Raw genomic sequence first — 57,671 nt, 5'->3', positions numbered from 1 at the left:
AAGGCGCTGGACCAGCGCGTCGCCGGGTTGCCGTCGACGGCTCCCGGCGCGCCGAACGGGTCCTCGGTGCTCGACGCGACGACGGGCCGGCCCTGTGACAGCAGGGTCTCGGCGGCGTGGGCCCGGGGCGCGGGCAGGCCGACGGGGGTGAGCAGGACGGCGGGTAAGCCGATGCGGCCAAGCAGGGGATGCACGGGCGACTCCTCAGTGGGGGAAGGGTGAGGGAGCGCTCCCTGATGGGTGAGAGTGGGCCGGTACCGTTGGACTGTCAAGGCTTTGAGCAACAGGCCCGTAACACCCCTTGCGCGCACGGGCCGTGTCAGGGAACGGTTTCTGAGATCCACTTCGGCGGTGCGCACGGCACCCGTCGACAGGCGGCCGGAAGGCATCAGTTGACGGTGAGTTGTCCCACCGGTGTTCGCAGGAGGGGCCGTTGACAGGCGGATCGGGCCGAGGTCATCCTGAGGGAAAATCGCTCCCTGGACTCGAGGACCGGGCACCGGTGATCGGAAGGCGATGAAACGACCCACGCTCGCGGTGGTCGCCGCCCGGGCCGGCGTGTCCAAGTCGAGCGTCTCCCGGGTCATCAACGGGGAGACCACCGTCGCGCCGGAGATCCGGGACGTCGTCATGCAGGCGGTGCGGGAACTCGGGTACGTGCCGAACGCCGCCGCCCGCAACCTGGTCACCCGCCGCACGGACGCCGTGGCCGTGGTCGTCTCCGACCCGCCCAAGGGCGTGGTGACCGACGACCCGCTGTTCTCCACGGTGGTGCGCACCGTCAGCCGGGAGCTGGAGGCCGTCGGCAGACGCGTGGTGCTGATGCTCGCCGAGTCCGACGAGAGCCGGGCCCGGGTGGAGCGTTACGTGGCGGGGGGCCACGTGGACGGCGTGATGCTCGTGGCTCTGCACGGCGCCGATCCCCTGCCGGCCGCGCTCGCCCGCATGGGTCTGCCCGTCGCGTCCTTCAACCGCACCGCCGCGACGGACGTCCCGTACGTGGCGCTGGACAACGCGGGCGGCGCGGAGCTGGCCGTACGGCACCTGCTCGACCGGGGCAGACGCCGCATCGCCACCATCACCGGGCCGCTGGACCTGTACGAGTCCCGTGAACGGCTGGAGGGGTACCGGACGGCCCTGCGGGACACCGGGCGCCGCTCGATCGTCGCGCTGGGCGACTTCACCCGAGTGTCGGGCGCGGAGGCCATGCGGCAGCTACTCGAGGACGACCCGGACCTCGACGCGGTGTTCGCGGCCAACGACCTCATGGCCATCGGGGCGTTACGCACCCTGCACCAGGCGGGCCGCCGGGTCCCCGACGACGTCGCCGTCGTCGGGTTCGACGACATCGAGGCCGCCGCCTACACCACACCCGCGCTCACCTCGGTGCGCAGTTCCATGGCCGACCAGGCCACCGCGACGGTACGTCTGCTGCTGGCGCTCATCAAGGGCGGCCCCAGGAAACCGGTGATCATGCCGAACGACCTCGTGGTCCGCGAGTCGAGCTGAACCGACAGCGGACCGTCCGGGCCCCCGCCGCTTTCCCGTGCGTGCTCCGGCGCCGAGCTGCGTCCAGCACGACGCCGGGCCGGAACGTGCACCCGCCGCGGCTCAGCGCGGCGGTCGGTTTCACGCCGCTGCCCCTGCCGAGTCCGCACTGCCGCACTTCTCCGGCCCGCGCGACGCCGCCACCATCGCGGCCTTCCTGCGCACACGGGTCCAGAGGAGCCGTGGCTGCCCGGGTCCCAGTGGCACCCCCCGCTGTTCAGCCCTCTGCCTCCACGGCACCGGTCCGGAGAGATGCCCGCCGGCCGACGGACACGCCTGGAGGGGCCGTTGCCGCGCCCGGCGGTCCCCGTTCGCTGACGGAGCGGCGTCGTCCGCCGGCTCCTCCAGGAGGCGGGGCAGGAAAAGGACGGGATGGGGATGTCCTCATACGGGGTAGGCGAGCGGGACGACGCGGGGTGGCCCGGCGCACTCCTTGAAGGAGGGTCAATGCAGTTCGACGACGATGCCGCTCTGGACACGTCCGAGGTCACGGACGGGCGGGGAGGTGCGCTGGGCAGGATCCCGGGCGGCGGGAAGACCGTCGGCGGAGGACTGGTCGGGCTCGTGGTGCTGGTCGCGTCCGTGCTCCTGGGTGTCGACCCCGGCATGTTCGGCTCGGGCAGCAGCGACACGTCCTCGTCCGCCAAGCCGGCCGCGGACCTCGCGGCGGACTGCCGGACCGGTGCCGACGCCAACCGCAAGGAGGAGTGCCGGATCGTGGCCGTTGTCGACAGCGTGCAGGCATTCTGGAAGCAGACGGAGACAGCCGCCGGCAAGCCCTACCGGCAGGCCCCGACGTTCCTGTTCACCGGCAGTGTGAACACCGGCTGCGGGAACGCGACTTCCGACGTCGGCCCCTTCTATTGCTCAGCCGATGCCAAGGTCTATCTGGATCTCGGCTTCTTCGACGACCTGAGCGGCAAGTTCGGCGCCAAGGGTGGCCCGTTCGCCGAGGCCTACGTCATCGCGCACGAATACGGCCACCACTTCCAGGACCTCAGCGGAACGATCTCCCGCGGCAGCGGAAAGGGCCAGAACAGCGGCTCGGTGAAACTCGAGCTGCAGGCGGACTGCTACGCCGGGGTGTGGGCCCACCACGCCACCACCACCCCCGGCCCCAAGGGCGGTAAGCCACTGATCACCGAGTTGACGAAGGACGATATCAACCGCGGGCTGGACGCGGCCGCCGCTGTCGGAGACGACCGTATCCAGCAGCGCTACCAGGGCAAGGTCACACCCGACACCTGGACCCACGGCTCCGCGAGCCAGCGCCGGCAATGGTTCTCCACCGGCTACCGCTCCGGCCGCGTCGCCAGCTGCAACACGTTCAGCTGACCACCGCTCGTCGCTCGTCGTACGTACGTTGGTTGTCCCTGTTGGCGCCCCCAAGCCTACGTATCGCGTACACACTGCGGGCAGCTCGGCTCCCGCTGCCGCGCCCGCCGTTCGGCATCACGCCGGCGTTGGGCAGCAGCGGCGGCTCGCTCCTCGGCGTCCTTGCGCCGCCGCTCGGCGGCAGCAGCCCGTTCGACGGCTTCGGCCTCGGCTTCCATCCGGGCGCGCACAAGGGCCAGGGCCTCGTAGCCGGCACCGTCCACCACACCGTTCCACTCGACCACACCGTTCCACTCGACCGCGTCACCGAGCGGGCAGGTGATGTGCACCCACTTCGCCTTCGCCTTCAGCGTGCGCGGCTCCCAGGCGAAGCCCGCCAGCACATGGCACACCGACCAGGTCTCACCCCGCTGGCGCGGGAACACTGAATAGTGGCCGACGATCCGGGCGCCGTCGAACGTGGCGATGTGCAGCTCGTCATCGGCGAGCTGCACATCGCCATGAACGCCATCGGCCAGTCGCTCTTCGTCCACCAGCACCCCCACCAGGGGCAGTCGACCGAGGAGACCAGCCACGACGTCCCCGGCCCGCGGCTGCTGCCCACACTGCCCATGAAGCTGCCGCTGAAGTGGTCCGCCCGCAGCCGGCAACCCCTGGACCGCCCGGAGGATCACTGCGTCGCGCTCACCGACCACAGCGTCGACCCGTACCACCGCGTACCGTCCGCTCCGGCGACGTACGGTACGGCTGGAGGAGCGTGACGGCGGCTGGCCCTCGCCGACGACAAGAGCGAGGCCCGGCGCTTCGTCCGGGCCCGGCAGCGGCGCGACCCCCACGAAACTGCCCCGCTTCTTCGTCGTCTCCCCCACCGAACCCCGCCCCTTCTTCGTCGTCGACTTCGACAGCCCCGTCTACGACGACCTCCTCGCCAAGGCCGTTCGCCGGCTCACCCGCAAGGACCCCGACGTCTGCCTCACCGTCACCGAGCTGCTCCCCGCCCCCGCACAGGCCTGGCTCACCGACGACCAAGGCCACCGCTGCACCTGCGATCTCCGCCTCGTCGCCGTGACGGACCGGACCCGCGGCACGGCCACGCCCCGACTCGTACGAGACGGCGGCGCCGGACCGCCCCTGACCCCTGCACAAGGCCGCACCGGGCCGGTCCCCTCTCCCGGGGCCCGGCCCGGCCACGCGCGGTGCCGTCCGGTCGGGCGCCCGGCGTCGCCCGTCCGGACGGCACCGGGATGCAGTAGCCGCCCAGTTCCGTACGGTCATGTGCAGGGCCGGAACACCCTCCGGCCCGGCCATGAGGAGGCGCGCCATGCGTCGCATCAGCTCGACACTCACCGTTCTCGCGGCCGCCGGACTGCTCGCGCTCACCGTTCCCGGCCCGGCGTCCGCCACGAACGGATTCCTCCGCATCGGCGGAGTCGTCCACAACCACCCGCTGGGCTGCTACGAGGTCGTACAACTGTCCACCGTGCTCAACTTCACAGACGTTCCCGTCCGCGTCCACAACGTCCCGGGGTGCCGGGGCAGCGTCGTCCAGATCCTTCCCCCCGGGCTGGCGGCGCAGGTACCCGGGACGCACAGCATCCTCGCCGAAGACACGCTCGGCCCCGTGGGGTGACGTGCACGGCTGACGGCGTCCTCCACCCCGGCGTCGTCGAGGACGCCGGTGACGGTCTCGGCGAGCCGGCCGAGGTACGGCGGCAGCGCGGCCCGGTCGATCTCGCCATTGGCGGTGAGCGGGAGGGTGGCCAGCTCCACCCAGACACCACGCACCAGTTGGTCGGGCACCCGCCGCCGGAGCTGCGCGCGCAGTGCGGTGATCTCGAGCGGGCTGTTTCCGGGTTCCAGGACGTGTGGCCCGGAACGGGCCTGCGCCGCGGTGATGCTCGACTCGATGGTCACCGGGCGGCGAGGAACACCGCCAGGTCGGCCGTCTCGCCGCCTCCGGAATCCAGGTGCTGATCGCGGTCGGCGGCGACGACGCGCAGACCATGGCCGACGCCGCCCAGCAGGGCAACCCGCGACTGAAGGTCGTGGCCGCCCGCGACCTCGACCACGCCCTCAGCCTGGCCCGCGAGACGATCCAGCCCGAGGACATCGTCCTGGTCAAGGGCTCCCACAGTGTCGGGCCGGAGCACACGGCGGAGCGCCTGGCCCAGCGCGACACCATGAACGACGACCGCTGATCGAGGCCGGCGGGGCGGGCCGCGGGCGCCGGCAGCAGGATCGGCTCACGACCCTCCCCGGAGGCCGGCCAGGGAGACCCGGCGATGCGACCGCTGGTAGGGCCTCGTAGCCTGCCACTATGACCGAGAAGATCCAGACGCCGACGCCCCGCGATGCCTTCGAGCTGCTCATGACCGGCAACCAGCGCTTCGTCGCCGGCACGCCCGAGCACCCGAACCAGGACGCCACCCGCCGCACCGAGACCGCACCGTCCCAGCAGCCGTTCGCCGTGCTGTTCGGCTGCTCCGACTCCCGGCTCGCCGCCGAGATCATCTTCGACCGCGGCCTGGGCGACCTGTTCGTGGTGCGCACGGCCGGCCATGTCGTCGGTACGGAGGTGCTCGGCTCGATCGAGTTCGGCGCGGCAGTTCTCAACGCGCCGCTGGTCGTGGTGCTCGGTCACGACTCGTGCGGCGCCGTCGCCGCGGCCTGCTCGGCCCTGGAGACCGGACAGACGCCGGGCGGCTTCGTCCGGGACGTCGTCGAACGGGTGACCCCGAGCGTGCTGGCAGCCCGCGCCGCCGGACGCGAGAGCGCTGAGCAGATCCTGGCCGAGCACATCGAGCACACCGTGGACCTGCTGCTGGAACGCTCCCGCGTCCTGGCCGAGCGGGTGGCCGACGGCCGCCTCGGCGTGGTGGGCCTCTCCTACCGCCTGGCCGACGGCAGCGCCCAGCTCGTCGCCGCCCGCGGCCTCGACGTCCCGGTTCCCCCCGCGTCCTGACCGCTCCCACACACCCCGATCGACCGCGAGCCCGGCCCGCAGCCCCCGCCGACCCGGCGGGGGCTGCGGCCCGTCACGTGGGTCAGGGCCTGACATGACCTCGGACGCCGACGACGACCTGGCAACTACTTGAGGCAGGGCCACGGCACGAAGGCCGAGGACGACCTCAACGCGCCTTGTCGCGGCGACCGTGTTGTCCAGCGGCTTGTCGACCGCGGGTACCGGCCGGGCGGCCGGCACCCGCACCAGGTGGCCATCGACCCGGGTGCGCGGGAGGCGTGCGGTGGGGTGGAGGGCTGTCCGGCCGGCGGACGGCCCCGCAGCGCGGAGCTGAGAAGGCACCGGGCCACCCACACACGTTCCGCCGGCAGCTGACGGGCAGGCCTCCTCACGAAGATGAGCAGTCCACCGGGACAGCGGTACCGGCGGCGGCCCGGGTCTGCCCGGGCCGCCGCCGCGGTGCCTGCCTTGGGCCGTCAGGGCCGCCCGAGGACCCGGTAGATCCGCCCGGGGCCGCGTCAGTCGTCGGCGGTGAGGGCGCCGCGGGCGTCGATCACTTTCGGGTTCGCGACGCGGGAGACGAGGCGGACGGGGCCGATGTGCCGGTACGCGGGCCGCTCGGTCAGGTGCGGCAGCAGGTCGGCGTCCTGTGCGGCGGCGGTCGGATCGTCGGCGTGATGGCCCGTACCACGTCGGCCCGGGGCCGGGACCCGGCCAGTGCGCGGGCCGGCTCGCGCGGGGCCTCCGCCGTCCTGGCGTCGGCCGTCACGGCGACGGCCCGCGCGCAGTTGCCCCGGTGGGGCTTGACCGCGGTCGGCCGCGCGCCCGGGCGCAGTGGCGAGAAACTGTACGCGGCCGACCGGGTACGGTCGCGCGGGCGGCGCGTCCCGGACGCGGCCGACACGGCGCCGAGCGAGGCCGAGGCGAACGCTTCTCCTGAACCCGCAACACCAAACCGGGACGGAGAGAGCGTGTCTGGAAGACCGACCCGTCCACGCCGGATGCACGTGCGCCGAGTTCCTCGTGCTCCCCGGGAACGCCGACGCCGCCGGGGCACATCCCCCGGTCAGCGGAGCGGCGCTGCGGGGCGCGGTGAGTGGCGGGTGGCCGTATCCAGGGGTGAAGCTGGAGGTGTCCGCCGGGCATCGGGAGAAGCCCCTGAGCGGCGTTCCTTTCGGTGCCTGGGGCCCGACGCTCTTCTCGCGGTCGGGTCCGCGCCCAGGGACGTCGGTGCGGTCGGGTGACTGGAGACCCGGGATCGGGGAACCGGAAGTGGTGGCCCGACCCATGAGGGGCGAGGACGGGTGCCCGGCTTTCTCACCGGAAGAAGGACCATGATGGTGCACGAAGAGGACGACGGGCGCGCCGACGGCGACGGCGTCACACGCCGCCGTCCGCTGCGTGAGTGGCACGTCGAGGAGACGGTCGAGGTCGCGGTGCCGGTCCGCACGGCCTACAACCAGTGGACGCAGTTCAAGACGTTCCCGCGCTTCTCGGCCGTGGTGCGCGACGTCGAGCAGGTCAGGCCCACCGTCACCGCATGGACCATCGGCTACGGCCTGCTGCGCCATCGTTTCCCGGTCGAGATCGTGGAGCAGGACCCGGACGCCTACCTGGCCTGGCGTGGTCTGGAACAACACCCCACCCACGAGGGCGAGGTCGAGTTCAGGCCCACGGAGTCCGGCGGCACCGCGATCACGGTCCGGATGCTCCTGCGGCCGCACGGGGCCGCGAAGGTCCTCACCCGCTCCGCCGGGGTCACAGGGCTGGCAGCCCGGCTGGTACGCGCCGAACTGGTCGACTTCAAGCACTTCATCGAGGGGCTCGGCCAGGAGGGCGGCGCCTGGCGCGGCACCATCCGCAACGGCCGCGTCCAGCACGACACCCCGGAACCGCCCAGGAGCCGTGTCGCCCAGTGGCCCGTCGGCTGACCCCGCCCACCCGCACACGGCAAGAGAAAGGCCAAGCGATGCAGAGCCCGCCCGGTCAGGAGCCGGAGACCTCCCTCTCCGTGACGCCACCGAAGAAGTGGGCGGCCGGGGTTCCCGCCGTCGTGCACGCGTTGGAGTACTCCCTGGAGCAGACCTCCCCGCGCAAGACCGGGGTCGACCTGCTCACCATGAACCAGGTGGGCGGGATCGACTGCCCCGGCTGCGCGTGGGCCGACCCCGCCCCGGGCCGGCGCCACCGCAACGAGTACTGCGAGAACGGCGCCAAGCACATCAACGACGAGGCCACGACGCGCCGGATCACCGCCGACTTCTTCCGCGAGCACAGCGTGTCCGATCTGGCCGCCCGTTCCGACATGTGGCTCAACCAGCAGGGCCGGCTCACCGAGCCGATGATCAAACGACCCGGATCAGACCACTATGAGCCCATCGGCTGGAACGACGCCCTGGGCGTCCTCGCGCGGGAACTCAAAGGGCTGGACTCGCCCGACGAGGCGGTCTTCTACACCTCCGGCCGGGCATCGAACGAAGCCGCTTTCGTCTTCCAGCTCTTCGCCCGGGCCCTGGGCACCAACAACCTGCCCGACTGCAGCAACATGTGCCACGAGTCCAGCGGCTTCGCCCTGAACGAGACGCTCGGCGTCGGCAAGGGCACCGTGAGCCTCGACGACCTCCACCACGCGGACCTGATCTTCCTGGTGGGGCAGAACCCGGGCAGCAATCACCCGCGGCAGCTCTCGGCCCTGGAGCAGGCCAAGCGCAACGGCGGCCGCATCGTGGCGGTCAACCCGTTGCCGGAGGCGGGGCTGCGGCGCTTCAAGAACCCGCAGAAGCCGCGCGGGGTCGTGGGGCGGGGCACCCAGATCGCCGACCGCTTCCTGCACATCAAACCGGGCGGGGACCTCGCCCTGTTCCAGGCACTGAACCGGCTGCTGCTGGAGGCGGAGGACGCGCGTCCCGGCACCGTCCTGGACCACGACTTCATCAACGCCCACACCTCCGGTTTCGAGGACTTCGCCCGGCACGCCCGCACCGTCGACTGGGACGACGTGCACGCGGCGACGGGACTGACCCGTCAGGAGATCGAGAAGGTCCGCGACGAGGTCCTGCGCAGCGAACGCGTCATCGTGTGCTGGGCGATGGGCATCACCCAGCACAAGCACGGCGTGCCCACCATCCGGGAGATCGTCAACTTCCTGATGCTGCGCGGCAATCTGGGGCGCGCGGGCACGGGCGCCTGCCCGGTGCGCGGCCACAGCAACGTCCAGGGCGACCGCACCATGGGTATCTGGGAGCAGATGCCGGACACCTTCCTGGACGCCCTGCAAAAGGAGTTCGGTTTCAACCCTCCGCGCCCGCACGGCCTGGACTCGGTGAACTCGATCAAGGCGATGCTGGAGGGCCGCGTCAAGGTGTTCCTCGCCCTGGCCGGGAACTTCGTGCGCGCGGCGCCCGACAGCGAGGTCACCGAGAAGGCGATGCGTTCGTGCCGGCTGACCGCCCACATCTCCACCAAGCTCAACCGCTCGCACACCGTCTGCGGCGACACCGCCCTGATCCTGCCGACGCTGGGGCGCACCGAGCGTGACGTCCAGGCCGACGGCGAGCAGTTCGTCACCGTCGAGAACTCGATGAGCGAGGTGCACACCTCCCAGGGGCGGCTCGAACCGGCGTCGCGCAGGCTGCTGAGCGAGGTCGCCATCCTGTGCCGGCTCGCCCGGCTGACCGTCGACGGCGTGGGGGACGTCCCCTGGGCCAGGTTCGAGGGCGACTACAACACCATCCGCGACAGCATCTCCCGGATCGTGCCGGGCTTCCACGACTTCAACGCCCGGGTGACCCGTCCGGGAGGCTTCCAGCTGCCCAACCCGGTCAACGAGGGCGTGTTCAGGACCGAGACCGGCAAGGCCCGGTTCACCTGCAACGAGCGGGTGGTCCCCCGGGCCCCCCAGGGGCACCTGCTGCTGCAGACCCTGCGCTCGCACGACCAGTGGAACACCGTCCCGTACACCGACAACGACCGCTACCGCGGCATCCACGGCAGCCGCCACGTCGTCCTGGTCAACCCGGCCGACCTGTCCGAACTCGGCCTCGCCCAGGGCGACCGGGTGGACCTGGTGAGCATCTGGGAGGACGGCACCGAGCGCCGGGCGGAGAACTTCGCGGTCGTGTCCTACCCGGCGGCCAGGGGTTCGGCCGCCGCCTACTACCCGGAGACGAACGTCCTGGTCCCGCTCGACAGCGTCGCCGACATGAGCAACCAGCCCACGTCGAAGGGCATCGTCGTCCGCCTGGAACCCACGGGCGACCGGTCCCGGCCGGCACCCGCCTGACCGGGACCGGGACGGTCGTACCCCGGGCGGGGCCCGCGGACGCAAGACGGTGACGTGCCGGCGGGCGGACAGCTCGGCCAGTACTGCGACGACGCTTACCAGCGGCGACGGCCGCGCCTTCCGGCACGATGAATGACATCGACCACTCCGCCTCTGGCTGGCTGATCACCAGGCGACGTGCTGCCAAGTCCTTCAACCGTCATGGTCCGGGATGTGCGCGGCGGGGATTTCGTGCAGCGGGACCGTCGTCCGGCCGCCGGGCGACGTGACGATGGCGGGGGTGCGGCGTCCGGCTGCCGGTGATGACCGAGGCTGCCGGCTGCTGCCCGGCAAGGGAACGGGCACACGCCTGCTTCGGGAATTGCCTCGGCGCCTCCTCGCTGAGGTCCTGCGGGTACCTGCGGACTGTTGGCCTCGACGATCCGGCGCTGCCGGAGGCGCCGGCCAAACGCCTGGCTGTCCACGTGGGGCGACACCTCCACCCCGGTGCACCTGGCCCGCCCCCGCCACGCCTGCGTCCCCGCCCTGGGGCGGTACCGAGATCGTCACATGGACGGGCATGTCCGCCCGTCACAGCGCCATCCACCGGATGGGCGCAGGGCGGCTCGACGCGTCGTGAGCCGCACTGACACAGATCGTCAACTGATTGAACCTCACGGGTCTGGTCGCCGTCCCGGTCCTGCGTAGGGTTCCAAGAAGACGACAGTGCGGCATGTGCGCACTCGATCTGTCGCCGCGTCGAATGTTCAGGCACATCCACGAGAGAAGGAAACACACCCCGATGCACGCCCTTGTGGTCGATCACAGTGAGGCCGGACCCGTCCGGTTCGCCGATGTCGATGAGCCCGTACCGTCCACCGGTGAGGCGTTGGTGGAGATACGGCACATCGGTCTCAACTTCGGAGAGCTGAATTACGTGCACCAGTGGCCGGCCGGCGCTGTGCACGGTCACGACGCGGCCGGCGTCGTGGTGCGCGCCGCATCCGACGGCTCGGGGCCGCCCGAAGGTACGCGCGTGGCAGTGGGAATGGCTTCCCACGCGTGGGCGGAGCGGGCGGCAGTCAGCCCCGCCTCGCTCGGCACCGTCCCCGAGGGCGTGGATCTGGCCGACGCCGCCGCGCTGGGAATCGCCGGCGTCACCGCATTACGGGTGCTGCGCAAGCGTTCCCTGCTGGGGCGCGACGTGCTGATCACCGGCGCCAGCGGGGGCGTGGGGCACTTCGCCGTCCAGCTGGCGGCGCTGGCGGGCGCCCGGGTGACGGCACTCGTCGGCTCGCCGGAGCGGGCCGCCGGGCTCCGTGAACTCGGCGCCGACAGGATCCTGACCGACTTGGCTGAGACCGGGGACCGGTTCGACCTCGTCCTGGACACGGTCGGCGGGCCGCTGTTGGCCCATGCGTGGAGTTCCCTCGCCGAGGGCGGCACCATCCACCTGGTCGGTTACTCCTCGGGGCGGGAAACCACGTTCCCGTCAGGGGCCTTGTTCGGCTTCGGTGAGCCCCGCACCATCGCCACCTACGGCGACATGACGCCGACCGGCGGGGAGCTGACGGACCTGCTGGGCCTCATGGCCGCCGGGAGGCTCGCGGCACCGGTCGGACTTCGAGGCGACTGGCAGGACGTGGGCGACGCCGTCCAGGCGCTGTTCGCCCGGAAGGTGCACGGAAAAATCGTTCTCGACGTGGCCTGAAGTCGTGGACGAGGACACATGTGTAGTCGGCCGTCGGCGGCGGTCCGCGGTGGTGGACGAGAATGGGCCCATGGATGTGCTGGCGGAGGTCTTGCGTGTTTCGGGTGCGCGTGGGGCGCTCGGGGTCATGCTGCAGGCCGGAGGAACCTGGGGCCTGTGGCTGGACTCCTTTCCAGGAGCGGCACTGCACGTGGTGTCCCGCGGCACTGTGTGGCTCCACGTCACAGGCGAGAAACCTCTTCAGGTGCAGGCCGGGGACGCCGTCCTGGTGTCGCCGGGCACCGCACACGGGATAGCCGGCAGCGCCGGCGTGACGATGGGTTCCTGCGACCGGGAAGAGGCGGCTCGAGCCCTTGGCGATGGCCGGGCCCTGCGTCTGGGATCGGCGCCGGTGCAGACGGAAGTGATCGTCCTGCACTACGAGCAGGACCCGGAGGTTCGCACACCGGTGCTTGCCTCCCTCGCTCGGCCGATGCACGTCACAGCCCGGGAGAACGCGCAGCTCGGAAGGACCGTCGAACTGCTCGCTGCCGAGCTCGCACAGCCGCAGATCGGCACCACCGCCGCCATCAACAGCATCGTCGACCTTCTGCTCGTCCAGTTCGTACGCGCCTGGCTGGCCCGCCACCCGCAGGAGCAGTCCGGCTCATGGCTGGGAGCGATGCGTGATCCGGTCGTGCGCAACGCTCTGGCACGTGTCCACGCCCGACCGGAACACCCCTGGACCACGGAGACCCTGGCCGCCGCGACGAGCGTCTCCCGGGCGACGCTGTCCAGACGTTTCCGGTCCGCCCTCGGGCAGACGCCGGGCGCGTACGTGACGCAGTGGCGCATCGACCTGGCGTCCGTCCGGCTCCGCGATACCGATGAGCCGGTCGAGTCGATCTCCAGCGCGGTCGGGTACGGTTCTCCGCACGCTTTCAGCCGTGCCTTCAGACGTGCCCGGGGCACTGCCCCGGGCGAGTACCGTTCTCGGCTTCGCGAGTGATCCGGGCTCGGGAGAGGCTGTCGGGGATCACCGGGCCGAACCGACCCGGTCAGTGACCCGTCACAGGGCTCCGGCGTCCCGGGCCGTCCAGACGCTCGGGTAGATCGGCCGGAAGCCGAGTTCCCGGCGGATGCGCTGGTTGGACATGATCCCGAACCACGGGTCGGGGTCCGTGAACTCCTGGAGCCCGGCGGGCACCTCGACGCCGTTGAGTCGGTACAGCTCGACCGTCGTGACGGGGGCGTCATCGGCGATGTTGTAGATCCGGCCGGCGATACCCGGCGCGTACAGCAGACGCATCATGCCCTGGGCGACGTCCGCGTGGTGGGCCATCTGCAGGCGCTGGTGCGGTGCCCAGCGGGCGGCCCAGCGCAAGACGTCGGCAAGGTGCGGGTCGCCCTCGCCGTAGACGAAGGGGAGCCGCCCGATGCGTACGTCGAGACCCTTGAGCGCGAGCAGTTCGCGCTCCGCCTCGGCCTTGGACTCGGGGTAGGCGCCCCACATGGCGCCGCCCGGCCGGCTCTCGTCCTCCTCGGTCAGCGGGCGGCCCCGTCCGACGCCGTACACATTGTTCGTGCTGACCTGCACGAACCGTTCCACGCCTGAGACTTGCGCGGCGCGGCCCAGGGCCACGGCGGCGTCCCGGTTGACGGCCCACGCCTCCTCGTCGGGCACCCCGCGGAAGGAGGCGGCGACGTTCACCACGGCGTCCACGCCGGCGAGCGCCTCGCCGAGTGTCTCCGTGTCGCGCATGTCTCCTACGGCGACCTGGGCGCCCAGCTCCGCGAAGCGCTCGCCACGAGCCGCGTCCCGCACCAGGACCCTCACCTGCTCGCCCGGCTGCCGCTGGGCCAGCAGCCGCGGCACGAAGCGGCGTCCGACCTGTCCCGTCGTACCGGTCACCAAAGTCAGCATGATGTGCTCCTCACGCACTGTGTCGCCTGTCGTTGAGGACCAGCCTCGGCGGATACGGGGACGACCGGCAGAGACCTCTGCATCAGGGGATCGGCAGTCCCTGGATAAGCAGGCCGGGGTCCCGCACCCTGGAGAGGTGAACCGAGTCGAACTCACCGACTTCCTGCGCCGCGCGCGTGCCCGCCTGGCCCCTTCCGACGTGGGTCTCCCCGCCGGCGCCCGCCGCCGTACGCCGGGGCTGCGCCGCGAGGAGGTGGCCCAGCTGGCGGGCATGTCCGTGGACTACTACACGAGGCTGGAGCAGTCCCGGGGCCCGCGCCCGTCCCGTCAGATGCTCACCTCGCTGGCCCGCGCGCTCCGCCTGACCGAGGACGAGCACGACCACCTCTTCCACCTCACCGGTCAGGAGCCGCCGCGCCGTGAGGCGACCGGCACGCACGTACGTCCGGGCCTGCTCCTGGTGCTGGACCGGCTGCACGACACCCCGGCGATCGTGGTGACCGACTGCGGCGAGGTCCTGGCCCAGAACGCGCTGTCGCGGGCGCTGAGCGGAGACGCCCTCGCCCGCCCGCCCCGGGAACGCAACATGATCCGCCGCTTCTTCCTGGACCCGGCGGCCCAGGAGCTGTTCCCGCCCGAGGACCGCCCGGCGCGCGCCCGCGAACACGTCGCCGGCCTGCGAGCGGTGGCCTCGGCCCGCCCCAAGGACCCCGGACCCGCCGACCTCGTCGCCGAACTGCGCTCCGCGAGCGAGGAGTTCGCCCACCTCTGGAACCAACACGAGGTCGCCGTACGCCGCGCCACCACGAAGCGCTTCCGGCATCCTGCGATCGGTGTCCTCGAACTCGACTGCGAGGTCCTCGTCAACTCCGACCACAACCAGCAGCTCGTCATCCACACGGCCCGCCCGGGCACGGAGTCGTACGAGCGCTTGCAGTTGCTGCGGGTGGTGGGCTTGCAGGACCTGACGCCGAGGAACTCCTGACCACGTGCGCACGACCCCGCACGGCCCGGCCCGGGGTTCGTACCGCAGGTCGGCCGGGGCGAGGACGACGGCCGGCGGCAGCGCGGCGGTGGGCGGCCGGTGCGGCAGCCACCAGGACCGTGAGGGCGGGGAACACGACGGCCGGAGACGCCGCGGGGAGCTCGGGCTGCTCTGCGTGGCGATCTGCGCGGGCGCGGGACAGGTGTCCTCTTGGGCCCGGACACCGGCAGAGCGAACGACCACGCCGGCGGACCGGCAGCACCTGCTCCGCCGGCGACCCCGTCACGGTCCTCGGCGGCTGAGAGTTGCCGTCGCACGCGAACACGGGAGGAGGACCGGCGGCCGGGGCGGCCCCTCCCGTCGTCCTCCGGTGCGGTTCCCGGGAGGAGGCGTGGCGGACATGGGGGTTTCGCCCCCATGTTTTCGCCGCCGTGCCCGGCGGTGCCCGCCGGCATCCGGTGGCGGCGGACGGGCGGGGAAGTGCGGGCGGAGGGGCCGGGCGGTGAAGGTGGTAGGGACGACGGCGCGGGCCGGGCGCTTCGCCGCCCGTCCGCGCCGTCGTCGGATCGGGAAAACTGGGTGCCCGCACCCGATGGCGCCCAGGGCCGCGCGGCCGATGCTCTTGCCCTGTCAGGCAGAGGCCGATTCCCAGGAGGAGCCGATGGGCGAACCGGTGAGAGTCAGCATCGTCGCGCAGGACCCGATACTGGAGGCCGGTACCCGGATCAGCCTCCAGTACCACGGCGACATCGCGGTGGCGCTGTCCGGGGAGCGGGCGCAGGTCGCGGTCATGATGGTGGACCGGGTGGCCCCCCAGGTGATGAACGTGGTGCGGGCCGGGCGCGAGGCGGACGAGCGGCAGGAAGTGGTTCTGGTCGCGGCCGAACTGGCGGCCGAGGACGCGGTCCAGGCGTTCGCGGCGGGCATCCGGGGGCTGCTGCGTCGTTCCGAGTGCACCGCCGAGCGCCTGGCGTCGATGGTCGTGGCGGCCGCCGCGGGCGACTGCACGCTGCCACCGGACCTGCTGGACGGGCTTCTCAAGCACGGCCAGGGAGCCGCCGTCCGCCGGCCGGGCACGGACGGGGCAGCGGCGCCCGACGGCTCGGCGCTGTCGGAGCGGGAACGGGCGGTTCTGCGGCTGGTCGCGGACGGCCGGGAGACCGAGGAGATCGCACGTGAACTGTGCTACTCGCCCCGCACCGTGACCACCGTGGTGCACGACGTCACCCGGCGGTTCCAGCTGCGCAACCGGGCGCACGCGGTGGCCTTCGCCCTGCGGACGGGCCTGCTGTGATCGCGACGGCGGTGGCCCCGCCCACGGTCCTCCCGGCCCCGGCCGCCCCGACCGTCACCGTGTCCCGGTCGGGGGTGCGGGTGCGGGTCCGGTCGAACGACGCGACGGCGCGCGCGGTGGTGGAGGCCAGACTGATCACCGCGGGACTCCGGCCGACCGAGGCACCCGATCCGTCCCCGCAGGACGTGCTGGTGGCCGTCGGCGGCACCGTGGAGGCCGCGATCGAGGTCGTCCGGCCCGGCCTGCCGGACGAGTACGGGCGGCTGCTGGTGGTGGCCGACGTACTGTCCCGCCACGGCGCCCTGCGGGCGTTGCGGGCGGGCGCGCGGGCCATGGTGCTGTCCGCCGAGGCGACGCCGGAGCGACTGGCCGCGACCGTCCACTCGGCCCACCGCGGCGAGGGCCGCCTCTCCCACCTGGCGCTGGCCCGCCTGCTCGACGAATCGCCGGAGCCATCCGGGTCCGGGCGGCGGCCGGGCGTCCCGGCGCTGACCGGCCGTCAGCTGGAGGTGCTGCGGCTGATGGCGGACGGCCACGGCAACGAGGCGATCGCCACGACGCTGCGCTGCTCCAAGCACACCGTCAAGAACGTGATCTACGAGCTTATGGGCCAGCTCCAGGTCCGCAACCGGGCCCACGCGGTGGCGCACGCGGTACGCACCGGGCTGATCTGAACCCGGCCGGACCGGTCCTGACCGGCGGGATGCCGGACCGGGACAAACGCGCAACGCCGCGGCCGCGCGGCTGCCATTCGTTCCCTGGTGCCGCGCCACGGTCCGGCGGCACGCTGCTTCTGCCCATGTCCCCCCGCGGGCATGGCGGCTCTCCCTCCACGTGCGCCGCCACGAGCGGCTGCCGCGGCTACGTTCCCTGCCGAGAGGACCCGATGGACATCGCCGAGGACACCCCGATCACCGGCCAGGAGCCGGCGCCAGAGTTCAAGGTATTCGAGGAGCTGGAATCGGAGGTCCGGCTGTACTGCCGCACGTTCCCGGCCGTCTTCGAGCGGGCCAAGGGCGCCGAGTTGTCCACCGAGGACGGCCGGACCTTCATCGACTTCTTCTGCGGTGCGGGAACGCTCAACTACGGGCACAACAGCGACTTCATCAAAGCCCGGGTGGCCGACTACCTCGCCGCCGACGGTCTCTCGCACGGCCTGGACATGTACACCGTGGCCAAGCGGGACTTCCTGACCGCCTTCGCCGACACCGTACTGCGGCCCCGCGGGCTGGACTACAAGGTGCAGTTCACCGGGCCGACCGGCACCGACGCCGTGGAGGCCGCGCTCAAGCTCGCCCGCAAGCGGACCGGCCGCTCCGGCGTGGTGGCGTTCACCGGTGCGTACCACGGCATGTCCCGTGGTTCGCTCGCGGTGACCGGCAGCCGCCGGGCCCGCCGGGCGGGCGGGGTCAGTGGACAGGACGTCACGTTCGTGCCGTACGAGGACGGTCCGCAGGGCCGTTTCGACTCGATCGGTTACCTGGAGCGGCTGCTCGCCGACCCGTCCTCGGGCGTCGACCTGCCGGCCGCGGTGATCGTCGAGCCGATGCAGATGGAGGGCGGTGTCTACCCGGCGAGCAGCGCGTGGCTGCGGGCCCTGCGCGAACTCACCGAGCGGCACGGGATCCTGCTCATCCTGGACGAGATCCAGGCGGGCTGCGGCCGCTCCGGCCGGTTCTTCTGCTTCGAGCACGCCGGGATCACCCCCGACGTGGTGACCCTCTCCAAGTCGCTGAGCGGTTACGGGCTCCCGCTCTCCGTGGTGCTGTTCCGGCGGGAGCTGGACGTCTGGGAGCCGGGCGAGCACACCGGGACCTTCCGCGGCAACCAGTTGGCCTTCGTCGCCGCCACCGCGGCCTGCGAGCTGTGGCGACAGGACGCCTTCCATTCCCGGCTCGCCGCCTCGGTCGACCGCCTGGACCGGTTCCGCGCCGAACTGGACGCGCTGGGACGGGGACTGGTGACGCGCGGCTGCGGGATGGCGCTCGGCATCGACCTCGGCGTCGAACCGCCGCGCGCCGAGCGGCTGCAGCGGTACGCCTTCGACCACGGGCTCATCGTCGAACTGTGCGGCCGCCGTGACGAGGTGATCAAGCTGCTGCCGCCGCTGACCATCGATCCCGCCGTGCTGGACCGCGGCCTCGACGTGCTGCGGCGGGGCCTTCGATCCGTCTGACGACCGGTCAGCGACGCTGCCGGACCCGTCAACCCCTGTTCCTGACCGTCATGCACGTCAAAGAAGGAGACCGCAGATGTCCGGTCCGCTACGCCGACACCTGATCTCGATCGGCGACCTCGGCTTCGAGGAGATGCACGGCATCGTGCGGCGGGGTGCCGAGTACGCCGCCGGCCGCCATGAGGGCGCTCGTCCGCTGCACGACGCCGTGGTGGGCGTGCTGTTCCGCAAGACCTCCACCCGCACCCGCACCGCGTTCTCGGCCGGCGCCCTGCGCCTGGGCGGCCGGCTGATCACCTACGGTCCCGGGGACCTCCAGGAGAACACCGGGGAGACGGTCGAGGACACCACCGCGGTGCTGTCCCGGATGCTCGACGTGCTGGTGGCCAGGACCGCGGGCGGCGAGGCCGAGCTGCGGGCCTTGGCCGCGCAGCGGCGGATGGCCGTGGTCAACGCGATGAGCGCCGCCGAGCACCCCACCCAGGCACTCGCCGACCTCACCACGCTGCTGCGCCGGTTCGGGCGGATCGACGGCCTGCGGGTGCTCTACCTCGGCGAGGGCAACAACACCGCCTCGGCGCTGACCCTGGCGCTGTCCCGCTACCCCGGCACCGAGCTGCACCTGCGCACTCCGCAGGGGTACGGGGTGGAGCAGTACTACCTCGACCGGGCCGCCGAGTACGCGGCGGCGGGCGGCGCGCTGGTGACGCAGCGGCACGACCCGGCCGACCTGCCCGAGGCGGACGTGATCTACACCACTCGCTGGCAGACCACCGGCACCACCAAGGCCGACCCCGACTGGCGGCGCGCCTTCGAGCCGTTCCGGGTCGACAAGGCCGTCATGGACACCAGCCCCGGCGCGCTGTTCATGCACGACCTCCCCGCGCACCGCGGCGACGAGGTGACCGCCGAAGTGCTGGACGGGCCCGCCTCGATCGCCTTCGAGCAGGCCGAGAACAAGTACCACAGTGCCCGCGCGGTGCTGGAGTGGTGTGCCGGCGGCGCCCCGGCGGGGGGCGGCGACGCATGAGCCCGTGCCGCTGCCCGGCGGCGGCTGGCGCCTGTGGCGGCACTTCGCACTGCGGGGACCCGGCTTCCCGGTGACCGGGGTGCTCAGGCCGGCGCCGCGGGAGCCGGCCGAGGCGGCCGACCGGTTCGGTGCCGGGGCGGAGCCGGCCGGAGCCGACTGGCAGTCCTTCGAGAGCGCTTCGCCGCCGCGGCCGTGGAGACCGCCGAGGAGTTGCAGAGCATCGCCGGCCGGCCCGGCTTCCGGGCGGCGGTGGCCTGGCAGAACCGGGCCGTGCTGCACACCGGCATCGCGCCGTTCCTGGCCTGGACGCCCAGCGCGGCCGGCCGGACCAGCACGCGCGCCGGCGCGAGGAACCGGTGGCCCACTACTGGCAGCGGTTCTGCGTCAAGAACGACACCATCGGCTTCCTCGGCCCGGTCGGCTGGGGCACCCTCGACCCCGGGCCGCGCGGCATCGAGGTGGACCACGGCGCGGTTCTGATCACCCGGTCCGAGGTCTTCTTCTCCAGCTGGTCGATCGACGAGCCGGCCAGGACGCTGGACCGCGATCCGGGCCTGCGCCCCTGGCCGGCGCCGCGCCGGCTGCCGTATCTGCGGATCGAGGAGGCACGGGTACGGCTCCCGGGGCGGCCCGCGCAGCCGGTGTCGCCAGCAGGTTCGCCCGGCGATCGAGCTGCCGGTACGACAGTCGACCGCCGGGCCGGCGCAGCGCGACCGCGCACGGGGTGCGCTCGGCCTGCTCGGCGGACAGCTCGTGCAGGCAGCGCTCGGGCAGCGGCACGGCGGTCTCGTCGAACTTCTCGATCACGGCGAGCCGGTCCTGGCCGGTCGGCAGGCCGACGCGGTGCAGCGGGCGGTCCGAATCGGCCGGCACGGCGTCGAGCAGCACCCGGAAGGCGTCGGCCAGGCGCTGCGCGGTCGTCCGGTCGAACAGCGCGGTGGCTGACTGCAGCCGGGCGTCGAGCCGCCCGTCGGGCAGTACGTCGGTGTCGAGCACCAGGTCGAACGGCGAGCCGGTCAGCGGTGTGCGCACCAGCTCGCAGTCGAGGCCGGGCAGCCCGATCGGCTCGGGCGCAGCGGTGCGCAGCGAGAAGGACACCTGGAAGAGCGGGGTGCGGGCGGAGTCACGCTCCGGAGCCAGCTCGTCAACCACCAGTTCGAACGGCGTGCCGGCGTGGCTGAGGGCGGCCGGCGTGTTCGCGGCGACCCGGCCGAGCAGGGTCCGGAAGGACGGTTCGCCGCTCAGGTCGCCGCGCACCATCACGGTGTTGACGAACAGGCCGATCAGCCGCTCCGCATCGGGCAGGCCGCGGCCGCTCACCGGCGTGCCGACCGCGATGTCCCGCTGCCCGCCGAACCGGACGAGCACCGCCTGGAACGCGGCGAGCGGCACCATGAACCGGGTCGCCCGGCTGCGGCGGGCGAGGAGGTCGACCCGTGCCATCAGCTCGGCCGGCAGCTCCAAGCGGACGGCGTCGCCGGCACCGTCCCAGACGGCCGGGCGGGGGCGGTCGGTGGGCAGCTGAGGCGGCGTCAGGTCCGCGAGCGCGGTGCGCCAGTGGTCCAGCCCGGCGGCCGGCCGTCGGCCGGTGAGCCTCTCGGCCTGCCAGTCGGCGAAGTGGGCGTACTGGAGGGCGAGCGGCCCGAGGGGGCCGGTGCACCGCCGGTGCGCCGCCGGTGCGCTCCCGGTAGCCGGCCGCCAGTTCGGTGCCGAGAAGGTGCCAGGACATGCCGTCGAAGGCGATGTGGTGGACCACCACGATCAGCAGGTGGTCGGCGGGACCCACCCGGGCCGGCACGGCCCGCAGCGGGGGCTGCCGGGCCAGGTGGATCGGGAGCCGCAGTTCGTCCTCGATCAGCCGGGCCGGCCGGGCCTCCCGGCCCGAGGCCGGCAGGTCGGTGAAGTCGAGTCCCCGGAAGGGGACTTCGGCTTCCAGAGCGATGTGCTGCAACAGCCGGCCGGCGTCCTGCCGGTAACTGGTGCGCAGCGCCTCGTGCCGCTCGACGACGGCGGTGAGCGCACCGAGCAGCGCGTCCGTCTCCAGGCCGCCCGGCCTGGTCGTCCGCACCGTCACGGCTGTCGTCGATCCCCACCGGCCACCTCCACGGGTCCTCACGGGCGCGCACCGCGCCCCGGCGAAGCCTGCTGGCGGGCGCGAGTCCGGCACCAGGGACGCAGCGGCAGGGTGCGGTGCCGTCCCCGCTGCCGGTTTGTCTCTTGTCGCCGATCGCGGGCGCCCGGCAGGCTCGCCCCGTCACAGTGTCGAATCCCCGAGGGCTGGAGGGCCTGATGACCGAGGAAACCACCGACACCCGTAGCTACCTGGTCGTGCTCAACGACGAGGAGCAGTACTCGATCTGGCTCGCCGACCGTGAACTGCCGCTCGGCTGGCGGCCGGAGGGCACTCGTGGCAGCCGGGCGGAGTGCCTGGAGCACATCGAGACCGTGTGGACCGACATGCGGCCGCTGAGCCTGCGCGTCCGGATGGACGGCGCCGCCGCCGGCGGGACCCGTGCGACCGTCTGACACCGTGCCCGCCGGCGTGCTGCAGACCGTGGGCCGGACGCCGCTGGTCGAGCTGACCAGGTTCGACCCGGCCGCCCGTTTCCGCCTGTACGCCAAGCTGGAGGCGCACAACCCCGGCGGCTCGATCAAGGACCGCTCCGCGCTGGAGCTGCTGCGCGGGGCCATCAGCGAGGGCCGGGTGATCCCCGGCCGGTCGGTCGTGGTCGAATCCAGCTCGGGCAACCTGGGCATCGGACTCGCCCAGGCGTGCCGGTACTTCGGGGTCCGCTTCGTCTGCGTGGTGGACCCGCGCGCCAACCGCCAGAACATCGCCGTCATGCGGGCGCTGGGCGCCGAGGTCGAGGTGGTCACCACGATCGACCCGGTCACCGGCGAGTACCTGCCGGTGCGGCTCCGCCGGGTGCGCGAGATCCTTACCGGCACCGAGGACGCCTACTGCCCGGACCAGTACGCGAACCCGCTCAACCCGCGCTCGCACCACGCGACGATGCGGGAGATCTGCGAGGCCGTTCCCGGCGGCCTGGACTACCTGTTCTGCGCGACGAGTTCGTGCGGGACGCTGCGCGGCTGCGCCGAGTACGCGCGGGAACAGCGGCTCCCGGTGGCCATCGTGGCCGTCGACGCCGAGGGCAGCGTCATCTTCGGACGCGAGCCCGCGCCCCGGCTGATCCCCGGCCACGGCGCGGCCGTCCGCCCGGCGCTCCACCAGGACGGTCTCGCCGACGAGGTGGTGCACGTCAGCGATCTCGACTGCGTGGTCAACTGCCGCCGGCTGGCGCACCGCGAGGCGATCCTGGCCGGTGGCTCGGCGGGCGCGGTGCTCGCCGCGGTCCGGCGGCTGGGCGGCCGGATCCCGGCGGGCGCGGCCTGCGTGGTGATCCTCCCGGACCGGGGCGAGCGCTACCTCGACACGATCTATGACGACGACTGGGTCGCGTCGCACTTCGGCGACGTCGCCCACCTGTGGAAGGAGCACGTTCCAGTGGCCGAGGCGGCGACATGCTGATCCTGACGGCCGGACAGGTCCGTCAGGTCCTGGACGGTGCCGAGCAGCAGGTGGTCGAGGCGGTGAGCCGGGCGTACCGGCTGCACGCGGCCGGCCGTACCGTGCTCCCCCACTCGCTCTTCCTCCGGTTCCCCGAGGAGGCGCGCAACCGCATCATCGCCCTGCCGGCCTACCTCGGGGACCCGGGCGGGACCGGGGCGCGGGAACCGGTCGCCGGCGTCAAGTGGATCTCCTCCTTTCCCGGCAATCTGGACGCCGGGCTGGAGCGCGCCTCGGCGGTGATCGTCCTCAACTCGATGCGCACCGGCCACCCGGAGGTGCTGCTGGAGGGCTCGGTGATCTCCGCGCGGCGCACCGCGGCGAGCGCGGCGCTCGCCGCCGCGACCCTCGCCCCGCGGGAGCCGCAGACCGGCGTCACGCTGATCGGCTGCGGAGTGATCAACTTCGAGGTGCTGACCTTCCTGCGCGCCCTGCTGCCCGAGTTGGCCGAGGTCACCCTCTTCGACCGCGATCCGGCCCGCGCGCGGGCCTTCGCCGAGCGCTGCGCGGCCCGGCTGCCCGGGCTGCGGACCACCATCACCGAGCGGATCGGGGACGCTCTGGCGGCCCACCGGCTGATCTCGGTCGCCACCACCGCCGCCGCCCCTCACCTGGACCCGTCCCCCTGCCCGCCCGGGACGCTGCTGCTGCACCTGTCCCTGCGCGACCTCGCTCCGGAGACCATCCTGTCCAGCGTCAACATCGTCGACGACGACGACCACGTCTGCCGCGAGTCCACCTCGCTGCATCTGGCCGAGCAGAAGGCCGGTCACCGCGACTTCATCGCCGACTCGATCGGCGCCCTCCTCACCGGTGCCCGGCACGAGCGCGACCCCGAGGCCCTCACGGTCTTCTCGCCGTTCGGCCTGGGCGTGCTGGACCTCGCCGTCGCCGACCTGGTCCGCCACCGGGCTCAGGAGCAGGGTCTCGGCACGGACGTCCCGGACTTCCTGCCCTTCGGGCACGGTAGCTGACGGCTCGTCCGTGCCACCGGCCCGGTGGCACGGACGGTCAGTCGCCGCACAGCGTCCGGGCGAGCCGGCACAGCTCCGCGCGGTTCGCGCTGCCGGTCTTGTGGAGCAGGCTGGCGATGTGCTTCTCCACCGTACGGTGCGAGAGGGACAGCCGCCGGGCGACGTCCTGGTTCCCGAGCCGGTCCACGAGCAGCGCGAAGACGTCGAACTCACGCGGCGTCACCCCGACCGACCGCAGCCCCTCGGGGATCAGCTCCCGTCCGGTGCGCCGATGCGCGACGGGCACGCCCGCCTGCCGGATGAGCGACCGGCAGGCACCGGCGACGGAGCGTACACCGGCCTGGTGGAAGTACTCCTCGGCGGTCCGCAGCCAGGCGACGGGCTCACCCCAGCCGTCGGCGAGGGCCGCCTCGGCGACCAGCCGCAGTCCGAGGTGACGGGCGGTAGGAAAGCCGGAGAACTCCTGCCGTGCCCGGTCCACCAGTCCCGCGGCCTCCCGGCCGTGGCCCTCCCGCCCGAGCAGGACGGCGTCGGCGAGCACCAGGAACTGCCGGTTCCAGGCCAGCTCGGCGGCGGGCGCCGCCAGGGCCGCCGCGTACTCCGCGCGGTCGGCGGTGCCGCCGACGACGGCGAGCAGCGGGCCGAGGCCGTACCGCCCGCTCAGGTAGAACATGTTGGGGTGCTGGTCCTCCCAGGCGGCCGCGGCGGCCAGTTCGGCCAGCGCCCGGGTGCGGTTCTCCTCCAGCAGGGCACAGAACGCCCGGCACAGGCCGAGCAGGACCGGCATCAGGAAAGAGGTGGACTCGTCGGCCTGGTCGAACCGGAGCAGTTCCCGCTCCATCTGCCGCCGCCGGCCCTGGTGGGCGGCGAGGGTGGCGGCCACCAGCAGCAGGTAGCGGTGTCCGCCGACGTTGCGCATCCGGGCACTCGGCCCCAGGCAGCGGTCGATGATCTCCTGCGCGGCCGGGAAGTCGGCGCGCTGCACGGCGTCCATCGCCAGCAGGCCCTCCGCGTGCTGGACCAGGGCGAGGGCGCCCAGTTCGCGCGCGGCGTCCCGCGCTTCCCGGATCCGGCGCGCCTCACCGCTGCGCAGGAAGGCGTTGGCGCCGAGCCTCAGCAGCGCCTCCACCCGCCAGACCGGCAGGCTGTGCTCCTCCGCGACGGCGAGCATCCGCTCCAGACAGGCGTCCGCGCCGTCGAAGCCGCGCTTGCGGGCCAGCAGGGCGAGTAACTGCCATGCCTGGCAGGCCACCACGGGGAGCTTCTCGCGCTCGGCGACCTCGGCCGCCTCGCGGGCCAGCCGCTCGGTCCCGGCCGTATCCGCGCTGTGTGCGGGCAGCAGCGCCAGGTGGGCCTCGACCACGGCCAGCGCGGCGGTGTGCCGCGGGTCCGCCGGGTCGCCGAGCTGCGCCCGGGCGGCGGCCACCTGGGCCAGGGTGTCGGCGGCGCGTTCGGAGATCACCGCGGCCCAGGCGAGCCTGGTGTGCAGAGCGACCCGGCGCTCGATGTCCAGCGCGTCGGCCCCCGCGTCCGGCAGCGACTCGGCCAGCGCGAGTGCCCGGTCCAGCTGCCCGGTCTCGGCCGTCGCGTGTACCAGCGACTCGGTGACGGCGGTGCGGTCGGCCGGCGCCGCCAGCCCTCGGGCCCGCTCCAGCAGTTGCACGGCGGTGGCCGACGCGCCCCCGGCGAGGGCTCGGCGGCCGGCTTCGGCGTACAGCAGTGCCGCTCCCGCGTCGTCGCCGCCCAGCTGCCGCAGCCGCGCCACCAGCTGGCAGCGGTCGTCGGAGACGGCCGGGTCGGCGGCCAGCACCGCCTCGGCCGCCCGGCGGGCGATCACTGCCCGCTCGGCCGGCGGCAGCCCGGCGAGCAGCGCCTCCGCGGTGAGCGCGTGCCGGAAGGCGTACTGGTCGACCGCGCTGGGATCGGGGACGACGAAGCCCGAGTCGGCCGCGGCGGCCAGCTGGTCGAGCAGCAGCCGCACGTTGTGCCCGGTGATCAGCTCCAGCGTGCCGATCGAGAATTCGGTCCCCAGCGTGGCGGCGAGCAGCAGCAGGTCGCGCACCTGCGGTTCGAGCTGCGCCAGCCGTTGCCGCAGGCCGCTGACCACGCTGACCGGGACCGCGGCCGCCAGGTCGCCGGTGACGCGCCAGCCGTCGCCGTCCCGGCGCAGCACTCCGGAACCGACCATCTCGGCGAGCAGTTCCTCGACCAGGTAGGGGTTGCCGTTGCTGAGCGTGCTCAGCCGTTCGACCACGGCGGCCGGCACCTGCTCGGCCGGCAGGTCCAGGCAGCCGGCCGCGAGCGCACCGACCTGGGCCGCGCCGAGCGGCTCCAGGGTGGCCAGCGAGGCGACCCGGCGCCGCTCGGCGCCCCGGGCCAGCTCCAGGGCGGCGCCCGGCTCGGGCCGCAGCGTGGCCGCCAGCAGGACCGGCAGCCCGGCCAGGTTGTCGACCAGGTAGTCCACCACGGCGATGGTCTCCGAGTCGGCCTCGTGCAGGTCCTCCAGGACGAGCAGGCAGCCGCGGTCGCGGCCGAGCACGGTCAGGAGCCGCAGCACGGCCTCGGCCAGCTCCACCGCGCTCTCGGGGTAGCCGGGCACGGCGGTGTGCCGCCACTCCGGGATCACCCGGCCCAGGGCCGGCCGATAGGGCTCCAGCTCCCGGTCCTGGGGCACGCCCGTGACCCGGAAGCGGGAATGCAGCGCCTCGATGAGCGGGCGGTACGGCATCCCGGCACTGGTCGGGCTGCCGCGCCCGCGCAGCACCGGCAGGCCGCGCGACTCGGCCAGGCCGGCGTACTCCCCGGCCAGCCGGGACTTTCCGATCCCCGCCTCCCCCACCAACAGGACCGTGTGGCCCGCCCTGTCCTGAAGGCCGGTCAGTACACGCCGGAAAAGCCCGAGTTCGGTCTCGCGACCGATGGTGGTCGGGGCAGTAGTGTGCACCCGCGCAGATTACCCGTGCCGTCCTCGCGCCGAGTAGAGAGTTATTCGGAAAAGAGGATCAAACCGCACCGCGGCAGCCCAGCGCTGCCACCTGACGGGCGTTCAGTGGCGTTCGTCGTGGAAGTCGATGCTGACGGTGGTCCACGGGCTGGTCTCGCGAACCACCGAGGACGCGCCGAGCAGCTGGGACCGGCGGCCGAGCCCGCCGCCGCTGCGCAGCCGGATCTCGCCCGCCGGGTGGTCGGTGGCGGCATCGTGCCGGGTGGCGGGCTGCTTCCAGAGCCGCACGAGGTCGTTGGTGTTCATAAGGGGTTCCTTTCACAGCGGAAGTGTTCGGTGTTCTTCGTCAGGTGGTACGGGACCCGGCTACAGGGGTTTCCGGAGTCGTCCCCGGCTTTGACCCGGGGCCGGGGCGGGACGGATCGGGGTCCGGCGTCCGCAACAGCAGCACCGGGGGAACCAGGTCGGCGAAGCCCAGCCGCAGCAGGCCGAGGCCGTGGCCGGACAGGCCGGTGAGCAGGCCGGGCTCCGCGACAACGCCGCCGACCGCGGGGTGCGGGCCGGGCCGGACCCGTCCGGCGGTCCGCGCCCGGAGCACCGCGTCCGCCGCCGTGCGCTGCGGCAGCTCCAGCAGGCCCCACTCGCCGTGGCAGAGGCTGTCGTCCGGCACCGGTCCGGTGTCCGCGAGGTGCCCGACGGCCGCGGCGACGGCCGCCGCCAGCGCCGGATCCGCCAGCGCCCCGGGCCGGTCGGCGACCGCGAGCGCGACTCCCGTCGCGCCGGTGCACCAGGAGAGGTCCGCGTCGGCGGCCGGTGACGCGGCCACGGCCGAACGCAGGGCGGTCAGCCCCGCCCGGCGATACCGCTCGCCGCCGGGGCCCACGGCGCCGAGCAGCGCCCAGCCGACCCCGGCGGCACCGGTGGCGAAGCCCGGCACGGCTGGGACGGGCTCGGCGGCGAGCCGGTCGGCACAGACCTGCGCACCGCGCAGAAGCCCGGCCGAGGGGTACGTCCGGTGCGTGGCCAGCAGCGCGGCCAGGCCGCCCGCCGTGCCGTCGAGCACGCCGGTCGGCCGCTCGGCTCCGGCGGCCCGGACGGTCAGCGCGGCCGTCGGCTCGACCAGGGCGCGCAGCCCGGCGTCGTCCAGCGCGGCCGAGACCCGGGTGAGCGCGTACAGGATGCCGCCGAGACCGGTGAAGCCTCCCGAGCCGACCACGCCGAGATCGGCGTCCGGGAGCGCGGCAAGCCGGTCCAGCAGCCGCGGCAGCGGGCGTAGCGCGGCGCGTGCCGTCCCGGCATAGCGGTCCGCGCCGGTGAGCGCGGCGAGCTGGGCCAGGAAGAGGGCGACGCCCGGGTACCCGTGCCCCAGGTCGGCGCCGCACGGTGCGAGCCTGCGGTACCGCTCGCCGAGCAGTTCGACGCCCAGCCAGTTCGCCCGGTCCCGGTCCCGGTGGGCCTGCCGGACCAGCAAGTCGCCGAGTTCCCGGGCGGCGGCGAGCAGTTGGCCGGGGGCCGGCGGCGCGGCGGTTCGCGCACGCGGACCGGCCGGCCGGGGTCCGGGCAGCGCGGCGGGATGCGCCGGCGCCGGCGTCCGGCAGGCCAGCGCCGTCCGGATGATCCCCTCCTGCCAGGCGAGGTCGGCCTCGTCCATGACCGCGAGGCGCGCCGTCACCCGGGCCAGTCCGGGCCGTTCGAGGGCGCCGGGGACGCGGGTGCCGGTGCCGCTCCACAGGTCGGTGCGGCCGGGGCGGGCGGTGAACACCGGTACGTCGCCGTCCCACAGCTCGGCGACCTCGTGGTCGAGCAGTCCGGGCCAGCCCTGGTCGTCCACCGCCTCCGTGCCGAGCAACCGCAGCAGCTCCTCCCGGTCGCCCGGTTCGCGCAACACGTCGGGGTGGGTGGCCTCGGCGAGGACGGTCACGTAGACCTGGGTGGCCCGGGTCACCACCCGGACCTCGTCGTCGGCGAAGCGGCGCAGCAGGCCGGCCAGCTCCCGCCGGTGCGTCAGGAGCAGCCGGTAGCCCGCGCGGAAGCCGGTCACCAGTGCCTCGGTATGGGCCGCGGGTTCGGCTTCGGTACCGGCCAGCCGGGGGCGGTTGGCTCCGGTGCGGACCGTGCCGGGCCGGCGGACCAGCCGCATGGCGTCGGTGCCCGCGGCCTCCCAGCAGGCCGTCTCCACCGGCGAGCGGTGGTCCGCGCCGCCGCCGAGGCCGGAGAGGTCGAGCGCGTCCTCGTCCCCGAGCACCAGCTGGGGCAGCAGGCCGATCCGCTGCACGGACGCGTCCAGCGCGCGGCCCGCCGGGTCGTCGGCAGCGGGGTCCTCGGGCCGCGGCGGGTGGAAGAGCGTCTCCAGGTCCACCGGCACCGGGTGGCCGGCGCACGCGATCAGGTTCTCGTGGTGCAGGTCGGTGAGGTCGAGCACGTGGGCGAGCGCGAGCAACACGCCTTGACGCAGGTAGAACCGGTCGAGTTCGGCCCGCGAGGAGCAGGGGCGGGCCTCGATCAGCTCCGACCAGCCGTGGTCCGGACGGGTCAGCAGGGCCGGTGTGCGCAGTTCGGGCGTGGCCGCGCGGGCGTTGCACCAGTCGACCAGTTCGCCGAAGTGGCGGTCGGCGGCGAGCGAGCGGGGCTTGTACACCACCCGGCTGCCGTCGGCGAAGCGCAGCACGGCGACCCGGCGCCCTCGCCGATGCGTGTCGCCGGCGGCCCGGTCCACGGCGGCCAACGGGCCGGGGTCGCGTCCGGCCAGCAGCCGGGCGATCAGCTCGGCGCGGTCCTGGGCGTACCGGTTGAGCAGTTCGGCCATGGCCGCGACGGCGTTGACGCAGCCGCGACCGGCCAACTGGGCCAGCAGGGGGTACTCGGTGAACAGCCGGATCAGGCCGCCCCTGGTCCCGGTGCCGGCGACGAAGTCGCGGAACCTGGCTTGCGGGGTCGTGCCCGCCAGGCGTCCCCCCACCCGGGCCACCTGGAGCTCCAGCACCAGCGCGCGGGCCGCCAGGCCGCCCAGCGCGGCGGCCGTGGTCGCGGTGAACTCCCGTATGAGGCCGTCCAGATCGGCCGACCGGCCGACGCCCGGGTCGAGTTCGGCGAGCAGCCGCCGCCCGGCCAGCTCGGCGAACGGCGCGAGTACGACGGCGAAGCCGGCCGTGCCCGGCAGCGGCCCGGACGGCGGGACCGGGTCTTCGGGCGCGACGGCGAGAGCGGCCTCGACGAACTCGGCCGCGTCACGGTCCCGCGGCTCCTGGGACTTCGCCGACGCCAGAGCCGACAGCCACCCCGAGGGGGCGGTCGGCCCGGCATCCGCGAGCGCGTCGTTGGCGGTCACGATTCGTGAGCCTGTCAGCCGCTGCGGTGGTGGCGCAAGAGCCGGAACCCTGCCGGAATTACCCTACCGCCGCTGGGGGCGCCGTGCCTGACGGGACATCATGTCCGTTACGTGGCCCGAGTGTTGTCCACGACCGGCGCGCCGGCAGATCTCCCCGGCCTCCCCGACCGCCTCGGACAAGGTCGTGCGGCCGGGGAACAGGGCGGTCGTCGTCGGCTCGGGCCGGGGGCGCGGCTACGACTGCGCCAGCACGGTGAACAGCGTTGCGGGGTTGGTCAGCGCGTGAGCGGGCCGAGGGAGTGACGCTCGCGAGCAGGCGGAAGCCGCGGCGGCCGTGCCGCGCCGCTGGACGGTCGGGAGCCCGGTGGCGGGGGCGGGCGGCGCGGGGTCGGGCCGGCGACGGGCGAGCCCGCGAGGGAGGGGTGGCCCGACGGCCGGACTCCCCGCGGGGATCCGGCCAGACAAGGTCATGTCCCTGCTGGACATGACGCGCGACGTCCGGTGCCGCGGGGCGGTCGAGGAACGATCACGGGCCGGGTCACCTTCCACGCCCGTGACGACGTCAGGGCCCCCGCGGCACCGGTCACCACGCCGGCGACCCGTACCGGCGGCGACGTGACCCTGAGCTGGGACCTCCCCGGCGAACAGGACCTGGCCCGGGTCCTGGTCGCCGGTACGACGGCGGCACGGCGCCCGGCGCCACGGACGCGGGAGCGGTCGTCCACCTGGGCACCGACGGCTCCGCGACCTTACCCTCCCCCCAGTCGGGGCCCGTCGCGGTCTCGCTGTGAAGCTACGACACCTCCGGAAACGTCAGTGAGCCGCGCACGGTGATCGTTCCGGAGCAGCAGCGGCAACGGGAGCGCGCCGCACGAGCGGCGCGGCCGCGTCCCGCCGGCCGCCGACGTGGTGGGCGGGACGTGGCACACCCGGGGGCGTCAGTACCAGGAGCCGCACCGTCGGTCGGCGCCCGCGTCGCTCGTGCACACGCGCAGTTCGGTGCTCGACGGCGAACCGGTCAGGACGTACCACCCGTAGCCGGCCAGGCTCACCTGGCTGCCGGCACCGCCCGTGACGTCGGTCTGCAGCACGGTTCCCCGCCACGGGTCCCGGGACCACAGCTCCGCTCTGCGGCCGTCCTTGGCGGTGTCCGTCAGATAGGCGTCGGTGTTCACCCCGAACCAGACCTCGTCGTCGTCCCAGCAGAAGTAGCCGGTGACGCGGGCTCCGGTGATGCTTCGTTCGGCGTCCCTGCACCCTGATGCCGCCGCGGCGGTGCCGGCCTGCGCGGTCTCCTGGGACTGGGCGGCCTGGGCAGGGGCGACGGCGGTGCCGCCCAGGGTCAGCAGGGCTCCGACAGCCGCGCCGGTGAGTGCTCTACGGGCACGCATGAGTGACTCCTTCGTTCCGCGATGGGATGTCGTCCCCGCGTCCGTCCGGTCACCGTCCGGGCACATCGGGCCGGTTGTCCCGTGCCGGCCACCTGGCGGCCGGGCCGTCGCGCGGGGATCCACCAGAGCCTGCGGGCACGGAGCGACGGCTTCAAGGCATATGTCCTGTCCCGGACAGCCGCGGCGTGTCCGGGCCGGTCGGCGTCTTGTCCCGGACGGGCCGAGTGGCTCACCGCGGCCACGGAAAGGGCCGTACGCGCGGCTGGTCGGACGGATCGCGTGCATGGGTGACACCTTTTCCGTGCGGGCTCATCACGGGCGGAAGAGCCGGCACGCCGGGGTGCCGCCAAGGGTCACTCTCAGGTTGTTCGTCGACGTGCCCACCAGTGGGCAGGGTCGGCGAAAGCCGGCACGCGGCCGCGACCTGGCAGAAGACCTACGGTCACCATCCGCTGACGGCCTTCGTCGACCACGGCCCGGGCGGCACACGGAGAGCCGGTCGCCGCCCTCCTCAGGCCGGGGAACACGGGCTCCGACACGGCCGCCGACCACATCACCACCGCCCGGCTCGCTCTGGCCCAACTACCCAAGCGCTATCGGCACGGGCGGCGGACACTGATCCGCACGGACTGCGGGCACACCGGCCGGAGCGGGCAGTCGATGGCCGGGACAACTCAGCCGGACGGGGTTCGGCGATCAAGCGTGCCCCTCGCTGACGTCACGAGCCCGGCTGTCTCCTCGCCGCCACCCGGGTGCTGTCTTCGGACACTGCTGTCACCGTCCTGGCAGGGCGGTGGGAAGGTGTTTGGGCTCGAAGACGTTCTGCGGTGCGCCCGGACGAGAGGTGACCGCCCAGGGCAGTACCTGTGCCAGGTCGCGGCGTATCCGGTCGGCTTCACCGCGGACCTGGACGGGGATGTCGCCGCGTTCGGCGACGAGGCGGTCGTAGACGGGGGTCTCATGGAACACGGTGGGACGGTTTCCCTTCAACTGGCGGCTCGGCGGACAATCGCAGCATACGGCTTGCGTGCTCATGACCATCCACGGCGGGTGGCAGCCGTCTTCGCTTCACCGTGCGGCTCAGTCGGTGCCGGGCAGCCCGACGTAGGCGCGCAGGCCGTTCCGGGAATCCGGCAGGCCACGCTCGGCGAGCGTTTCCGCCACCCTGCGGATGGCTCAGGGGCGTTGGTGTTCCGCCTCTGTCCGCCTCACCGAGGTGCGGCCGAATCCCCGGTGGCCCGCCGCCGGTTGGGCCACATGTCGTCATACGCCGCGTCCATGAACTGCGCCTGCGGCCGGCGCAGCGCGGAGGAGTCGGCTATCTCGCCTCGGACCGCCTGCACCAGACAGAACGCGTAACGATAGGCAGAGCCTCGCAGGGGCTCAGTTCTGGCCGCCAGGTCGATCTCCGCCTGCGCGAGCCACAGGTCATCGACGAGTCGGTCGAGCACCGCGTCGTCCGCCGTGCCACCCCTGACCGGGCGCGTGAGGGCCGCCTTCTCCACCTGCGACGCAACGCCGAGGAACTTCAGGACCGCGTTCTTCAACTCCGCGCGGTGTGCGGCTGATTCCTGCACTTCGAGCTGTCGGGTACTCGCTCGCGACACGAGGTGCTGGCCAAAGATCGACCCGCCGGCGCCGAGTGCGACACCGGCCAGGGACAACAATGCCGGTCCCAAAGTTCCCCAAGATCCCATGGCGGGAGTCTCTCAACTCCCTGCGACCGCCGTGCCCATGGGGACCCGTGACCGTGAGGGCGAGGCGTTACGTGACACTCAACCCGTCACAAGCGGGGATTTCCGTGACCGTCGACACCGTCCTCGGTCATGCGGTGGATGCCGTTCCGCTGTGGATCGAACCGGTCCCGGTCGCACGGACACGGAAGACCTTGTGTGACGGGAGGCCGTCAGGACAGAGGCTGGTGGCGCAGTCACCCCAGCGTGGCTCATGCCCGGCGGACCGCGTAGCCCAGATACGTCACCGCTGGGCTGCCCTCCTGTTCGAGCACCATGTGGACGAGCTCGGGCAGCTGTTCGTCGGTAAGCGTGCCACGCCTGCGCCCGCGCGTCGCGCGCACCAGACTGCGTACGTCGCGCGGCTTGAACGCCGAGACGTCCTTCGCCGACAGCCCGGCCCGGTCGAGGGCCTCGGCGAGCTCGGCCGGGCGGCGCAGCCGGTGGGCGGCGTAGCGGCCGCGGGGCATGATCCGGGTGCCCGGGAAGGCCTGGAAAGCACCGAGGTAGATCAAGCGCGACCCAAGGGTGCGGTTCACTGTGTCGTACACGAAGGCCCCGGCAGGGCGCAGCACACGCGCCGCCTGCGCGAGGACCGCCTGCGGCCGTTCGGTGATCTCAAGGGTGTCGGCACAGTACACGAGGTCGAACGTGCCGTCCGGCAGGTCGAGTTCCTCTGCGGGTGACGTCAGGTACGTGATGCCGAGCCCGTTGTCCGCGTCCCGGGCGAGGGCCGTCGCGGCAGGGGACGGATCGGCGGCAACGACCTCGAAACCCAGCTGGGCGAGGCCCCTGGCGGGAAGGCCGCGTCCGCTGCCGATGACGAGCGCCCGGCCGCCGGCCGCCGTGAGGCTCAGCTCCGACAGCACGTGCCGCAGATACTCCATCCGTACGGCCTGGAAGGTCAGGGCCCGGATGTGGCGGCCGTCGACGGCCGCCCGGTCGGCCGAGTCGACTGCGATGCGCGGGGTGGTGGACATGGCGGACTCCCTCGACGCGGGGCAAGTTCCCTGAGGAAACCTAGCATTGGCGAGTTCCCTGAAGAAACCCGCCGCCGATACGATCGAAGCGTGACCCGCACCTCCCTCTCTGATGTCGCGTGCTCGATCGCCCGAGCGACCGATCTGTTCGCTGACGCCTGGACTGCCCTGATCATGCGCGACGTCCTCCTCGGCATCCGCCGCTTCGACGAACTGGCGGAAGACCTCGGCCTGTCCCGCAAAGTCCTCGCCGCTCGGCTGGCCCGCCTGGTCGAGGAGGGTGTACTGACCCGCGAGCGGTACCAGGACAGCCCGCCGCGCGAGGAGTACGTGGCCACAGAAAAGGGCCGGGAACTCTACCCCGTCCTGCTGGCACTGATGGCCTGGGGTGACAAGTGGTACGCCGGGCCGGCGGGACCGCCCGCCCGGATCCACCACGATGCCTGCGGACACGTCACCACACCGGTCGTGGCCTGCGACACCTGCCGAGAGCCGCTCACCGTGGCCGACACGACACAACTACCCGGTCCCGGCGGTCGGGTGGGGCCGGGCACGCGGCTATTGGGACCATTGCTCGCCGCCCGGCGCGAGGGGGACCCGTCCACAGCCCCAAGGCCCGCCCGATCGGCTCCTTCATGATCCCGGCGGCCTCCACGGGAATGGGCCAACCGAAGTGGTCGGCCACTTCTGCGACCGTCACCTTCAACAGCACGAGCCGCGACACGGCGCGTCCAGTCCACCCGTTCACCCTTGTCAGTGGCAGTCGCCGACTCGCCGGTGCCGGATGAAGCCCGCCCACGGCATGGAAGCGATGAGCGGGAAGCCGTCACCCAGGCACTCAGACGTGACCGTTGTGGCAGCGACCCAGCCTCCTGACATGCGGTCTGCCCTGCTGAACACTGCTTGGCCGTCGGATCAGCGGCGTCGGCAGCGGATGGACGAAGGTCCTGCTCCCGGCGACGCGCGAGGTCTCATGCGGAAGCAACCCCGCGGAGGCGGGGGTAGCTCGTACGGGAACTGGCCGAGCGGGGGCAGCTCCGTCAGCTCCTCGACGAGCGTCGTGCAGTAGTCGTCGTCTCACGCTGCCGAAGCCCGCCGACGGACGGCACCGGGCCCGGTCAACATGGCTGGGCCGTGTTTCGGGACATCAGGCCACCGCCCCGGCGAGCTCCTGCACCTGGTGACGGCGCTGTTCGCGGGTCTGCTCCATCGAGGCCGGCGCATCGACGTCGGGCTCAGGGAACGCCGCGGGGGACAACTCGCGCATCACGAGGGTGCGCCGCTGCGCCGCCGGGGTGATGGCCGGGTTCACCCTGGACGGCGGAGCCACCCGCCGGTGCGCCTTGCTCGCGCGGCGATGGCCGGTCGGCGAGACGCGGCAGTCGGCGAGGAGCGGTCGGCCTTTCCAGGGGCGGGCGACAGGACATGCAGGATGCGGACCTTTGCGTCGGGCACCTGCGTGTTGACCGCCTGGATCGGCTTGGATGCGATCCAGCGCCGTCGCGTGCCGTACGCCGGGGCATCTGGGATGGCGTCCAGGCGCCCGGTGTCCGCGTGGTACATCACCGCCTGGACGTGCCCGGCGAGTTCGGGCTCGGCCGCAGCGAGGATGTCGTCGAACTGGGCGGGACGCTGCCGCCGCCGGCAGCAGGGACGACCATGCCGCGCTCGGTCATGGAAGGCCAGCACTCAGCGGATGGCGTTTCGCGTGAATCTCTGGTTGGGAGCGCTAGGAGCTGGGACATTCTTCTGCTGCCGCTACCTGCGGACGTCACGTCGATCGACGACCTTCCCACCGCTCACGAGCCGCCTCCCATCGGAAGCCGGTCCAGCGTCCACAGAGCCCTCAGGTCAGCAGCGGGCGAGGTCGACCTGACCGATCCCACGTGGGGCGAGTTGCTCGGTCCGACCTGGGTGATCGAACTCGGCATCGGCGAGCACGGCCCCGTCGAGTCGGTCATGCTCCATGTCCGGGGCGGTGAGGACGACGTGCTGCCCGTGGTCTTCCGCATCTCCAGAGCCCTTGGCTGCCACCCCTTCGGCTGCTCGAACGGCGAGCTGCTCGCAGACGATGCCCAGGCCGGCTGGAACGCCTTCCAGTCCTTCCGGGACAGGACGATTGCGTCTGACTCATTGGGCGAGCCCTAAGGCAACTGCATTGGCCGGGCCCGGCCCCCGGCGTCGCGCGCGGGGTGGCCGGGTCCGGGGGCTCGTTCAGCGTGACGCACGCCGAACTGGTCACTGATCCCCTCAGCAGGCGCCCTCGTCCTGCCAGGGCCCCCATTGCGAGGCGCCGGGCGTCTCGTTCTGGGTCCACCACTTGGCCTTCCAGTTGTGCTTGCCGTACGAGACCTCGGCACCGGCCGTGTACGCCGTCGTGGCGCTCCAGGCGGGCTCGCAGGAGGCCGGGGTCGTCGGGGTCGGCGTGGGGGTGGGCGTGGGCGTGGGCGTGGTGGTCGGCGGGGTGACCCCGGCGAACTTCACGGAGTACTTGGCGAAGTCCCAGGCGTTCTGGGGCACGCTGGAGCAGGTGCCGGACGTGCGGCCGCCATTGTCGGCCGGCGTGCACTGCCGGTCGCGGTTCAGCGACCAGAACGTGAACCGGTCCATGTGGTGGTCGGTGGCGTAGTCGAGCACGGTCTGGAAGTCGGCCTGGGCGAAGTACTCACCGGTGTCGCTGCGGCCGTTCATGCCCGAGAAGCCCTCATGGGCGTAGGCGGTGGCCTCGTCCCAGCCGAAGGTGGACCGGAGCACGCCGTTGAACTTGGTGAGCGCGGCGGTCTGGCTCGCCGCGCCGTTGAAGCCGCCGTCGAACGGCATGATGGAGAAGTTGTTCGGGGTGAACCCCTGCGCCTTGGCCTCCAGCAGCATCTGCTTGCCGAACCAGCCGGTGCCGTCCGCCGTGCCGGCCGTGGTCACGGACACGTACAGCCCGGGGTTGTTCTGCTGGAGGATCTTCGCGGCGCCGATCTCGTTCCTGATCGCCGCGGTGTTCTCGTACTCCGGCTCCTCCAGGTCGAAGTCGATGGCGTGCAGCCCGTACTTGGTGATGACCTGCTGGTAGGCAGCCGCCGTGGACGCCGGGTCCGCGCAGGCCTGGCCGAGCTTGGTGCCGCCGTAGCCGCCGATGGAGACCGAGACGTCCCCGCCCTTGGCCCGGATGGTGTCGATCACCGACCGTACGGCGGTGTCCGAGGCGACCGGTGCCGTACCGTCCCAGGTGGGCGTACAGCCGCCGCCGCTGGGCGCGAGGACGAAGGCGAGCTGGAACGCCTTCAGACCGGTGGCGTCCATGATGGCGGCCGGGTCCGGCGGGTCGTTGTCCAGCGGCATCAGATAAGGGGCGGCGGCGTACCAGCGATTGTCGAGCGCGCTGGTCGCGCCCGAGGCGCTGCCGGCGACCAGCGCGGTGGCGCCGGCAGCGGCGAGGCCGACGGCCGCCGCCGCGCCCAGGCATGCCCGAAGACGTCTCATGTGTGCCTCCAGAGGGTGGGGACCCCAGAGCGGGGAGCCCCACCCTCCGGGAGTTGTTGCGACCGCGTCAATAACTTGGACTAGACCAACTTGCTCTTTGGACTAGACCATACGTTTTCTTTACCTCGGGCCGACCAGTCGCAGCGAGAAGGCCGCACAGCGGCTGTCGGCGCCATGGGAGCTGTGCCCACCGACTAGAGATCATGGACAGGGTTCTGACCTGTCTGTGGTCCGGGTGCGGCCCCCGGGTGTAGGCCCTACGCCTGAACCGCGTTCACGGTGGTGTGATGCTCGCCGCGCGTCCGGGGGCTCGGCGCCGTGGTGGCCTTACTACTTGTGTGCAGGCATGGGCCGGCCCGGTCGCCCGGCCCGGCTCAGGGGCGCGCGCCGGAGCGTGTGGATGGCATGTACAGGGCGGTCAAGTGTTTCTGCGTACATCGTGCACCCGTCGCTCTGCCGTTCTTCCTCCTGGGCGAGGGGGGCAGTTACCACTGCCCCAACAGACCAGCCGAAACAAAACACAATGGAGGCCGCCATGACTTCTTCTTTGAGCACGCCTGTGCGCATCCCCCCGCTCTACCTGCCCTTCTCCAGCTCTCTTCACTCTGAGCATGAAACCATCGATCACGAAACAGCCTCATGGGCGGAGCAGCATGGCCTCGGGTCCGAGGACCTGCGTAAACGCATCACCACGCGAGCTCCGTCAGGGAAGTTCGCCGCACGTCTGCTGCCGCACGGGAAGCGAGAGGTTGTCCGGCTTCTGGCGGACTGTAATTTCTGGCTGTTCGCCTTCGATGACGGCTGCTGCGAAGAGGGCAAGACCGGAAAACACCCCGGTGAGCTTGCCGCGGTGATGTCCCGGATGCTCCGCGCGGCGCAGACTCACGATGTTGCCGCCCTTGCCGGTGACCCTCTGGCAACGGCGCTGCGTGACTTGGGCGGCAGGATCGCCCAGTACGCCACACCCGGCCAGTCTGCTCGCTGGGTGAACAATCTGCGCGAGTACTTCATGGCTGCTGTCTGGGAAGCCCATTATCGCGAGAATGGTTCCCTTCCCACCGTGGACGATTACACCATCTTGAGGCTGCATACCAGTGGCGGCTTGATGCTCCCTGTCTGGGTGGAAATGGGACTGGGAATCGAGCTCCATCCACTGGAAGCGGATAACGTCGCTGTCCGGGCGGCCAACGAGATGGCTGCTTTCGTCGCATCCTGGGACAACGACCTGATCTCCCACCACAAAGAGAGCAGGAGCGGCGGCTACTACGTCAATGCCGTACGCGTTGTCCAGCAGGAACGCGCCCTCACCGCCGAGGAAGCCGTTGCGGAAGTCATCCGCCAGCGTGACCGGGTACTCATGCTCTACAACCGCCTGACGCGGGACCTGCGCAGTTGGGGGAGCCCTCAACTCCGCCAGTATCTGACCTGCGTCGACAGTTGTCTGCGAGGTTCCGTGGAATGGCAGCTCGCAAGCGCCCGCTACAACCCTCCCGAGGATCCTGCCGACCTCCCCACCTGTGTCCTCGACACCTCCACCACAGCCGAGACTTCCGTTCCTCTTCCCATCCCCGCCATCTCCTGGTGGTGGACCATCCCTTCTCCGTATCGAGGGGTGAACCGCGGCCCAACGGTTGAGCAGGGCATCGCACGGTAGGCCCGTTCGCAGCAGTTGCTTGGTGCCCTGGTCCGCCGGCGTGGTCGGCTCTCCCCGTCCCCGCGCGGCGTTGCGCGAGGACGCTGTCGCGGTCGGCGCGATAGCGGGGTGACGTTGCGCGTCTCGACGGTGTGGGCCACGGCAGCGGTGCGTAGGTCACCGTGCCTGGGCAGCGGGCGGCGGCGGGCGCTCACGGGCTGGTCGTTCTCGGCCGGAGCAACCGGGAGACGCTGGACGTCACGCTGGTGGACCCCGAGCCGGTGGTTGAAGTCGGCGTCGACGCCGCTCGCGATGCCTCCGGCCGTCGGCAGCACGCCGCCCTCTGGCACCGGGCGCGGCCCTGCCCCTCCCGCCCGGACACCCCCGCTGGTCGCCGGCGAACTGACGGTGGCACAGGCGTTGGACCCGGCTACGGGGCCGCCTGCCCCGGTCGGCTGGTCGGCATGACGGCGGGCTCTTGGGGGATGGCTCTCAGGGAGCTGCGACCATTGTGATCGCCGAGCGCGGGAAGCAGTCCGGTTCCGCAGTGGTATCGGTGTCCACCCACGCCGCAGGGCAGTCCCTTCGGATTCGCCATCGCCGTGCTGTAACGGGCCCGGCTCGCCGGCCTGCTCGGCGCGGCACCCGATCCAGGGACGGCAACCGAGGATTCAGGGGTCGGTGAAGGGTTATTGCCTTGGCCGCCCAGCGGACGGCGCCGGGCTCCTGACCGCAGGACGGCTCGCGCGCAGGGCCCTGGTCCTCGACGGTGTCCGCTCGGCGGGCAGGAGACGCCGTCGCGGTGCGGCGGGCACGGGCGGTGCCGGCCATCACCACCGACCGACCGAGCGCAAGCCGGAGGCGCTGCTCGCGGCAGACCAGTCGTCCGACAGACCCACTCGACGTGCCGGGGCGGGGCAACCTCCCACTCCCCCGCGACCGTAGTCGTGCGCGTCTTCAGCATCCCCGCGTCCTACCTCCACGCCATGAACACCGCGACGGCGGGCCGATGCCGGATCACCGGCTACTACCAGACAGGCATCCCAAACGGCCGGCCTCTGGACGGAATGGCCGGCGGGTCGGGGGCGGCATCGTGGTCCTGGCCCTCGGCGGTGGCCCGCGCGGCGGGCCGGACGTGGCGGCGGAACCGGGGGCCGCAGGCGCCGGATGAACGCGTTGGAGCCCCTCCACCGGGAGGGGCACCGGCGGTTGGCCGTTATGCGAACCGTTCGTCCTTGCGCCGGTCGACACCGTACCGGCCGCCCGACCGGTACGCCCCCAGTGCGCCTCACCGACGTGTCGACGCCGCGAGTTGGGCGGCGGACCTGCGGCCCTTGGAGCGGTTGGCCGGTCTCGGGCCGGAGTGGGCGGAGCAGGAGTCGGGGCACGGAGGCGGTGATGCGTGTGGTCATCACCGCGGCCGCCGCGCTCGCGGCCCGAGTTGAGACCTGTCTTCCCGGTGCGGGTCTGTCATTGCGCAGGCACGCGGTGATCTCGATGGCGTCGTGGGACAGCAGGCCGGGCGGCCCTTCGAGCTGGACCCGCAGCATGGCGGTGGAGCGGGCCTCCTTGGCCACGGTCGTGCGGCAGAAGTGCGGGGTGGGAGCGGCGTGCAGGAGCTACCGCTCGATCCGATCCGGGACAGGGTCAGCGCGGCTCCCTTGGCGTCGTGCGCGGTCCTCCAGAAGCCGATGGCGGCAACGGCAGTGATGACCGCGACCGCCAGAGGCGGGGCCGCGATCGTGTCGGTGGTGGTCATGGGGCAGGGCGCGCTCGCCACCACACGTCACAGGTCAGGCGGGCGATGATGACGCCAAGAGACTGGTGAGCGCCCCACTGCGGCGTCCGCACGGGCTGGGCCGTTTGCGGGTGATCTACAGGGGCCGGCGCCCGGAGACGGCGCCGCCCGGGTCGTCGGCCAGGGCGATGCGGGCGGTGATGCGTTTGCCGACCGGCTCGCGCTGCGCTTCGAAGCCCTGGGCGACGGCCATGACGATCTCCAGCCCGTGCTGGCCGACCCGGCCGGCGTCCGCCGCCCGGGCGACCGGAAGGACCGGGTCGGAGTCCCACACGACGACCTCGACCGTGTCACCGGTGATCTTCAGGTCCAGCAGCACTGGTCCGGGGGCGTACTTGCGGGCGTTGGTGACCAGTTCGCTGACCACCAGCTGGGTGACGTCCATGGCACGCTGCGAGACGGGCAGGCCGTGCTCGGCCTGGACCCGGGTGAGGAAGCCGACGGCCAGGTGGCGTGCCTGGGCGATGTCCTCGCCGTCACCGGCCAAGGCCACACTGATCTGTATAGCCGCCCTGTCCGGCGCCGTGCCGCCCGCCGACGCCGGGTCTGCTTCCATCACGACCACCATTCGCTCCCCGTTCACACGATCGCACCGCTATTACCCACGCAGGTACGGACCACGCCTATGCCTTCTTGTCGGTTCAGCCGCAATCGGCACCGTTCGTACCATGCCGGACGGCACCACGCGTGAAGAGCTGGGTGTGCCAGGACCACCGGCATGTCCGAGGCATAGACGACCCGCACCCAACACGGCAGAGTACTGCGGCACGGGTCCAGGAGCGGACGGCCGGGGTGTCACCGACGCCGTCGAGCAGGACGTAGGCGCGGGTGCCGTCCGGCATCGCGCACACGGCAGGCCGGACCAGACCTGGCCCCTGGCGCGGATCAAGACACTGATCGGGCGCCGCTTCCACAAGGGCTGCACCGCGCAAGGGGTGACCGTCCCGCTCAAGCGGCACGGCTGGAGCTGCCAGGTCCCCGCCCGGCGGCGATCGAGCGGGACGAGAACCCGGTGGCCGGCTGCGTGAAGGAGACCTGGTCAAGCGTGGAAGGACGGTGGCGGCGCTCGACGCCTGACTCGGCTTCGAGGACGAGGCCGGATTCTCGATGGCGCTGCCGGCCACCCGTACCTGGTCCCGCCGCGGCCACACCCCGGTGATCCGCGTGCGGGGCCGCGGAGTCGCCGTGGGCGGTCAGCCGCCGGCGGCGGAACAGGCCACGGCGGGGCCTGCCTGGCTCCCGGCCGTGGTCCTCCTCCGAGGGCGGCTGTGTCGGCTTCAGTGGGTTGCGGCCTCGTCGACTGGGCAGTGGCGGCGGGCTTCGGCGAGGAGGCAGTGGTGTTTGAACGTGCCGGCCTGGGAGCGGGCAGCCGTCCGGTGACCTGTGATGTCGACCTGGCCCGGTGCGCGAAGGGCCGGCGTCCGTGCTCCGTCTGCGTCCCGGCCGGGGCGATGGAGCTGCTCGCCCCCTACCTGCTGATCGAACGGCGGAGATCATGGCCGGCGCTCGGCGGAGCTGGCGATCGTCAGAGGGATCAGGTCGGCCAGTACGCTGCCGAGGTTGGAGACGTTCGGAGAGCACGGCCGTGGTGTCGGACAGCTTGATCCCGGCGTACCGGATGACGGCCGTGCTTGCCGGGAACGGCACCAGCAGCACCGGTGAACTCGAAGATCCCATGGCTGCTGGGTGGAAACCTGAGGCGGCGGGGACATACCGATCTTCGGCCGCGTGACCACGTCAAAGGGCCGGGTCCAGCCCTTTCACGTGTTGTTCGAACCGCCGCTGGTCTGGCGCTGGCCTGTGCGGCGGCCGTGCCAGTCGAGGACCATCGTGGTGGCATCGTCGGGCAGAGATCCTCCGCTGGCCTCGTGAACCGCCGACGTAAGGGCCCGGACCACCTCGCGGGGGTGTTCGTCGCGGGTGGCGTGGATGAGAGCGGGGACGTCGACCGTGGCGGCGGCGCGTTCCCGCATCCCGTCGGTGATCAGGACCAGTCGGTCGCCGGACTCCAGGTGCAGCCGCTGCACCTGGTAGGCGACCGGGACGGGCACACCGAACGGCATGTCGACCCTGAGGGTCAGCTCCTCCACACTGTCGCCGCGCAGTCGCAGTGGCCAGGGGTGACCGGCGTTGACCAGCTCGCAGATGCCGGTCTCCAGCTGAACGCGCAGCAGCTGGCCGGTGGTCATGCCGCGGCCGTGACGGATGATCGCCTCATGGGCGGAACGGGCCTGTTCGACAAGGCTCAGTCCGGCACGCCGGGCTCCCCGCAGGGCGTTCACGGTCAGCGTGGCCAGCAGCGCGGAGGCCGTGTCGTGGCCCATCGCGTCGGTGATCGACAGGTAGAGGGCGTCCTGGTCGAGGGCGTAGTCGTAGGTGTCGCCGCCGATCTCGTCAGCCGGGACCAGGCCGCCGACGAGGGTGAACTGCGCGGCCTCGCAGCAGGACGCCGTGGGCAGCAGCTGGTGCTGGATCTCCGCGGCCAGGGACATCGTGGTCGTGCGCCGTCCCCAGTGGTAGAGGTCGGTGAAGCGGCGGTCGGTCACCACGATGTACGCCAGCGCGTGCGCGGCCTGCGCGACCGCGTCCCGCACCGTATCGTCCGCTTCGGGTACGGCCAGGTCCAGGACGCCGACGCAGTCGCCGCGATTCGTCACCGGTGCCACCAGCCGACAGCCGCCCTCCTCGTCCGCCTCCTGGTGCAGACGCTGGGAACGCAGCACCCGGTCGTACACACTGCCCGCCAGCCGGACCCGCTCCGTCTCACCGCGCGTCTGCGCGGCCGTGCCGGCTCTCGGCAGCCGGACGGCTTCCTGCCCGACCACGTCCACGAGCCAGAACGACACCTCGCTCGCCGAGAACCGCTTCTCCAGGTTCCGGGCCACCACGTCGACCGACTCCACCGGCGCGGCATCCTCCGCCGCCCGCAGCACCTCGTCCAGGCCCAAGCCCTCACCACCCACCACAGGCACCTCCCAGTCCCCCACCCCGCATTCCCGGCATGACCGTCCTGGATGCCGTCGGTCCACGCACAGCATCCCGCCCCACGCACCGGTGCTCTCACCGGCCACGGCTCGTCGAACTCGGCATCGGTGTGGGCCGACCACCAGTGCAGGTCCACCGAGGCACCTGGTCCGTGGCAGGCGCACGACGCCGGTCCGTCGGACGGGACGAGGCCCGTAGTCCGCCGGCCGACGGCACCAGCCGGGCCCGGCAGATTCCTCCTGCGGGGCGGCCGCCCCACGACCGTGCCGGCCCCAGCCGTCACGCGACGGTCTTCTTGCGGTGCCGTCCGCTGCGGGCGAGGGCGGCTCCGCCTTGCTCAACTCCTCCAGCTCCCGCTTGCCACCCGTGCCGCGGGCGCGGGACCGGACCGCCCCGGCCTTCCTCGGTGGCGCCTTCCCCGACGCGCCGACCCCCGACAACCGGGCAGCCACCCTGCGCGGCGCGGCCTTCCCCCTCCGCTCCGCGGCGGGCTCCTTGCCGACGCGGCCGGAGCGATCGGCCTCAAGGCTGCCCTCGAGGACCTTCATCAGGTCGATCACGTTGGTCGCCGCCGGCGGCTCCTCGGCCGCCGCGATCTCCTGGCCCTCTGCCTTGGCCCTGACCCGCCCGCGAAACTTCTCCTGGTAGGTGTCGTGGCAGCGGGACGGTTCCCAGTCGGAGCCGAGCGCGTCGACAGGCTGCCGCGCCATCCTGCCCGAGCTGCCCTCGGCCCGGGCGGGACGCGGCAAGCAGCTCGACATGAGCTGGACGAGATCGCGCCGGACCGTTCGCAGACCATCGACATCTCCGACTTCGCCGACCTGGACCGGATCGAGCCGGTCCACTTCGACCGTACCTGTTGCGGATCCGGTCCGAGGTGCCGCGCTGGAGCTGGTGGAAGTGGACGGTGTGGTCCGCGGTCGCGGTGTAGAGACCGACGGGGAAGGTGACGAGTCCGGAGGTGATCACGCCTGTCCAGATCGGCCGAGCCATCACCATGCTCCGTCCCGTGTCATCCCGCGCCTTCGTGTGGCGTGCTGCTTCCACGCTCGCACCGCCGCCGGGCCCACGCGCGCCCAGACCGACGCCAGCCACCCGAACGGCCTCCGCCGGGGGCGCCCGGGGGGCTGGCGTGACCTTTCTTCGCCAGCGGGCGTTGAGCAGGGCACGCGTACTGGACGTCATCCTCCCCGTGGACGCGTACGCAGACGAGGGGCCCGCGCCCGTGCCCGGCCCGCGGGCCCCTCACGCGACCGCTCCCTGGGAAACCCTGCTCACAAGGTGGTGCGTGGCGCTCGCACCGTACCGCCGCCGGGGGGAGGAGGCTCAACGAACGGCCAGCAGGCCGTACAAGAGGGGGATCCGCGGCTCGGGCAGCCGCCACCAGCCAGAGTCCGTACGGACCATCCGCGGCCAGCGCGGCCAGGGAAGCTCGTCGCTCTCCCGCAGTCGCCGGACGCCCAATCCCGCATCCGTCAACGCGTTCACGACCTCTCCTATCCCGTGCGTCCACTCGTAACTGTCCGTGGCGCCCTCGACGGCCGGGCCGTCGGTGTAGGTGTGGGTGGCATCCCGGTGCACCGGACCGGAGCCCCCCAGGTAGTCGTGGCGCAGCAGCAGCTCCGGTCCCTCACCGGGACCCGGTTTCGGGCCGAGCGCGTTGAGCAGCGGGTGGAACTCCACGACGTACAACCGCCCGCCCGGCCGCAGAAGCCTGGCCACGACATCCGCCCACCGGTCGAGGTCGGGCAGATAGCACAGGGCGCCCTTGCCGGTGTAGACGACGTCGAACCGCCGGCCCTCGAGCGCCGCCACGGCGTCGTACACGTTGGCCTGGACGTAGGTGACGTCGAGGCCCGACTTCGCGGCGAGGTCCCGCGCGGCCGTCACGGACGCCGCCGAGAAGTCCAGGCCGACCGCCCGGGCTCCACGCCGGGCGAGGGCGAGCGTCTCCGTACCGAGGTGGCACTGGAGGTGCAGCAGGTCCCGGCCGGACAACTCGCCGAGGTCCTCCCACTCGAAGGCGGCGAACCAGCGCTCCGGATCCAGGTCCTCGTCCAGGCCGTAGAACCGGCTGGCGGCGTGAACCGGAGTGCGGGCGTCCCAGTTCGCCTGGTTGGCGCGCATCAGCCGCGCGTGCTCGGCGGAAGTCATGCGGACATCCAACCGCGCCCCGGCCGCGCGCGGGGGAGGAAACCCGGAAAAGTACCGTCAGGGTGACGGCCCGGCCCGCGGCGCGCCAGGTGATATCAGCGGCCGGGGTGGCGTGGGCGGTGGCGGACATCGAGCAGGGCCGGCGGGGGCGGCGGCCCGGGCGAAGCGCTCGACGGAGTCCTTCCGGAGATCACTGGTCGTGGTCAGGGCTGGCCGCCCCGGCTCCCATGGCGTTCAGCGCTTCGTCCGTGAGCCGGTACACAGCCCACTCGTCCTGGGGGCGGGCGCCCAGTGCCTCGTAGAAGTCGATCGCGGGCCGGTTCCAGTTCAAGACCGACCATTCCAGGCGCTCGTAGCCGCGCGCGACACAGATGCGGGCGAGCTCCGTCAGCAGGGCCTTGCCGTGGCCGCCGCCGCGGGCCTCGGGGCGGACGTACAGGTCCTCCAGGTAGATGCCGTGCACGCCCCGCCAGGTGGAGAAGTTGAGGAACCACAGCGCGAAGCCCACGACCTCGCCGTGGGCGTCCTCGGCCACGTGTGCGTAGGCGGCCGGGCGCTCGCCGAACAGGGCCTCGGTGAGCTGTTCCTTCGTCGCCCTGACCTCGTCGAGTGCCTTCTCGTACTCGGCGAGCTCGCGAATCAGCGTATGGATGACGGGAATGTCGGCGGGGGTCGCGGTACGGATCATGCCCCGAGTCTCACACACGGTGCCCGCCGGGCCCGTCGGCCGGGTACCGCCCGGTCCTGGGCGGACCGGCTCCGGTGGCCTGTGCCCGTATCCGGTCGGCAAGCCCGCCCGGCACTCCGTGCTCGACCTCGCTGCTTGCCCGCCGCACAGCCGGCAGCGACGACATGCCGCTCCCGGCCGCGCGAGGTGAGGTGTCTTCCACGACGTGGCCGCCGCCTTCATGGCCCACGCCGCGCCAAAGGACCGCATCGGCGCCTCCTCGTTGGCCGTCGGCGCCTGGGAAGGCGTCAACGCCTTGGACGCGAGTACTCCCTCGACCTGCTCGCCGGCCGGCGGGCGGCGGGCGGCGACCGCACCCCTTGGGCGGTGGTTCTTCGCGTATTGCTTCAGGTGCGGGCGTAGCCCGTCAAGGGTGGGGTGCGCAGGGCGATGACGGCCTTGTCGTCGTGTCCGTTGCCGGGCAGGTGGTCGAGCAGGGCCAGGCACAGCTCGTCCGGTGGACGCGCGGCGAACCTGGAAGCGGTGGCGGCCAGAGCGTCCAGCCCCCGGTCCAGCGCCTGGCCGGGGGTTTCCACCAGGCCGTCGGTGTAGAGGACGACGGTGCTGTCCACCGGTACCGCCTCGCAGTGGTCGGGGCGGGGCAGGTCGGCCGCCACCCCGAGGGGGAGGCCGGGTTCGGCGAACAGGTAGCGGACCCGTCCGTCGGGCAGCAGCAGGAGCGGCGGCGGGTGCCCGGCGGTGGACCACCGCAGTCGCCAGGTGCCGTCGGCGGGTTCCAGACGGGCCAGCAGCACGGTGGCGATGGGTGTCTCGCCCAGGGCGGCGTGGATGATGCGGTCGAGGCGGGCGAGACAGGTGCTGGGCGAAAGGTTCTGGTCGTAGTACAGGGCCCGCAGCATGTTGCGGAGCTGGGACATGTCGGCCGCGGCCCGCAAGTCGTGCCCCACGACGTCACCGATCACGGCCGCGCAGGCTCCGTCGGGCAGCAGCAGGGCGTCGTACCAGTCGCCGCCCACGGCGGCCGGGGCGCCGGCCGGCTGATAGGCCGCCCCGGCCGCGAAGGGCCGCAGGTCGGGCAGGCGGGGCAGCAGCATCCGCTGGAACTGTACGGCGCTGTTGCGGACCTGCTGGTAGAGGCGGGCGTTCTCGATGGCCACTCCGGCGGTGCCGGCCAGTGCCCGGATCACGCCTTCGTCGTGCCGGTCGAAGGGCCGCCCGTCCGTGCGCTCGGAGAGGTAGAGGTTGCCGTAGATCCGTCCGCGCACGCTGATGGCGACACCGAGCAGGCTGCGCATGGGCGGGTGCCCGGGCGGGAAACCCGCCGACTCCGGGTGGCGGGAGATGTCCATGACCCGCAACGGCTCCGGATGGTGGATCAGATGCCCGAGCAGTCCCCGTCCGCGCGGCAGTTCCACTCCCTGGAGGGCCGCCAGCTCCTTGGCGCTCAGTCCCAGCGGGACGAACTCGTCCAGGAGCCTGCCCTCCGCGTCGAGTACGCCCATGGCTCCGTAGCGGGCGCCCACCAGGTCCATCGCGGTGCGTACGATGCGTCGCAGTACGGTGGGCAGTTCGAGCTCACTGGTGATGTTCACCACCGCCTGCAGCAGTTCCTGGAGCGTGCTCTGCGCCCGGGCCAGGGCGTGCAGTTGCTCGCCGATGCGGTCCAGATCGGAGCTGAGCGGCAGATCGAGCAGGGACGTGTAGGACACCTCGTCCGGCCTCGCGCCGCCCTCCGGCGGCACCTCGTTCCCGGCCGGTCGTTCCTGCCCGTACTCCGCCATCGCCGCTGCCTCGCTTCCCGTACTCCGCTCCGGATGCCCCCTCTCGCCGCGCGCGGGCGAGTACGCCACACGGGCCGCTCGGCCCATCTGAACCGCCCGCCCGCTCCGCTTACCGGCGACTGGCCGGGCACTGTCCACAGCCACCCCATCGGCCCATCCGCGTCCACGTGCCCACGCGGACGCCCGCACGGGCCCGGCCACGGTGGGCGCACACGAGCGAGCGGACCGTCGGCCGAACACCGGATCCCGGCCGCCTCCACGCGGGTCCCGGCACTCGTCCCTCACCCACCTTCCGGACCGGCCGGCCCGGTGCCGCCGACCGCACGGGTTCGATGCGGTGTTCACGCCGCAGGCGCAGGACCCGCCGCCCGACCGCGGCAGGCGTCTGACGTGGCCGGGGTGCGGGCGGCCGGAACCGTCGTGCATGGGCGCTCCTCTTGCCGGCGCCGCGCGGAGCGGTGATCACCGTCCGTTCTGGGAATGGCAGGTGACACCTCCATGGGGAGGAAGTCTGCCCCGCTCTCTCCGAGGGCACGACGGTCGAGGGGCTCGCACGGCATGTCCCCGGGCGGGGACCTGCTCATCTCCCGAAGCCGTGCGCCGGACCCGCTGTGACCGGCGTCCTCCTCGCGGCCGGACCCGTGCGCACGACCGGCGAAGGCACTCCGTCGGGGCGGCCACGGTCCGGCGCGGAGGGCGTCAACCACCGGCCGGTGTCGACCGGTCGGCACCCGCGAGACCGAGCCGGACGCGCCGCGGATGCTGTCCGACCTCCACCGACGCGGTCTCGCGGCCGGCGACGAAGTCGACGGCCTTCACTCTGTCGGCAGCGCTCTGGGACACCGCAGCGGCCGATCCGCCCGCGGTCGCGGCGGCCCCACGGTCCATCGAGATCCCACGGTGACGGGAGTCGTCGATCCAGCACGTCGTAGAGGGCACTGAGACCATCGCATACGCGCCTCAGGAAAGCCGAGTCCCCGAGGTGACGCGCGGGGAGCCTGGACGTCGCGGGGTGCTCCGTACCGGTCACGCGCGGGAGGCGAGGTGCCGCCACTCGTTCCACGTGTCGAGCCGCTTCCGGTAGGCCGCCTCGACCACCGGATAGGGGTAGGTGCCGAGGAAGAGCCGCAGGGGCGGTTCGTCGGTGTCGACGAGTTCGAGGACGACGGCGGCGGTGCCCCGCGCGTCCTGGGGCGTGCGGGCGGACGCGCCGGCCCGGCGCGCGGCGCGGACGGGTTCGTAGGCGGGCAGCGGCTCGGTGTGCACCGCGGAGGCGCCCGACCAGTCGGTGCCGTAGGGGCCGGGTTCGACGAGGGTGACATTGATCCCGAACGGAGCGACCTCCTGGGCCAGGGCCTCGCTCATCCCCTCCAGGGCCCACTTGGAGGCGTTGTACAGCCCCAGTGTGGGGAAGGCGGCGAGGCCGCCGAGGCTGGAGACCTGCAGGATGTGGCCGCTGCCCTGGGCCCGCAGGTACGGCAGGGCCGCCTGTGTCACCCACAGCGGGCCGAACAGGTTGGTGTCGAGCTGCGCGCGGGCCTGTTCCTCGGTGCTCTCCTCGACCATGCCGAACAGGCCGTAGCCCGCGTTGTTGACGACCACGTCGAGCCGGCCGAAGACCTCGGCGGCCCGCCGCACCGCGGCGGTCACGGCCGAGCGGTCGGTCACGTCGAGGCGGAGCGGGAGGACGTCGTCCCCGTGGGCGTCCATGAGGGGTCGCAGGGTCTCGGGGTCACGTGCGGTGGCGGCGACGCGATCGCCGCGCTCGAGAGCGGCTTCGGCCCAGATACGGCCGAAGCCGCGGGACGCGCCGGTGATGAACCAGGTCTTCATGACATCGAGCCTGCGCCACTCCCACCGGGCCGGCCAGCACCCTCGCAGGGTTACCCTCGCAGGATGGCGGCCGACAATCTTCTGGGAGACTTCCTCAAGGCCCGGCGCGGACGGATCGCACCGGCTGACGCGGCGATTCCCGCCGGCGGACGCCGCCGTGTGGCAGGACTGCGCCGGGAGGAACTGGCCCACCTCGCCGGAATCAGCGAGCCGTACCTGGTCCGGCTCGAGCAGGGCATCGACCGGCACCCCTCGCCCCAGGTGCTGCGCTCCCTCGCGCGGGCGCTGAAGCTGGACGCCGACGCCTGCGCCCACCTGTACGCCCTCGCCGGTCCCGCCCCCGTGCCCCCGTCACGGACCGAGGTCTCCGCGGACGTGCACCGGCTGCTCGACGCCTGGACGGACCGCCCCGCGTACGTCCGCGACCGGTGTTTCGACGTACTGGCGGCGAACAAAAAGGCCCGCGCGCTCGCCCCGATGTACGAGCCCGGAAGCAACCTGGTCCGAGCGGTGTTCCTCGACCCCGCGTCCCGCCGCCTCTTTCCCGACTGGGCGGAAACAGCCGCGCAGACCACGGCGGCCCTGCGCGCCGAAGCCGACCCACGCGACCCCAGAACCGTCGACCTGGTCACCGAGCTGGAGACGGACGAGGAGTTCCGCCGTCTGTGGACGCGGCACGAGACGCGGCCCGCCCGGGACGAGCTCAAGCGCTTCACGCACCCGGTCGTCGGCAGCCTGGCCCTGCGGAGGCAGGCGCTCACCGTGGGCGGCGCCGAGCACCAGGTGATCATCGTGTACCAGGCGACGGCCGGGAGCCCATCCGAAGCGGCCCTGGCGGCTCTTGCCTGACGCGCCGGACGTCTGCCGCCGGGTGACCCGACCCGGGTGGTCGCCCACGCCGGGCCGGTGCGGACCTCGCCGAGCACGCGTCGGTTTCAGAGGTGGGCGAACCCGTGCCCCACCGCCACCCGGGGGTCGCTGCCGGTGTGGTGCCCGACAGCTTCCGACCGCGGGTCAGGCGCCGGTTGCGGGTGGCCTCGTAGCCGGTGCTCACCGCCGGGTCGGCGTCGGGACCGCCGTCGTCGAGCCCGTGCGGACCCCAGCCCGAGTACGGTCTGGGGCCGAACCTACTTCTCTGGCGCCTTTGCCGCGCGCCCAGCGCCAAGTCGCTGGCCGAGGAAGAGAGCCGCGCGGTCCAGTGCCTCGTCCGCCTCGTCCAGTACGCCGGCGAACGACTGGAAGACGTGCGGCACGTCGGCGGTGACGTCCAGAATGACGTCCACCCCGGCCGCCCTCGCACGCGCGGCGAGGCGCGTGGAGTCGTCCAGCAGGATCTCGTTCGTGCCCACCTGGATCAGCAGGGGAGGGAAGCCGGTCAGGTCGGCGAGGACGGCCGGGCTGAGCAGGGGCTGGTGGGGGTCGGCTCCGGCCAGGTACATGGCCCCGGTGTGTTCGACGGCCTCACGGGTGAAGATCGGGTCGATGCCCTCCTTGGTGTCCATGCTCTCGCCCGTGCGGGTGGCGTCGAGGCCAGGGGAGAACGCCACGATGGCGGCGGGCAGGGGGAGGCCCGCCTCACGGGCGGCGAGGCAGGTGGTGACGGTGAGGCCGCCGCCGGCGGAGTCCCCGGCGAACGCGATGGCCGAGGGGTCCGCGCCGCTGTCGAGAAGGTCGCGGTAGGCGCTCAGGGTGTCTTCGATCGCGGCCGGGAACGGGTGCTCGGGGGCAAGCCGGTAGTCCGGCGAGTACGCCCTGAAGCCGGTCTTGGCCACGAGGTGCCCCGTCAGCGGCAGGGCGGTCTCGGGAGAGCCGAACACGAAGCCGCCGCCGTGGAAGTACAGGATCGTCCCGGCGCGGGGCCCGTTGTCCGGCTCGACATGCAGGGCGGATCGGGCGCCGAGTGTCGTCCGCGTGGTGCGGATTCCGTCGGGCACCATCATCTGGTCCATCAACGCCTTGAATCCGGCGCGCAGTTCCTCGACCGACCGTGGGCCCTCGGGCCGCGGCTGCCGCATCATCGCGTCGATCCGGGCGCGTTGTTCCTTGCTCATGGGTGTGCTCCCGCCCCACCGAAAGTAGATTCCACTACACTATATGCCATGGCATATAGATTGAGCGGTGACGAAGTCGACCTCCCGGGCTTCTTCTCCGATCTGGTCCGCTGCGAGACGCGTCTGTACAACGCCCTCAACGACCGTCTTCGTGAGCGGCACGGGATCGTGACCTCGCAGTTCGAGTTCCTGCGCTTCCTGCGCGACCATCCCGGGGCTCGCGTGGCGGACATCGCCGCCGAGTTCGCCATCGGCGTCGGGGCGACCAGCAAGAGCGCCGACCGCCTGGAGAAACAGGGCTGGATCGTCCGGCAGCCGAATCCATCCGATCGCCGGTCCTCCCTGCTGGCCCTGACCGACGACGGCTCGCGACTCGTCGACGCGGCGGAGAGAACCTTCACCGAGGAACTCGCCACGCTGATCGCGGACACGCTCGACGACTCCTCCGGCGCGGCCGCCGTCCGCGCCATCTCGAAGCTGCGCTCCGTACTCGAACGCGACCGGATCGGCATGCCCACAGGCTGATGGACATCACCCCGGCCCCGGGCGGCCGGGGAGACCCGGCCCGCACGGGTACAGCACCTTGCCGAAGTCCCGTCGGCGCAACAGGAGCGCGGTGGGGGACGCAGACGCGGCGGTGTCCAACAGGGCGACGTCGAGCTGCGGTTCACAAGCCCGCAGGCAAACGGCGGCCACCGGGCGACCGTCAAGGGTGTGTCGCCGGCGCAGCAGAAGCGGGAGCCGACGCCGGGCCCGGATCCGAGGGATCCGCCGGGGTGCGGCCCCGGACCACCACACGAACTCGGCGGAGGCGACCACCGCGCCGGCGATCACGACGAGCGCCGCCAGCGATTCTCGGCGGCCGGCCGCCCCGGGCGACACCCAGCCACCGATCTCCAGCGGCTGAGCGGCGGATCACCGACGCGGTCGGCACATCACGCCTTTCCAGCTGCCGCCGGGTGCCCGGCGTCCCCGTCCCCGGCCTGTGCGAGGTGCCGGACGAGGGCGCGGGCGACCTGGCGCGCAGCGGGCGCCGCCCAGCGCCGGCGGTGCCGGGCCAGCCGTACGGATACGTCGGCGAGGGGCGGGCCGGCGAGGGCGATCCGACGCAGCCGTCCGTCGCGCAGGTGCTCGGCGACGGTCGTCGCCGGCAGCAGGGTCAGGCCCAGGCCCGCCGCGGCACAGGAGCGGGCCGCGTCCACGCTGCCGAACCGGGTGACTCGCGGGCCCGCGCCGGGCGCGGCGCGCAGCCGCCGTTCGAAGGCATCGCTGTACGCACAGCCCTCCTCGAGGAGGAAGAAGTGCTCGGCCGCCAGATCGCCCCAGGCCGTCGGGCGGTCACGGCCGGCCAGCGCATGGCCGGGGGCGGCGACGAGGGCGAGGGCCTCGCGGGCGACCGGTTCGGTGGCGATGTCGGGGGCCTCGGCGTCCTCGGCCATCAGCAGCGCCAAGTCGAGGTGGCCGGAGCGCAGTCCCTGTACGCACTCTTCGGTGCCGGCCGCGTGCAGGTCGACATCCACGTCGGGGTGTTGGGTGCGCAGGGCCGCGATCACGGTCGGCAACCGGGTGGCGCACAGCGATTCGGGCGTGCCGACCACCACCCGGCCCGCGACGGGCCCGTCCTCGCCGGTCGCGGAGCGCAGCCGGGCCACGGCGTCGAGCACCGTCTCGGCCTCTCCGAGGAGCCGCCGGCCGACGTCGGTGAGCGAGGCACCGGTGGGCAGCCGGTCGAACAGCGGCACGCCGAGGTCGCGTTCGAGGGTGCGGATGTGCACGGTGACCGTGGACTGGGCGAGGTGGAGTTCGGCCGCGGCGGCGGTGAAGCTGCCCGTGCGGGCGAGCGTGGTGAAGGTCGTCAGCAGTCGTGTGTCCACCCGCGCAGCCTATGCGGAAAGTCGATGGGGTGTATCGTGATCCATCGTTGGACCCGATTGGGGAAGGGTGGCAGGGTTTCCCTCATGACCGACGACAAGACCGCCGCCTTCACCGGCACCGCGACCACTGCCCCGGCCCACGGCGGCTCCGGCGCGGTCCCCGAGATCCTGCGCTACTCCGCGTTCACCCGCACCCCGGAGGGCGGCAACCCCGCCGGGGTCGTGCTCGACGCCTCCGGGCTGGACGCGGCGGCCATGCTCGCCGTCGCCGCCGAGGTGGGGTACTCCGAGACCGCCTTCGTCACCGCCGTCGATCCGGTCGCCCGGCGCTTCACGGTGCGCTACTTCAGCCCGCTGGCGGAGGTGGCGTTCTGCGGGCACGCGACGGTGGCCCTGGCCGTCGCGCTCGCCGGCAGGCTGGGCCCCGGCGACCTCGTTCTGGACACCCCGGCGGGCGTCATCGCGGTGACCACCGCCGCCGACGGCGCGGGGGCGGTGCGGGCGACGCTCACCAGTGTGCCGACCCGGTCCCGTCAGGCGTTCGCCGACGAGCTGGAGGCCACCCTCGCGGCCCTCGGCTGGAGCCCGTCGGACCTGGACCCCGCGCTGCCGCCGCACGTGGCCTTCGGCGGCAATGACCACCTGGTGCTGGCCGCGGCCTCCCGCGAGCGGCTGGCCGCGCTCGACTACGACTTCGACGCGCTCGCCGGAGTCATGCGCCGGTACGGCTGGACCACCGTCGACCTGGTGTGGCGCGAGTCCCCCCGCCGCTTCCACGCCCGGAACCCGTTCCCCGTCGGCGGCGTCGTGGAGGACCCCGCGACGGGCGCCGCGGCGGCCGCGTTCGGCGGCTACCTCCGCGCCCTGGGACTGGTCACCGAACCCATGGACGTCACCGTGCGGCAGGGGGAGGACATGGGCCGCCCGAGCGAGCTCGTCATCGGTGTGACGCCCGAGGACGCCCGGGTCCGGGTCACCGGCACAGCCGTGCTCCTCCCCCGCTGACGCCTCCGCCGACGCGACATGCCGGATCGCGGCCTACGTGTCCGGGTCCGCTACCGGCTTCGAGGAATGTCGGTACAGCGGTTGCCGCCAGAACGATCATGGTCGTCCTGCACAGTGGTCCGCCTCGCCGCCGGGGTTCGGTGAAACGGCGCGTACGGCAGGGACGAGAGGGGCGAGGCCCGGGCCCGCGCCGCGCGGGGTGCGGCGGGTCCTGGCGTTTGGGGTGACGAGTCGTGCGTACACCGCCCGCCGCGCGCCGCGACGGGGCAGACTTGGCTCATGTCGCAGCGAGACGAGTTGGTACGGGAGATTCGTGCGCTCTCCGACGCGCAGGCCGTCCGGGCGCTGACGGTGCTGGTCGAGGACCGGGGGCTGCTGTCGTCGGCCCGGGAGACCGGCCTGTCGGAGGGGGAGTTGGGGCAGGCGCTGAAGGCGGCGGGGGTCGAGCCGGGTGAGGGCGGGGGCGAAGGGGACGTCGCGCGGGCGGCGTTGGAGTACGCCGCCCTGCAAGGGGACGACGTCGTCGGGGAGGCCGTGGAGTACGCGCGGTCGCCGATGGAGCGGTTCGACCCCGTGACCGTCACCGTGGGGGTGCTGGTCGTCACGCTGTTGCAGACCGAGGTGGTGGTCGACCGGGACCGGCAGGGCCGGTGGAAGGTGGCCGTGCGCAAGCGGGCGTTGAAGGACGCGGCGCTCGCGCGGGTGCTGACGGCGTTGCTGTCCCATCTCACCAACGGCAAGTAGGCCGGCGGTGGCCGTCTCCGCGAGGGTGGCGTACGCGTGGCGGTGCGAGCAGTGCGAACGGCCGTGCCAGGAGCCGGTGTGGCGAGTCGTGGACAGCCGGGAGCGGGGCGACGTCCTCGAAAGCCCCGACGGTCCGGACGGGTTCGGGCGCGGGCTGTGCTGGGTGGACTGTCCCGGCTGCGGCACCCGGGCGCACATCGAGGCGCCGGTGCTGGTGCTGCGCGCCGGAGCGGTCGTGCCGTCGCTGTTCGCCACCTCCGTCGCGGAACTCCAGCGGGATCCCACGGCGAGCGCGGCCGCCCTGGTGGAGGAGGCACGGCTCGCCGGGGCCTTCGCCCAGGGGAAGTTCGGCGGGAACGTGGTCGTGCTGCCGCGCAGGCTGCTGCCGTTCGCGCTGAGCCGTGACGTGGAGCGTGACCTGGCGGATCCCGAGGGGGCGTGCGCGCAGTTGACGCCGTACGGGCCGCCCACGGTGGAGAACTATCGGATCTTCCTGCGGAACGTGGCCGACGAGCTGGCGGACACCGGGGTCGGGGAGCTGCTGCACGCCGTCACGGTGGCCATGCCGGACCGGCTCACCGCGCTCGTCCGGGCGCAGCCCCGGCTCACCGACGGCACCCAGGTGCGCGACGCGGGGGCAGCTGAGCTGCGCCGGGTCGCCGGCACCCCGCTGGAGGCTCCGCTGCGGCTGCGGCAGCAATTGCTGGAGGACCTGTGCGGCGGCCGTGTGCCCGTGGAGGGGGCCGTCGAGCGGTACGCGGCATCGCTGGCCGCCTTCGGACAGGGGCTGCGGGAGCGGCTGTACGCCCTGTACGACCGGGTCCGGGGCGCGCAAGGCCCAGAGGCCGTTCCGCTCGCGCGGGAGGCGCTCGAACTCGCCGGGCAGATCGGCGAGACGGACCTGGAGACCGAACTCGCCGCCCGGCTGGGCGTGTTGCTCGTCGGCACGCTGTACACAGCGAACCCGGCCGAGCCCGCCGAGGCGATGCGGATGCTCCGGCTCGCCCTGCACCGGCTGCCGGAGGGCTCCCTCCAGTGGGCCGAGGTCGCCACGAACCTCGCGTCCCTCCAGCACTTCCGCGACGACGGCGACCGCGTCGAGCGCTGGGAGTACGCCCACGAGCTGCTCACCCGCGCCGAAGCCGCGGTGGACCGCCGTACCCACCGCGAACTCTGGGCCCGGGTGCGGACCAACCACGGGCTGCTGCTCGGGCACCGCCCGGGCGGCGGGGAGAACGATCTCACGCTCGGCATCGAGCACCTCCGGGCCGCACTGGACGCACGCTCGCCGAGGCGGAACCGCGTCGACTGGTCCTTCTCCCTGATCAACCTCGGGGTGCTCCTCATCCGGCGCGGCGGTCCCGGCGACCTGCGCGAGGCCGAGCGGTGCTACCGGAACGCCCTCGGCCGGCTGCGCCCCGACGACGACCCCGTCCTGTGGTCGCAGCTCCAGTGCAACCTGGCCGATCTGCTGCTCTCCCCCGAGCGGGGCACGGCCGACCCGCGCGGCGCCCGTGCCGCCGCC

44 protein-coding genes and 8 pseudogenes (2 of these 52 running past the window's edge) are annotated in these 57,671 nt (G+C 72.7%); 29 read left to right on the top strand and 23 right to left on the bottom strand.

Features of this window, described 5'->3' with window-relative positions:
• Nucleotides 1–389 (bottom strand): annotated as a pseudogene (locus tag IE251_RS41995) (family 16 glycosylhydrolase) (its annotated part extends 286 nt beyond the left edge of the window); the annotation flags it as partial.
• A 127-nt stretch (nt 390–516) separates the two neighbouring features.
• Between IE251_RS41995 and IE251_RS04000 the strand changes: the two are divergent.
• Nucleotides 517–1,509 carry a LacI family DNA-binding transcriptional regulator gene (locus IE251_RS04000; RefSeq protein ID WP_189751507.1) on the top strand — a complete coding sequence of 331 codons (993 nt, stop codon included), beginning with the start codon at nt 517–519 and terminating at the stop codon, nt 1,507–1,509.
• Nucleotides 1,510–1,995: 486 nt separating this feature from the next.
• On the top strand, nt 1,996–2,883 hold the full coding sequence (gene ypfJ, locus IE251_RS03995; RefSeq protein ID WP_189751506.1) for a KPN_02809 family neutral zinc metallopeptidase: 888 nt from the start codon (nt 1,996–1,998) through the stop codon (nt 2,881–2,883).
• A gap of 56 nt (nt 2,884–2,939) precedes the next feature.
• Here the strand turns inward: ypfJ and IE251_RS03990 are convergent, their stop codons facing one another.
• Nucleotides 2,940–3,377: a hypothetical protein gene (locus tag IE251_RS03990; RefSeq protein ID WP_189751505.1), complete on the bottom strand. Its 438-nt coding sequence runs from the start codon at nt 3,375–3,377 to the stop codon at nt 2,940–2,942.
• Between IE251_RS03990 and IE251_RS03985 the strand changes: the two genes are divergently transcribed.
• The 8 genes and pseudogenes from IE251_RS03985 (at nt 3,351) to IE251_RS03950 (ending at nt 12,805) form a co-directional block, all read left to right on the top strand.
• On the top strand, nt 3,351–3,644 hold the full coding sequence (locus IE251_RS03985; RefSeq protein WP_189751504.1) for a hypothetical protein: 294 nt from the start codon (nt 3,351–3,353) through the stop codon (nt 3,642–3,644). The two genes, IE251_RS03990 and IE251_RS03985, sit on opposite strands and share 27 nt — an antisense overlap.
• 560 nt (nt 3,645–4,204) lie before the next feature.
• The gene (locus tag IE251_RS03980) at nt 4,205–4,513 is read left to right on the top strand and encodes a hypothetical protein (protein WP_189751503.1); all 309 of its coding nucleotides are present in this window, start codon (nt 4,205–4,207) and stop codon (nt 4,511–4,513) included.
• A 304-nt stretch (nt 4,514–4,817) separates the two neighbouring features.
• Nucleotides 4,818–5,081: pseudogene (locus IE251_RS03975) on the top strand (glutamate ligase domain-containing protein); the annotation flags it as partial.
• 119 nt (nt 5,082–5,200) lie between these two features.
• The gene (locus tag IE251_RS03970; protein WP_189751501.1) at nt 5,201–5,845 is read left to right on the top strand and encodes a carbonic anhydrase; all 645 of its coding nucleotides are present in this window, start codon (nt 5,201–5,203) and stop codon (nt 5,843–5,845) included.
• A gap of 1,337 nt (nt 5,846–7,182) precedes the next feature.
• A complete protein-coding gene (locus IE251_RS03965) occupies nt 7,183–7,776 on the top strand; it encodes an SRPBCC family protein (protein ID WP_189751719.1) in 594 nt (197 codons plus the stop codon).
• Nucleotides 7,777–7,814: 38 nt separating this feature from the next.
• Nucleotides 7,815–10,127, top strand: a complete 2,313-nt coding sequence (locus IE251_RS03960) for an FdhF/YdeP family oxidoreductase (protein ID WP_189751500.1) — start codon at nt 7,815–7,817, stop codon at nt 10,125–10,127.
• Between the two features lie 781 nt (nt 10,128–10,908).
• Nucleotides 10,909–11,817, top strand: a complete 909-nt coding sequence (locus tag IE251_RS03955; RefSeq protein WP_189751499.1) for a zinc-binding dehydrogenase — start codon at nt 10,909–10,911, stop codon at nt 11,815–11,817.
• Between the two features lie 70 nt (nt 11,818–11,887).
• A complete protein-coding gene (locus tag IE251_RS03950) occupies nt 11,888–12,805 on the top strand; it encodes an AraC family transcriptional regulator (protein WP_189751498.1) in 918 nt (305 codons plus the stop codon).
• A gap of 60 nt (nt 12,806–12,865) precedes the next feature.
• Here IE251_RS03950 and IE251_RS03945 read toward each other — a convergent pair whose 3' ends face one another.
• Entirely contained in the window at nt 12,866–13,720 is an 855-nt protein-coding gene (locus tag IE251_RS03945; RefSeq protein WP_189751497.1) for an NAD-dependent epimerase/dehydratase family protein, read from the bottom strand.
• A 136-nt stretch (nt 13,721–13,856) separates the two neighbouring features.
• Between IE251_RS03945 and IE251_RS03940 the strand changes: the two genes are divergently transcribed.
• From IE251_RS03940 to IE251_RS41870, 6 genes and pseudogenes are all read left to right on the top strand, one after another.
• Nucleotides 13,857–14,705, top strand: coding sequence for a helix-turn-helix transcriptional regulator (locus IE251_RS03940; RefSeq protein WP_189751496.1), 849 nt, complete (start codon nt 13,857–13,859; stop codon nt 14,703–14,705).
• 661 nt (nt 14,706–15,366) lie between these two features.
• A complete protein-coding gene (locus IE251_RS03935; RefSeq protein WP_189751495.1) occupies nt 15,367–15,999 on the top strand; it encodes a response regulator transcription factor in 633 nt (210 codons plus the stop codon).
• Nucleotides 15,996–16,673, top strand: coding sequence for a helix-turn-helix transcriptional regulator (locus tag IE251_RS03930; protein WP_200692429.1), 678 nt, complete (start codon nt 15,996–15,998; stop codon nt 16,671–16,673). Before IE251_RS03935 ends, IE251_RS03930 begins: the two co-directional genes overlap by 4 nt.
• 212 nt (nt 16,674–16,885) lie before the next feature.
• On the top strand, nt 16,886–18,175 hold the full coding sequence (gene ectB, locus IE251_RS03925; RefSeq protein ID WP_189751494.1) for a diaminobutyrate--2-oxoglutarate transaminase: 1,290 nt from the start codon (nt 16,886–16,888) through the stop codon (nt 18,173–18,175).
• A gap of 76 nt (nt 18,176–18,251) precedes the next feature.
• A complete protein-coding gene (locus IE251_RS03920; protein WP_189751493.1) occupies nt 18,252–19,205 on the top strand; it encodes an ornithine carbamoyltransferase in 954 nt (317 codons plus the stop codon).
• Nucleotides 19,206–19,333: 128 nt separating this feature from the next.
• Nucleotides 19,334–19,783: pseudogene (locus tag IE251_RS41870) on the top strand (lantibiotic dehydratase); the annotation flags it as partial.
• Here IE251_RS41870 and IE251_RS40635 read toward each other — a convergent pair.
• Nucleotides 19,686–20,828: pseudogene (locus tag IE251_RS40635) on the bottom strand (condensation domain-containing protein); the annotation flags it as partial. The pseudogenes IE251_RS41870 and IE251_RS40635 sit on opposite strands and share 98 nt — an antisense overlap.
• 52 nt (nt 20,829–20,880) lie before the next feature.
• Nucleotides 20,881–21,273, bottom strand: a pseudogene (locus tag IE251_RS41985) (condensation domain-containing protein); the annotation flags it as partial.
• Between the two features lie 221 nt (nt 21,274–21,494).
• Here IE251_RS41985 and IE251_RS03905 point away from each other — a divergent pair.
• The 3 genes from IE251_RS03905 to sbnB are packed head-to-tail and all read left to right on the top strand — an operon-like array spanning nt 21,495 to nt 23,750.
• Nucleotides 21,495–21,731: an MbtH family protein gene (locus tag IE251_RS03905; RefSeq protein WP_189751491.1), complete on the top strand. Its 237-nt coding sequence runs from the start codon at nt 21,495–21,497 to the stop codon at nt 21,729–21,731.
• Nucleotides 21,732–21,747: 16 nt separating this feature from the next.
• Nucleotides 21,748–22,737 carry a 2,3-diaminopropionate biosynthesis protein SbnA gene (gene sbnA / locus IE251_RS03900; RefSeq protein WP_189751490.1) on the top strand — a complete coding sequence of 330 codons (990 nt, stop codon included), beginning with the start codon at nt 21,748–21,750 and terminating at the stop codon, nt 22,735–22,737.
• The gene (sbnB, locus tag IE251_RS03895; protein ID WP_189751489.1) at nt 22,731–23,750 is read left to right on the top strand and encodes a 2,3-diaminopropionate biosynthesis protein SbnB; all 1,020 of its coding nucleotides are present in this window, start codon (nt 22,731–22,733) and stop codon (nt 23,748–23,750) included. The genes sbnA and sbnB overlap by 7 nt, the downstream gene beginning before the upstream one ends.
• 37 nt (nt 23,751–23,787) lie before the next feature.
• Here the strand turns inward: sbnB and IE251_RS03890 are convergent, their stop codons facing one another.
• The 4 genes from IE251_RS03890 to IE251_RS03875 all read right to left on the bottom strand — a co-directional run bounded on the left by IE251_RS03890 (nt 23,788) and on the right by IE251_RS03875 (nt 31,413).
• On the bottom strand, nt 23,788–26,694 hold the full coding sequence (locus IE251_RS03890) for a helix-turn-helix transcriptional regulator (RefSeq protein ID WP_189751488.1): 2,907 nt from the start codon (nt 26,692–26,694) through the stop codon (nt 23,788–23,790).
• 102 nt (nt 26,695–26,796) lie between these two features.
• Nucleotides 26,797–27,000: a hypothetical protein gene (locus IE251_RS03885; RefSeq protein ID WP_189751752.1), complete on the bottom strand. Its 204-nt coding sequence runs from the start codon at nt 26,998–27,000 to the stop codon at nt 26,797–26,799.
• Nucleotides 27,001–27,040: 40 nt separating this feature from the next.
• On the bottom strand, nt 27,041–30,022 hold the full coding sequence (locus IE251_RS03880) for a type 2 lanthipeptide synthetase LanM family protein (protein ID WP_189751487.1): 2,982 nt from the start codon (nt 30,020–30,022) through the stop codon (nt 27,041–27,043).
• A 938-nt stretch (nt 30,023–30,960) separates the two neighbouring features.
• Entirely contained in the window at nt 30,961–31,413 is a 453-nt protein-coding gene (locus tag IE251_RS03875; RefSeq protein WP_189751486.1) for a hypothetical protein, read from the bottom strand.
• A 401-nt stretch (nt 31,414–31,814) separates the two neighbouring features.
• Between IE251_RS03875 and IE251_RS03870 the strand changes: the two are divergent.
• A pseudogene (locus IE251_RS03870) lies at nt 31,815–32,043 on the top strand (transposase); the annotation flags it as partial.
• A 144-nt stretch (nt 32,044–32,187) separates the two neighbouring features.
• Here the strand turns inward: IE251_RS03870 and IE251_RS03865 are convergent.
• The 3 genes from IE251_RS03865 to IE251_RS03855 all read right to left on the bottom strand — a co-directional run bounded on the left by IE251_RS03865 (nt 32,188) and on the right by IE251_RS03855 (nt 34,126).
• Complete coding sequence (locus IE251_RS03865; protein WP_189751485.1) at nt 32,188–32,382, bottom strand: hypothetical protein; 195 nt, start codon at nt 32,380–32,382, stop codon at nt 32,188–32,190.
• A 239-nt stretch (nt 32,383–32,621) separates the two neighbouring features.
• On the bottom strand, nt 32,622–33,110 hold the full coding sequence (locus tag IE251_RS03860; protein WP_229896571.1) for a hypothetical protein: 489 nt from the start codon (nt 33,108–33,110) through the stop codon (nt 32,622–32,624).
• 248 nt (nt 33,111–33,358) lie between these two features.
• Complete coding sequence (locus IE251_RS03855; protein WP_189751484.1) at nt 33,359–34,126, bottom strand: class I SAM-dependent methyltransferase; 768 nt, start codon at nt 34,124–34,126, stop codon at nt 33,359–33,361.
• 90 nt (nt 34,127–34,216) lie between these two features.
• Here IE251_RS03855 and IE251_RS03850 point away from each other — a divergent pair, with 90 nt between their 5' ends.
• On the top strand, nt 34,217–34,765 hold the full coding sequence (locus IE251_RS03850) for a winged helix-turn-helix transcriptional regulator (protein ID WP_189751483.1): 549 nt from the start codon (nt 34,217–34,219) through the stop codon (nt 34,763–34,765).
• A gap of 508 nt (nt 34,766–35,273) precedes the next feature.
• Here the strand turns inward: IE251_RS03850 and IE251_RS03845 are convergent.
• Nucleotides 35,274–35,438 carry a hypothetical protein gene (locus tag IE251_RS03845; protein ID WP_189751482.1) on the bottom strand — a complete coding sequence of 55 codons (165 nt, stop codon included), beginning with the start codon at nt 35,436–35,438 and terminating at the stop codon, nt 35,274–35,276.
• 113 nt (nt 35,439–35,551) lie between these two features.
• Between IE251_RS03845 and IE251_RS40630 the strand changes: the two genes are divergently transcribed.
• Complete coding sequence (locus IE251_RS40630) at nt 35,552–36,274, top strand: hypothetical protein (protein WP_229896570.1); 723 nt, start codon at nt 35,552–35,554, stop codon at nt 36,272–36,274.
• Nucleotides 36,275–36,376: 102 nt separating this feature from the next.
• On the opposite strand, the gene IE251_RS03835 is transcribed toward IE251_RS40630, so the two are convergent.
• Complete coding sequence (locus tag IE251_RS03835; protein ID WP_189751481.1) at nt 36,377–37,600, bottom strand: carbohydrate-binding protein; 1,224 nt, start codon at nt 37,598–37,600, stop codon at nt 36,377–36,379.
• Between the two features lie 535 nt (nt 37,601–38,135).
• On the opposite strand from IE251_RS03835, the gene IE251_RS03830 reads away from it, so the two are divergent.
• On the top strand, nt 38,136–39,254 hold the full coding sequence (locus IE251_RS03830) for a terpene synthase family protein (protein WP_189751480.1): 1,119 nt from the start codon (nt 38,136–38,138) through the stop codon (nt 39,252–39,254).
• 1,853 nt (nt 39,255–41,107) lie between these two features.
• On the opposite strand, the gene IE251_RS03825 is transcribed toward IE251_RS03830, so the two are convergent.
• On the bottom strand, nt 41,108–41,587 hold the full coding sequence (locus tag IE251_RS03825; protein WP_189751479.1) for an ATP-binding protein: 480 nt from the start codon (nt 41,585–41,587) through the stop codon (nt 41,108–41,110).
• A 292-nt stretch (nt 41,588–41,879) separates the two neighbouring features.
• Between IE251_RS03825 and IE251_RS42265 the strand changes: the two are divergent.
• Nucleotides 41,880–42,210, top strand: a pseudogene (locus IE251_RS42265) (winged helix-turn-helix domain-containing protein); the annotation flags it as partial.
• Between the two features lie 581 nt (nt 42,211–42,791).
• Here the strand turns inward: IE251_RS42265 and IE251_RS03815 are convergent.
• The 6 genes and pseudogenes from IE251_RS03815 to IE251_RS03795 all read right to left on the bottom strand — a co-directional run bounded on the left by IE251_RS03815 (nt 42,792) and on the right by IE251_RS03795 (nt 50,472).
• Nucleotides 42,792–43,994 carry a PP2C family protein-serine/threonine phosphatase gene (locus IE251_RS03815; protein WP_189751478.1) on the bottom strand — a complete coding sequence of 401 codons (1,203 nt, stop codon included), beginning with the start codon at nt 43,992–43,994 and terminating at the stop codon, nt 42,792–42,794.
• A gap of 1,348 nt (nt 43,995–45,342) precedes the next feature.
• On the bottom strand, nt 45,343–46,170 hold the full coding sequence (locus IE251_RS03810; protein ID WP_189751477.1) for a class I SAM-dependent methyltransferase: 828 nt from the start codon (nt 46,168–46,170) through the stop codon (nt 45,343–45,345).
• 190 nt (nt 46,171–46,360) lie between these two features.
• Nucleotides 46,361–46,858 carry a GNAT family N-acetyltransferase gene (locus IE251_RS03805; protein ID WP_189751476.1) on the bottom strand — a complete coding sequence of 166 codons (498 nt, stop codon included), beginning with the start codon at nt 46,856–46,858 and terminating at the stop codon, nt 46,361–46,363.
• A gap of 386 nt (nt 46,859–47,244) precedes the next feature.
• The gene (locus IE251_RS03800; RefSeq protein ID WP_189751475.1) at nt 47,245–48,639 is read right to left on the bottom strand and encodes a PP2C family protein-serine/threonine phosphatase; all 1,395 of its coding nucleotides are present in this window, start codon (nt 48,637–48,639) and stop codon (nt 47,245–47,247) included.
• Nucleotides 48,640–48,952: 313 nt separating this feature from the next.
• Nucleotides 48,953–49,065, bottom strand: a pseudogene (locus IE251_RS42260) (IS481 family transposase); the annotation flags it as partial.
• A gap of 600 nt (nt 49,066–49,665) precedes the next feature.
• A complete protein-coding gene (locus IE251_RS03795; protein WP_189751474.1) occupies nt 49,666–50,472 on the bottom strand; it encodes an SDR family oxidoreductase in 807 nt (268 codons plus the stop codon).
• 63 nt (nt 50,473–50,535) lie between these two features.
• Here IE251_RS03795 and IE251_RS03790 point away from each other — a divergent pair, with 63 nt between their 5' ends.
• Nucleotides 50,536–51,321, top strand: coding sequence for a helix-turn-helix domain-containing protein (locus IE251_RS03790; RefSeq protein ID WP_189751473.1), 786 nt, complete (start codon nt 50,536–50,538; stop codon nt 51,319–51,321).
• 278 nt (nt 51,322–51,599) lie between these two features.
• On the opposite strand, the gene IE251_RS03785 is transcribed toward IE251_RS03790, so the two are convergent.
• Nucleotides 51,600–52,523 (bottom strand): alpha/beta hydrolase, encoded by a 924-nt coding sequence (locus tag IE251_RS03785; protein ID WP_189751472.1) that lies wholly within the window; start codon nt 52,521–52,523, stop codon nt 51,600–51,602.
• A gap of 48 nt (nt 52,524–52,571) precedes the next feature.
• On the opposite strand from IE251_RS03785, the gene IE251_RS03780 reads away from it, so the two are divergent.
• Entirely contained in the window at nt 52,572–53,048 is a 477-nt protein-coding gene (locus IE251_RS03780; RefSeq protein ID WP_189751471.1) for a MarR family winged helix-turn-helix transcriptional regulator, read from the top strand.
• A gap of 410 nt (nt 53,049–53,458) precedes the next feature.
• Here IE251_RS03780 and IE251_RS03775 read toward each other — a convergent pair whose 3' ends face one another.
• On the bottom strand, nt 53,459–54,397 hold the full coding sequence (locus IE251_RS03775; RefSeq protein WP_189751470.1) for a LysR family transcriptional regulator: 939 nt from the start codon (nt 54,395–54,397) through the stop codon (nt 53,459–53,461).
• Nucleotides 54,398–54,481: 84 nt separating this feature from the next.
• Between IE251_RS03775 and IE251_RS03770 the strand changes: the two genes are divergently transcribed.
• The 3 genes from IE251_RS03770 to IE251_RS41635 form a co-directional block, all read left to right on the top strand.
• Nucleotides 54,482–55,402, top strand: coding sequence for a PhzF family phenazine biosynthesis isomerase (locus tag IE251_RS03770; protein WP_229896568.1), 921 nt, complete (start codon nt 54,482–54,484; stop codon nt 55,400–55,402).
• Nucleotides 55,403–55,681: 279 nt separating this feature from the next.
• Nucleotides 55,682–56,146 carry a hypothetical protein gene (locus IE251_RS03765; RefSeq protein WP_189751469.1) on the top strand — a complete coding sequence of 155 codons (465 nt, stop codon included), beginning with the start codon at nt 55,682–55,684 and terminating at the stop codon, nt 56,144–56,146.
• A gap of 76 nt (nt 56,147–56,222) precedes the next feature.
• On the top strand, nt 56,223–57,671 hold the 5' portion of the coding sequence (locus tag IE251_RS41635) for a CHAT domain-containing tetratricopeptide repeat protein (RefSeq protein WP_268253307.1). Its footprint extends 1,872 nt past the window's final position; 1,449 of the gene's 3,321 nt are visible here — the first part of the coding sequence; its start codon is at nt 56,223–56,225; its stop codon lies beyond the right edge, outside the window.

Origin of the sequence: Streptomyces eurythermus (genome assembly GCF_014649115.1) — a bacterium.
In the GTDB taxonomy this organism is placed as follows: domain Bacteria; phylum Actinomycetota; class Actinomycetes; order Streptomycetales; family Streptomycetaceae; genus Streptomyces; species Streptomyces eurythermus.
This window is presented reverse-complemented; position numbering and strand designations above follow the sequence as displayed.

Coding starts and splice junctions, on each gene's coding strand:
- IE251_RS03765 (WP_189751469.1), top strand. CDS start 55,682: ATGTCGCAGCGAGACGAGTTGGTACGGGAGATTCGTGCGCTCTCCGAC.
- IE251_RS04000 (WP_189751507.1), top strand. CDS start 517: ATGAAACGACCCACGCTCGCGGTGGTCGCCGCCCGGGCCGGCGTGTCC.
- ypfJ (WP_189751506.1), top strand. CDS start 1,996: ATGCAGTTCGACGACGATGCCGCTCTGGACACGTCCGAGGTCACGGAC.
- IE251_RS03950 (WP_189751498.1), top strand. CDS start 11,888: ATGGATGTGCTGGCGGAGGTCTTGCGTGTTTCGGGTGCGCGTGGGGCG.
- IE251_RS03955 (WP_189751499.1), top strand. CDS start 10,909: ATGCACGCCCTTGTGGTCGATCACAGTGAGGCCGGACCCGTCCGGTTC.
- ectB (WP_189751494.1), top strand. CDS start 16,886: ATGGACATCGCCGAGGACACCCCGATCACCGGCCAGGAGCCGGCGCCA.
- IE251_RS03810 (WP_189751477.1), bottom strand. CDS start 46,170: ATGACTTCCGCCGAGCACGCGCGGCTGATGCGCGCCAACCAGGCGAAC.
- IE251_RS03970 (WP_189751501.1), top strand. CDS start 5,201: ATGACCGAGAAGATCCAGACGCCGACGCCCCGCGATGCCTTCGAGCTG.
- IE251_RS03935 (WP_189751495.1), top strand. CDS start 15,367: ATGGGCGAACCGGTGAGAGTCAGCATCGTCGCGCAGGACCCGATACTG.
- IE251_RS03795 (WP_189751474.1), bottom strand. CDS start 50,472: ATGAAGACCTGGTTCATCACCGGCGCGTCCCGCGGCTTCGGCCGTATC.
- IE251_RS03835 (WP_189751481.1), bottom strand. CDS start 37,600: ATGAGACGTCTTCGGGCATGCCTGGGCGCGGCGGCGGCCGTCGGCCTC.
- sbnB (WP_189751489.1), top strand. CDS start 22,731: ATGCTGATCCTGACGGCCGGACAGGTCCGTCAGGTCCTGGACGGTGCC.
- IE251_RS03830 (WP_189751480.1), top strand. CDS start 38,136: ATGACTTCTTCTTTGAGCACGCCTGTGCGCATCCCCCCGCTCTACCTG.
- IE251_RS03855 (WP_189751484.1), bottom strand. CDS start 34,126: ATGTCCACCACCCCGCGCATCGCAGTCGACTCGGCCGACCGGGCGGCC.
- IE251_RS03905 (WP_189751491.1), top strand. CDS start 21,495: ATGACCGAGGAAACCACCGACACCCGTAGCTACCTGGTCGTGCTCAAC.
- IE251_RS03780 (WP_189751471.1), top strand. CDS start 52,572: ATGGCATATAGATTGAGCGGTGACGAAGTCGACCTCCCGGGCTTCTTC.
- IE251_RS03960 (WP_189751500.1), top strand. CDS start 7,815: ATGCAGAGCCCGCCCGGTCAGGAGCCGGAGACCTCCCTCTCCGTGACG.
- IE251_RS03980 (WP_189751503.1), top strand. CDS start 4,205: ATGCGTCGCATCAGCTCGACACTCACCGTTCTCGCGGCCGCCGGACTG.
- IE251_RS03920 (WP_189751493.1), top strand. CDS start 18,252: ATGTCCGGTCCGCTACGCCGACACCTGATCTCGATCGGCGACCTCGGC.
- IE251_RS03800 (WP_189751475.1), bottom strand. CDS start 48,639: ATGGCGGAGTACGGGCAGGAACGACCGGCCGGGAACGAGGTGCCGCCG.
- IE251_RS03785 (WP_189751472.1), bottom strand. CDS start 52,523: ATGAGCAAGGAACAACGCGCCCGGATCGACGCGATGATGCGGCAGCCG.
- IE251_RS03885 (WP_189751752.1), bottom strand. CDS start 27,000: ATGAACACCAACGACCTCGTGCGGCTCTGGAAGCAGCCCGCCACCCGG.
- IE251_RS40630 (WP_229896570.1), top strand. CDS start 35,552: ATGCAGGATGCGGACCTTTGCGTCGGGCACCTGCGTGTTGACCGCCTG.
- IE251_RS03825 (WP_189751479.1), bottom strand. CDS start 41,587: ATGGAAGCAGACCCGGCGTCGGCGGGCGGCACGGCGCCGGACAGGGCG.
- IE251_RS03860 (WP_229896571.1), bottom strand. CDS start 33,110: ATGGGATCTTGGGGAACTTTGGGACCGGCATTGTTGTCCCTGGCCGGT.
- IE251_RS03945 (WP_189751497.1), bottom strand. CDS start 13,720: ATGCTGACTTTGGTGACCGGTACGACGGGACAGGTCGGACGCCGCTTC.
- IE251_RS03965 (WP_189751719.1), top strand. CDS start 7,183: ATGGTGCACGAAGAGGACGACGGGCGCGCCGACGGCGACGGCGTCACA.
- IE251_RS03770 (WP_229896568.1), top strand. CDS start 54,482: ATGACCGACGACAAGACCGCCGCCTTCACCGGCACCGCGACCACTGCC.
- IE251_RS03875 (WP_189751486.1), bottom strand. CDS start 31,413: ATGCGTGCCCGTAGAGCACTCACCGGCGCGGCTGTCGGAGCCCTGCTG.
- IE251_RS03790 (WP_189751473.1), top strand. CDS start 50,536: ATGGCGGCCGACAATCTTCTGGGAGACTTCCTCAAGGCCCGGCGCGGA.
- IE251_RS03805 (WP_189751476.1), bottom strand. CDS start 46,858: ATGATCCGTACCGCGACCCCCGCCGACATTCCCGTCATCCATACGCTG.